Here is a 57671-nt window from a genome sequence, read left to right as displayed (position 1 = left end):
CCAAATTCTATCTGGATTTCACGGTCGAGGAGTCATGTGGCAAATGTGCTCCTTGCCGGATTGGCAACAAACGGTTGCACGAGATGTTACAAAAGATTACGTCCGGCAACGGAACGATCGAGGATCTGGAACGGCTTCGTAACTTGGCTGGTGTGATCAAAGACACTGCCTTGTGCGGTTTGGGACAGACATCGCCCAATCCAGTTTTGTCTACGATGGATAACTTCTATGATGAATATCTGGCCCACGTGAAGGAAAAACGTTGTCCGTCTCATCAATGTCGCGAACTGACGCAATATTTTATCAATCCAGAGAAATGCAAGGGATGTACGCTTTGTGCCCGGATGTGTCCGGTGAATGCGATCACGGGAGACAAGAAAGTTCCGCATGTGATTGATCCGCAGACTTGTATCCGGTGCGGTTCATGTATAAAGAGATGTAAGTTCGGTGCTATTTATGTGCACTAAAGTAGTGAAGAATGGACAATGACAATTAAATGTATGGAAACAGTAAAGCTTATTATAGATAGAAAACCAGTGGAAGTCCCCAAAGGAACCACGATCCTGGATGCTGCAAAAGGAATGGGTATCCGCATTCCGACTCTTTGCTATATGAAGTTGGAAGATTTGCACTATGAAAATAATCCGGGTGCTTGCCGTATCTGCGTAGTTGAAATAGAAGGTCGCCGTAATTTGGCTCCTTCCTGTAAAACGGAGTGTATGGAAGGGATGGTTGTGCAAACACACAGCCCACGCGTGATGAATGCCCGGAAAACCGTAATGGAACTGATCCTGTCCAACCATCCGGCAGAATGTCTGACTTGCAGTAGCAATGGACATTGTGAACTACAAGCAATTGCTCACGACCTGGGGATACGTGAGATTCGCTATAAAGGCGAGATGTCCACATTCCAGATAGACCGTTCACCGTCTATCGTCCGCAACATGAACAAGTGCATCATGTGCCGCCGTTGCGAGACCATGTGTAATAATATCCAGACCGTTGGGGCTTTGACTGCTGTCAATCGAGGCTTTAATGCAGCCGTCTCTACGGCTTTCGAACGGGATATTGCCGGTAGTACGTGTTCCTATTGCGGCCAGTGCGTATCGGTCTGCCCAGTAAACGCGTTGAGCGGACGGAATACACAACAGCCGGTGTTGGATGCGCTGGCCGATCCGGACAAAATCGTGATAGCCCAGACAGCTCCGGCTGTCCGTACGGCTTTGGGACGCGATTTCGGATATGAACCGGGGACATTGGTAACGGGTAAAATGGTTTCCGCCCTCCGCAGGTTGGGCTTCGATTATGTTTTCGATACGGATTTTGCCGCCGACCTGACTATTATGGAAGAAGGGACAGAACTGTTGCAACGGATCGGGAAATACTTGAAAGGCGATCAGGAAGTAAAAATGCCGTTGATGACGAGTTGCTGTCCGGGGTGGGTCAGCTTCGTCGAACAGCATTTCCCGGAATTATTAGACAACCTGTCGACAGCTAAGAGCCCACAGCAGATGTTCGGTGCAATTGCCAAAAGTTATTTTGCCGAAAAATTGGGAGTAGACCGAAAGCGGATCGTTGTCGTGTCGATCATGCCCTGCCTGGCAAAGAAATATGAAGCCAGTCGTCCGGAATTTGCGGTCGATGGCAATCCGGATGTCGATATTTCGATCTATACGCGCGAATTGGCCCGCCTGATCCGCTATGCAAACATAAACTTCGCGGAACTGCCAGATAGCGATTTCGATCGTCCGTTAGGCGAATCGACAGGAGCCGGAGTTATCTTCGGAACAACCGGTGGCGTGATAGAAGCTGCTTGCCGTACGGCGTACGAGCTATATACGAAAAAAACTCTTCCTAAAATTGATTTTGAAGAACTCCGCGGGCTGGAAGGCATTCGCAGTGCAACAATAGACTTCGATGGGACACCGATAAAAATAGGAATTGCACATGGTTTGGGCAATGCCCGTAGATTGGTTGAAGAAGTCAAAAACGGCATGTCGCCCTATCATGCCATCGAAGTTATGGCATGTCCGGGCGGTTGTATCGGTGGTGGCGGCCAACCGTTCCACAGGGGCAGGATGGAGGTGCTGCGCAAACGTGCGGCGGCTCTCTATCAGGAGGATCGCAGCAAGACGCTTCGCAAGAGCCATGAGAATCCTTATATTCAAGCTCTTTATGCTGACTATCTGGGAGAACCGTGTGGACCGCGTGCCCACAAGCTGTTGCATACGCACTACTTCGACCGCAAGGAAGCCATTAACATGTTTACGCAAGAAAATCAGGAGGGATAAACGATGGATAAGATGAAGATACATTTGATTCAGATGAAGATCGATGAATTGTTGGCTGTCTGTGATGAACATAATAACGATCCGGGAGAGCTGATCAACATATTGCATGCCGCCCAAGGCATATTCGGTTATCTGCCTCGCGAAGTGCAAGAGATCATCGCCGGCCGGTTGCATATTCCGGTTTCCAAAGTATATGGAGTTGTGACGTTCTATTCGTTCTTTACCATGACTCCGAAGGGGAAATATCCTATTTCCGTCTGTCTGGGAACGGCCTGTTATGTACGTGGAGCCGAGAAAGTCTTGGAAGAGTTCCAGCGCCAGTTGGAGATCAAAGTTGGAGAGACTACATCCGACGGCCTGTTTTCATTGGATTGTCTACGTTGTGTGGGGGCTTGCGGACTGGCTCCGGTCGTCACGATTGCCGGAAAAGTTTATGGACGTCTGACACCAGAGAAAGTGCGGGATATCCTTTCCGAATACTACCTGTTGGAGCAAGTATAAGCGACTCGTCTGTTGTGCCAATGCTGTGACACAACAGTGCCATCGCATTGGCACAATTGTGTCGTAACGATGGCACGGCCATATAATAAAGGCGATCTTCTATTCTTTGGTTTCTATATAAACGACATGCGTCTGTAAATATTCTTCAAGACCGTGTTTCCCATCTGCACCGCCGATTCCGGACTTACGCCATCCGGCATGGAAACCTTGCATAGCTTCAAAGTTCTCACGATTGATATATGTTTCGCCAAATTTCAGCGAGCGCATAATCTTGAATGCATAGTCCAGATTTTGGGTATAGACGGAAGATGTCAGTCCATACTCACAGTCATTTGCCCATGCAATCGCATCATCGATATCCGTATATTCGACAATGGGCAGGATAGGGCCGAAGGTCTCTTCCCGTATGATATCCATTTCTTGTGTGGCGCAATCCAGCACTGTAGGTTCGAAGAAATATCCTTTTGTTCCGATCCGATGACCGCCACATAGAAGTTTGGCTCCCTGCCGAACCGCCTTTTCAACTTTTTGCTCCATGGCAGCCAAAGCATTTGCTTCGATCAGTGGCCCCATATCCAAGTCTGCGATCTCGTTCGGATTGCCGACTTTCACCTGCTTCATACCGGCCACAAGCTTTTCCATAAAGATATCTTTGACCTTTTTATCTACATAAACCCGCTCCGCACAATTACATACCTGTCCGGTATTGATAACGCGTGAAGCGATGATCGACTTCACCGCCAAGTCTATATCTGCGTCTTCCATCACGATTGCAGGAGCTTTTCCTCCTAATTCCAAAGATACTTTTGTTATATTAGGAGCTGCTGCTGCCATTGTCTGTTGTCCGGCACTTACACTTCCCGTAAGGCTGACCATGCCAACTTTCGGATTTGCTGCCAACTCATGACCTATCACCGAACCACGTCCGTTCACTAAGTTAAAAACTCCGGCTGGCAAACCGACTTCTTCTACAATTTGTGCAAAAACGTATGCATTTTCAGGTGTCAGCTGACTCGGTTTTACCACGATCGTATTACCGGTAATCAAAGCCGGGGCTGCTTTGCGTGCAACCAGGAAGAAGGGGAAGTTCCAGGGGAGAATACCGGTTGTTACACCAATTGCTTTCTTGAACAGGAATATGCTTTCACGCGGACGGTCGCTGGGGATGATTTCACCTTCATACCGGCGGGCCCATCCAGCCATATAATCGATATAATCTGCCGTAAAAAGAACTTCCACATTAGCCAGGCCTTGCGTCTTTCCACCTTCACGAACAATTATATCAGTCAGTTCCTTTTCTCTTTTGCGGATACCGGCTGCAATTTTGGTCAGATAAGCGGCCCTTTCTATAGAAGGTGTCCTTTCCCATTGACCCTGAGCTTTTTCTGCTGCATCGATCGCTCTTTTAGCATCTTCGACCGTACCGTCCGGCATTAATGATATAACTTCTTCAGTAGAAGGATTTAATACCTTAATCCATTTTCCAGATTCATGTTCTATGAATCTGCCATCAATAAACATTTTCAATTCCTTCATGGTAATATCTTTTTAGGTTGAATTTTGATTTTAAAAGTACAAGAAAGAAAAAATGATCATGTTTAAAAAATGATATTACTTATTACAGAAATGATATATTTCTGTAATACAGGATTATAATGTATGGCTAAGCTGATCGGAAGATAGTTTTTTTCATTATTTCTGAACCAAACTGAATTATGTGCTGTTATATGATAAAATGAATTAGGAATTATATCCAAAGAAATTCCTAAGACGATTAAGTTAGTAGTATTTGTTTTTTCATATAAGTAGAGTTTGTTATTTGTTTGGTCCGTATGTAACTGTGAAGTTGGATACGGGCTTTTTTTGTGTTTCTTAATATGTTTACTTTAAATAATTACGATTAGGTTGCGTAGACTAGATTTAGTAGATGATCCCGAAGAACCAGGTATAACCGTAAAGACTGCCAACACAATCAGGTATATCCTTACGATACGTTCACTTTACCGAAATTACTTCACACGGAATCCTTCTAAAATTTAAACATACAGATTTACCATAAGGAAACGAAGACAGGGCAACCGCATCAAAATTTTCCAAGGTTGCGATCTTCATACGGAGTTTTCTACAAATCTTCTATCACTCTATCACTACGAAGGTTGTAGCTATTAATATTCAAGAGTTAGAGACAGTGATACAGGACGTTTCCCTCTATCACTTCTGAAACATTGCATTTTATCATATTATTGAAAAACAGCACATTGTTTTCTTTTGCTTTTGAAAAAGCATATGAAATAATCGAATAAACAAATGTAAAAATAAATATAATAGGTGTTAAATTGGAGAAATACGGTTCTTCATTTCACAAAAGTTCTCTCTTTTTTTAGCAGAAACAAGCACATAATTCTGTAAACACCCCCATGTTGCCTTCCTTAACATCCGGGTGTAGAGAGTCGGTACATCCGGGTGTAAGAGGGGGCAACATGGGGGTGTCCGGCAACTAAAGTGCCTTGCCGAGCAATGAAAACCACCCGGTTTTACCTATTTTACAGCCGTTTTTGCATAAAATAATCGAGTGATTTGTTGCGTATTTTGTCATGGTTGCAATATTTATACTTGAAACGTAAGCTGAATGTCCTGTTTCCATACCTTACCTTATAACAGGGAATATTCATTTTTCAAGCAGGATGATCATACCACTTCTCCCCATAATTTCGCATTGTTCCAAGTTGTTCAGCCGGCTACCCCATTGTATGTCCCTTATTTCCGGCAATGAAATCGTAGCTGGGTGGAAACCTAATGCTTTCTCATCGATGGATATTTTTGCCTTTTGTGGTAGATCCGTCCAATTGGCTATCACGAGAAGAGCTTTATTTTCATTCGTATAAACGGTTGCAAGGAGATTTGCATTGTCCGTTTTAACAGGGTTGTTTTCATCCCAATAGCCATGCATGGTTGCTTTATCCATTCCGAACGAATCCCACAATTGCCAGAGTGGGACAGGATTACCGCTCCAGGGTAAACGGGGAAGCATTCCAAATACCATACCCCGAAAAGGATTGCGTGCGTCCAGTGTCTCGCTTAACAAGCCAAACGGAATACCAGACATTTCCACCAACCAGAAGTCTACCGAGTTGTCAGCTTTGAAACCTTCGCCAATCCAAGTGCGATCGATGTAAGGGAGAAGCTCTGTATAAAGATGCAGGGAGTTGGCATAACCAGCCCACTGGTTCATGTGGTTCCAAGAGTGAATGTCGATCAGGCGTCGCTTGCCGTCTGCATCGAGGATGCGTCGAGCACGTTGCAGCGTTTTACGGTCAAGAGCGCTATCGTCAATATAAATGCCGTCGACTCCCAAGTTTTTCACCATCCAATCCAGTCCGGCCAGATAATAGTTGTTCCAACGGGAATCGGGAGTCGTTATAACGGAGATGTCCATATCACCTGCATATTTTCCCTCTTCGAAAGCGTTATACCAAGCAGGGATGAAATGCGTGGCAAGGTTCTTGTTCAACCACTCGTTCGGTCCGTTACGATGAATTAATGTACGCGTATCCTTTCCGGGACCGTCATGGATCACTTCTCCGCCCAAACTACGCAAAGCCCATAGTTCGGGGATTTTCACGGTCAGTTCCCGTGTCGTGTAATATAAACGGACACCGAGATTCTTACTATGAGCTTCAGAGATGAAACGTTTCAGATCGGTGACTGATTCGTCATAATACGGATAGTTGATAAAAGGATAAATATCTTTCTTATGATGGACATTGATCAAGTTTGCTCCGGCTTTCAAAGCTGCCGGAATATAACCAGCACTTACGTCGCTGTTCGAGTGGTAGAAACGTTCTGTTGCCTGTAATTTCAAGTCAATCGGTTTAACAGGGGTGATTTGCATATCGAAATTGTAGTGCAGGATTTCGTTTTTGCGTGAACAGCGTTCGCCACTGTAAACGATCATTCGTGTTTCACCATCTTCTTCCGGCTGGATGCGGATACCACCTTTGTTGTTATTTCCCCAGGAAACAGGCAGGTTCAGTTTACCAAGTGCGTAATAGATATTGACTAACGGACGCACAAAATTCTCATCCATGAAATGAAGGTTAAGGCCGGCGTTGACATTTTCCATCCAGATTTTGTCCTGTTGTTTATCGGTGTCCCATTTCCATGATATCAGCGTGTCTGGACGAAATCCGCCTTTGTGCCCCAATCCCATCATATATTTGGATGCATAAGTCGTGTAAGGGACTTCCAAACGTATATCTTTGATTTCGATATCTTGTTTCGGTTTGACTTGAAGACGGATATTACTAATACCGTCGAACCCGAAAGTTCCCTGACATACTACATTGAAGTTTTGGCTCTTTAGTATCGTTTCCCAACTAATGGAAGCGTTATTACGGTTAGTGATACGGAGACTTCCTGGCTTCAAGGCTTCCTGTCCATTGAAAGTTTCGATAATAAATGCCATTTCCTTTGCCAGTACGGCATTTGAGATAGAATCACTGAGTCTGTTATTGGCATCATAACAAGTGGTTATCCTGCAAGGTAGCCCGCTCGAAGAAAGTTCAATTTCGCCGCCCAACCAGGAAAGAGTTTTCTTCCGGATAGTTACAGGTGTATAAGGTGCAGTCGGTTCATCGGCATTTCCCAGTGTGGAGTTGAGCCAGCGCAAACGGGTTTTCCGCCAACCTTCGTTATCTCCATGATTGGCGATCGGTGAGCCGGACACGTTTAGCTCAATTGCTATTTCGACAGGTTGGGAGCTTCCTTCCTTCACAAAAGCTTTTCCTTTATATATCCCTTTGGCTGATGCAGGGATGTCCATCCCGATCCAGAGTGCCTGTACATATCCTTTAGGGATACAGACGGTTTTCCGGAATGTTTGTCCGTCGGTATCGGTGCCTTCCTGGTTGAAACATTGGAATGAGGTGGATTTTATTTTATTTCCATCGGCATTTACCAAGTCGGAGAATGAAACGGAGACACCTTTCAACTCCTTGAAAGGTGTGAAAACACCGATTTGCCACGTATAGAATTCACCAGGTTGACAGTCTCCTTTCAATTGTAGCCAAGTGTCGAAAACGCGTTCCGTCCAACGGGCCGGAATGATTTGATCAAGACGGATATCATGCATCCGATCTTCAGCAAAACAAAAATAGCCTGCTGCCGGTTTCTGTGTCAGCAATTTTTGTAGAGCCGTATCCGAGGTAGCCTGTCGCATTTCGGAGTCCTGTTCATTAACAGTTCCGGTACGCTTCAAGTCGTCGAAAGCATTCGTGATTGTCTCCTGAGCTTTCAAGTCAACATTACTCCAGGCAAGGAGCAATACAACGACTGTTAGGAATGTTTTCTTCATATTTGTTTGTTTTTTATTCTATTATATACCAATTATAGCCTTTTGCCGGAATCCTTATTCTCAGTAGAATCGTATAATCGCGCGACAAAGTATGGAGAACCCCTTCTTTGCCTTGCTCTTTTACAACCGCCTCCGTGGTCAATCCTGTATAGTAGAGAGGTAGTTTGACGGTACGCTCCATCGGCTCGTCGGTAGGGTTATAGACCATGACAAAACCTTTCTCTTTTTTACCGGGAGCGACATGCATGATTCCGTCCCAATCTTTACCGTCAGGACGGCGTAAGTGGATCACTTCGCTGTTTAGAATATAACGATATCGTTTATACCAGTCGATGATTTCTTTTACCGTCTGTTTTGTCTCCTCGGTATCATAAAGCCGATGTCCCCGGTAACAAGCCTGTACACCGGTTCCATAGTTTTGCATCATGTGTGCCCGATAGTCGGCAAGATGTTCGCTGAGCGGTTCCAATGTAGCGGCTGCTCCGCCGCCATGATACTGGGTGAGAGGCACAAAAGTCCAACACATACTCGGAAGCCGTTCCCAAAGACCGTCATACATGACTTGTCTGCCCAGAACCAACTGCCGTTCACGCGGTAAAGACCAGTTGACTTCACGATAACCGATTCCGACTTTATTGCCTCCGTTCAGCAGATAGCCATAATCCGGGATATTCATATAGATACCATTTTCACACATCCATCGGTATAGGTTCTCAATTTGTTTACGTTGTTTCCATTGGGAATCTTTCAGCCCTTCGTGGTGAGCGTGAACGGTTGAAGCACAAACATTCCCCGGATAGGAACCGTCGTTTTCAAACACGGTCATACCTGTCTTTTCGAAAAACTGTTTGATCTTTCGGAAATAGTCATAGCCCCAATCACTGCAAAGACAGGGAGAACTGCCGAAAATCATTCCGCCTCTCTTACCTGTTTCGGGATTTATCACATCCACATCATCGCTGATCCAACGACTCGATAGCAGCGAATATCCCCCCAACTCGATACCGCGGGAGTCGGCATAGTCGCGCAATTCCTTAAACTTGGCATAGTTGGCCGGTGATTCGTCTTCCATGCTAAGGCCAGAGCCAAAGCTAATGATCAGCATTTCGTAGCCGGTATCTGCACATTGATCTATTGCCTGCTTTACGATCTTAGTATCACTGGATGTACAATGCATGAAGATCGGGTTTTCGGTTGTCCAGGGAGCAATCGTCCGATACATCCGTTTGACAAATAGCCCTTTTCGGTCTCTGTCTTCACTATCGAAAGGCATCAGCCAAGTATGGAAACTGGAAAAAGAACCGCCATTGCAGATTCGCTCGTCCGGTCCCATTGGCAGTTTGACCTCTAACAGGCAAGGAGTCAGCAGTGGATAATTACACTGCGAAATGTAGCGCGGATCGGGATTCCAGTGCTCGGTCTTGTCGGCAATCTTTTCGATGAAACCCAGAAAACCCCAATCGCTTTCGACATGGATATTGGGTTTGCGGAACATTTCCGGACTCTTGGCTTCCACCGGAGACTCTGGCTCGGCCATAGCTAACTGTTCTAGGACGAAAGAATCGAGATTGATATCCGCACCTGTCCGGTTTTCAATCTCAAACCATTTGGAAATACAAGGCAGACCGTCATAAAGGGCGTAATGTAGTTTGACTTTTACGCCTTTCAGTTCGTCCGGCCCTTCTAATAGAAAGGTCAGCTGTTTGCCGGATGGGTTCCGTTTTTTTTCCAATGCCCATCGTCTACTTTTCCAGTTAATACGCGGGGTGATTTCTGAAATCCGAAAATCGATGACACGGAACGAATTGGCAAAAGGCTCCATCCGGTCGAGCCATTTGTACTGGGTGTAACCAAATTCGGGTTGACCGTCCAAGCCACCCAGCGAATAGTTTTTGCCATCAAGCGTCAAAATCCCTTCATTGCTCACGGCACGCAGCATATTCTCTCCGGTCATCAGATTTTGGATATCGACTGTCGCCAGGTTTGGAAAAATGCGGAATACGCGACTGACTAGTCCATTGCTCAATACGATATCTTTTCCTTGGTTTGCCTGATAAACCTTTGCTTTGGCTTCCTGGTTACAGATCAGCCAATCGTAACTAGGTGACGGCAAGGGCAGGCAGATTGTTTCGAGTTGTCCGATTTTCTGTTGCAGGGATCGTTCCACTTCTTTAGACATGGAGGCAATCTCTCCTTGGTATTCGGGAGCGACCAGAGACGGTCGAATTTCGAAATAGGTAATGACGGCCTCCAACCAATCAGCATGATCACCGCTAAGTCCATCATTTGCACTTTCTGCTTCCAGTTCCAAGATCTTGATTCCTTCGACGGGAAGAGAGATTGCTCTGGCTGTCTCGCCTCCACGCATGATCCCGCTGTTATACAGTTCTTTCCCGTCTCCGGTGATTTTGAAGACTACACTTCCCTTTTCCACTTCCCCGTTTCCTTTTCCCGTACCGACATATTGTTTGCGACCGTTTGTCTGGTCGTAAAAGAGCATCGTCCCGTCGGTCAAAGGAATCTTGGCAAGATGGCTGTCCTTGTAATTAACCGACTGATCATTGATACCGATCTTGCATGTGAAAAGGGATGATTTTCCCTGAAGTGAAATCTTTATTTTGCTGTTTGCCTGTACACCTACACCATCTGCAAAAAGCGTACCGGCAACCTGTAAAGGTTCGCCGGTGACTGCTTTGCCGGATGCCGGAGTCCCGTATGGCTGATAGATGGGGGAGAGGTTCATCTCCGATAGTTTTATCTTGCTTGTCTGTGCTGTCAGACAGGGAGTCACACAGCAGAAACAAGCAAGAAGGAATTGTCTTATTGTCATAATATAATCTTTTTGAGGAGTTATTCACCCAAATTCTCAAAGATGTTACCTTCATGAATCTCATCTGCCTCGATTTCATCCTTATAATACTCGGTAGCAAGACGAGCATACTTTTTATACAGGCGGGTAGCGGTTTCCACCTCGTCTCCTTGTGTGATAGGGGTACGGACTTTATCCGGAGTGGAAACAAATTGAAGTTCCCAGTCTCCTAAAGTGCTGTAGAAATCATTGGCACGGAAAGACTCACGGCCGTGCGTTTGCGGTAAATCTTTTTCGCTGTAATTTGTCCCGGCATCGAGATGATCCTGAAGCATAGCGTAGAACTTTTCCCAGCGTTTCAGATAATATCCGTCTATCAATCCCGTCCATTCCCGCCATGAGTAGTCGAAGATAAGCGGATCGCCATCGGCCCCCCACACTGTTACAAGCGCGGTTGCGTCTTTTTCAAATAGATCTTTTTCTTCGCTATTATCCCCCCAGCTACGAGCCTGCGTCAACCATTTGTCAAAGTTGAATTCCGGACGCGTACGCAACAGTTCATCGACATCGCGCAACATTTCGAGAAAACGGTTGCTATGCAGGGCGAATGCTTCCTTGTCTTTTTTACGGAACGCCTCTGCCGCCTGTTTATGGATAGCCTGTCCGAGGTTGGACATCAGCTGGCGCTGGATATCGACAATATCAAAACGATAAGGATCGGAGTCTTCCAATCGGGCGGCATCTTTTAGCAACAAGCCTTCGGCCTGGACTACCGACAGAGGAGAGTAGGGTATCCCCAGGCCGGCGTTCGGGCCGGATTTTTTTACGTTCACAGCTGGACGGGCGGCGATGATGGAACTGCGTTCCGTCCCGTTTGTTCCGGGGCGATAGGGCCCTTCTAACAGATGCGACCAAGCCTGATGCGCGTTTTCGGACGGTTTTCCGTAGCGACGGTCTGCGTAACGGCAGAGCCATTCTTCGATATTGACTTCATCTTTATGGAGAGGCATTTCAAAAGCCAGATCATAATATACCGGATTTTGCTCGATAGACTCCATAAAGAGACCGGAACCACAAACATTCGGATTCTTTTTCACCGCATTTACATATTGGTTGGAAGCAAGCAGACGCAAATCTCCGTGCAGGTTGATACGTCCCCCGAAGTTATGCAGATTTCCGGCAACAAGCGGATACCCCCAGCAAGCATTTTCCTGCTGGCTTTTGGCCCCGTTCAAGTCCAGGATCAGCAGATTCTCTTTCGGAACAGCTTTCACGATCGGTTCGCGAAGACTCCATGCTTGCATGGCCCAAATCGAATTCGGATCAAAATCGTTGAAAAGTTTATGGATAGCGTTACCAACGGCACGCAGATATTCCGGTGTATCGACAGGCGGCTGGCTTTCGTGAAACGGATCGGCCGCATAAACACCGTGCGCTCCGTAGAGTTTCTTTTCTTCTTCCAGGAAGTCACGTCCGATCACTGTGAATAAAGAATCAGTCGGGTCCAACTGTGCAGCCCCGGTAAAACCGCACCAGGAAGGCTGCAACTGTATCTTGGCATCCGGGTATTTTTCTTTCAGTTCACGCGGAACATAGCCGGAGAATCCTTGTTGAATGGGTTGCATCCCCAATTCCAACTCCCGGTCGATAATCTGTTTTCCCAAAACGATATGCTTGTCGATCCAGGATTTGGGGAGTGGCCCTCCATAGCTTTGCAAGTTCTGCATCCATTGCCATGCGAAATGTCCTGGACCGGCCAGGAACCGACGTGCCTCTTCGTCCGTAAACTTATGTTTGAGAAGGGTATTGTACCAGACAGCTTCCAACCCGACAACAGACAACGGCATATTAATCGAGTTCATTGCCATAAAGTCAAGCTCTCGCTGCCAGCGTTCCCAATCCCACCAGGCAGCCGAGTAGCTGACCGTACAATAATTCATATAGACACGGTATTTGCCGTTGATCGTGTTTTTAACGGGGGCGGGCATGGGCAATTGCTTCGGCAGGTCCAGTTGATTGCCGAACCAGGAAACATGTGCATTACAAGTGTATTTCAAATATTGGTTGAACGCCGTCGCCAGTGAGATCGTGTTATTTCCACGCAGTACGACTTTGCCGTTGTCGGACGTGATCTCGTATGCATCCATTCCGTCGATTGGTTCCATTAATTCCAGTTTGAATTGTTCCCCGTATCCGGGAGTCACACGTTCGATCAAGTCGTAGGCCGCTTGTATCCGCGGGTCATTTTTACATCCTGTACACACTAGGATGAAAGTAAGCAGTAGTAATTTAAGTTTCATTCTGTTTGTTGAATTATGTTATTCGATGATGTACCAATTATAGCCTTTTGCCGGAATCCGTATCTTCAACAAGATGGAATAATTGCGGGCGAGCGAGTACTCCTTCCCATTTTTGTCCTGTTCTTTTACGATTGCCTTATTTGTCAGTCCCGTATAATATAAAGGAACTTCGATTTCTCTCTCTATCGCGATATCCAACGGATTATAAACGGAAATGAAGGCTTTCCGCTTCGATTGCGGGTTGACATGCATGATGCCATCCCAATCCTGTCCGTCCGGACGTCTCAAATGGATAATGTCCGAATCCAATATTTGGCGGTACTGCTTGTAGAAAGCAACCCATTGGGTCACCAGTTTCCGGGTTTGTTCCGTGTCATAGAGGCGGGGACCACGATAGCAAGCTTGCACACCGGCACCGAACAGATTACGCAGCCTTGTCTCATAATGAGACAAGTGTTCGTTCAACGGTTCAATAGTGGCAGCCGCTCCACCACCGTGATATTGGGTGAGGGGAACGAACATAAAGCCCATGCTGGGCGTTTTCTGCCAGGTACCATCGTAGATATTCTGCCGTTCGATAACTTCTTGGTAGGACCTTGGCAGGGACCAGTTGGTTTCAACATACCCCATCGGAGTTTTGTTGGAACCCATCAGAAAATACCAATCCGGGACATTCAGATAGATACCTTTTGCCCGGCACCACTGATAGAACGAGCTGATCCTATTCCACTGTTTCCACTGCGAATCCAGATATCCTTTGTGCCCACTGTGGACAGTAGAGGAACAGGGATCGCCGGGATAGGAACCGTCGTTCTCGAATACGTTCATACCGGTCGTATGGAAGAAGTTCTTCAGACGCTTGAAATAATCACTACCCCAATCTGAAGCGATACAAGGAGAAAGCCCGAAACGACTGCCTTCTTCGCGTGTCTTTGCCGGATAGCCCGTATGATGGCTAATCGCCGCATCTTTCGGTTTGGCACCACGGCTTGCTAACAACGAATAGCCCCCGATGGCAATGCCTTTGTCAGCAGCATAGCTATTCAAAGCTTTCATGCGTTGGAGATAAGATACCGAATCGTTTTCGATCTGGAAACCGCTACCGAAGGTCATGATTACCATTTCGAAGCCGACAGCCGCACATTGGTCGATTGCCTGTTTGACAGCCTGGTTACTTGATTCCCTTACGTGCATAAAGATCGGATTCTCCTGTGTCCAGGGGGCCATCATGCGCCAGAATCGACACTCGGCAAGTCCTCGTCTTTCCTGGTCTGTCGCATCGCGGAGCATTTCGAAGGCACGGCAGGATGTGAAACTTTCTCCCGGTGCAATCTCTTCAGCCGGTCCTAACAGAGGTGTTACTTCCAACCGTGCCGGCTTATATTGGCCGTAATAGCGGATACCGGTAAACTCGTATTCCGGATGATCGAATACCCAACGGACGGCGGGATTGTCTTTCATCGCTTCCATATCTCCACCCATCGCATAATCCGTAACGACGAACAGTTGGGTGAAACGGTCGATATAGTCACGCGGAGCATCTGTCTGTACTGGTCTTTTGCGGTAATCTTCCGTATAGTATCCCGTTTTTTGTGCCATCATGCGCACCTCATGGGGCTCACCATAGTGGACTTTCGGGGCAGTCTCAACCAACGCAAGAACTTCTGATTTGAATGAATCCAGTGTAACAGCCTTTTGTCCGTTGTTTTCGATCTCGATCCATTTAGACAGGATCGGAGCTCCATCATATAGTTCATAAACGATACGGATGGTTAACCCTTTGCATTCGTCTACAATTTTTCGGGGAGCCCTATAAGTGAAGGTGATGCGTTTGCCGGGCGCAGGCCACGGATATCGATTGCTAATCCAGGCCTCGTTCGGTTTCCAAGGAAAGCGTTCTTTTGTTTCGCTAACCGTATAACCAGCCAAGACAAATGCCGAATCGCACAGCTGCATGCCGGACAGGAAATCTTTTGTCAGGAAATTATGGACAGGCTGCCCTTCCAAACCTCCGACTGGATACTCTTTTCCATTGATGACAAGCACGGCTTCCGGTCGCACGGCACGCAATTCGTTTTGTCCCGTCATCAGATTATCCAGTGCGATTGTCGCACCGTTGGGTGTTAGTGAAAAGGAACGACGAAGAAGACCGTTTGTCAATTCAATTTGTTTCTTATCCGATGAAAGATTGACCTCCGTCTTATACGGGCTTCCGTCGATCAGCCAATCCTTGTTTTCGGCAAAGAGCGATTGCTGTAACAGGATACAGCAAAAAGTAAGAATTGTGTTTTTCATGTGTGACTATTATTTTTTACTGATGTCCTATAGACGAACAAAAAAAGCGTTACCCTATGGCAAGCAACACTTTTTTGTTATCTCACTATTTTCAGGCCCCTCAAATCACTGCCAGAGACATTCTGGAAGACGCTGAGTCCGAATTCCGGGATTACGGCCAGCACATGGTCGAATACGTCGGATTGAATGCCTTCGTAGGGAACCCAGTCTTTCACGGAGGAGAAGAAATAAAGTTCGATCGGAATACCGGTTTCTGTCGGTTGCAACTGGCGGACCATGCAAGTCAGTTCCTTACTGACCTCCGGGAGGCTTTTCAGATAATTGACCAGGTAGGCGCGAAACACACCTATATTCGTTTGTCGACGGCCGTTTACGCGGATGGAATCATCGATCCGGTGCGCCTCGTTATAGGCGTTCAGTTCTTTTTCTTTCTCGTCGATATAGTCTGTCAGCAAGGAAATTTTGCGGAATTTGGCCAACATCTCAGGCGTACAGAAACTCACGCTGTTCATATCGATATTGATGGAGCGCTTGATCCGCCGTCCGGGAGATTCTGACATCCCACGCCAGTTCTGGAAAGCATCGCTCACTAAGGCATAAGGGGGAATCGTCGTGATCGTATTGTCGAAGTTCTTGACTTTGACTGCGTTCAGCGTGACTTCGATAACCGTCCCGTTCGCCCCATATTTCTCCATCGTGATCCAGTCGCCCGGACGCAGCATATCGTTGGCGGAAAGCTGTATGCCGGCTACGAATCCTAAGAGCGTATCCTTAAACACCAGCATCAGGATAGCGGCGGAAGCGCCCAGTCCGGCGAACAGCGTCGTTGGTGATTTGCCGATCAGAATGCTGATGATCAGTATAAAACCAATAAAAAAAACGGCTACCTGCAATAGTTGGATGAAACCTTTCAGCGGCTTGTTCTTGAGTGATTCCTTCCGGTTATATATTTCATGCACGACGTTCAGGGAGGCACTGATGAAACGAAGTGAAACGGCAATGATGTAGATCTTGCATATCATTTGCAGGATTCCCAATATCTTGGGCGTCTCATCAACTGGGAAAGCCAGTGGCAACAGCACATACACCAGGATGGCAGGGATCATGTGCATCAGCTTGTTGATAATCTTGCGCTCAACGATCAAGTCGTCCCATTGGTTGCGGGTTCTCTTCGCAAGCCGTTTGAACATATTCAGAAAAATATAGCGGCAAGCATAGTCGATGCCGACCGTTACGGCAATGATCAGCAGCAGGACGATCGCATTGTCCAGTTCATTTGCCGAACTGCTGATAATCCCCCATTCGATCAAATGATTGTTAATCCATTCTTGTATTGCGTGCATATCCTTAAATGATTAGTTAAGTATACTTGTGATAACCTTGAATTTGTATACAAAACTAACTAATAAAAATACAATATTCCCCATAAAAAGCGATAAAAAGGTCCTTTTTTGAGATACAGCCGATTACCAAATAAAAATATTACCCCTGTGGGAAAATCAATTTTCATGCCCATGTGTTTCGGTTTGGACCAATGGGTATTTTCACAAATTTGGCAATAAAGTCTGTTTTTTCATTATCCTTACTCCGAATATTGGTAAACCTTTAATTCGAACTTGGGAACCATTGCGAAGAAATGGTCGAAGATGTCCGACTGGATACGTTCGTATTCCTTCCATATTTTATTGCGGGAGAAGAAATAGATCTGGATAGGTACGCCATATTCAGTCGATTGCAACTGGCTGATGATTAAATCGAGATCGGTGTTGACGACCGGAAGGCTTGTCAGGTATTTCTCCACATAGACACGGAACATCTGCGAATTGGTAGGTGTCACGCCTTCGTTCGGCTTGTAGTCGGCAAGCAAAGGGATTTCCTTGCGGAATGTGTTGAGCATGTCCGGAGTACAGAACTTGATGGTATTGAGGTCGAGAAAAATGGACTTCATCACACGGCGGCCTCCCGATTCGACCATGCCCCGCCAGTTCTGAAACGAAGCGCTTACCAATGTATAAGGCGGGATGGTGGAAATGGTATTATCGAAATTCTGAATCTTGACTGTGTTCAGCGTAATTTCCTGTACGATACCGTTCGCGTTTGAACCAGGAACCGTGATCCAGTCGCCCGGCCGAAGCATATCGTTGGCGGAAAGCTGTATGCCCGCCACGAATCCTAAAATCGTATCCTTGAATACCAACATCAGGATTGCTGCCGAAGCACCCAATCCGGCAAACAGGCTGGCTGGCGATTTCCCGATCAAGATGGCTATAATGACGATCCCGCCGATAAAGAACAGTAAGACCTGAAGCACCTGCATGAATCCTTTAATCGGACGGTTCTTGTTCACCTGCCGCATGTTATACATATCGAGGAACACTAAAATAAAACCATTTATCGCCAATAACAAAGCGAACACGATATACACAGCACATATTTTCTGAGACAAAAGCAACAAACCTTTTCCCCGTATAAACGCCAGAGGCAACAAGGCATAGACCAAGATACCCGGTATTGTGTGGACCAAGTGGTGGACGACTTTACGTTTGAGAAGCAACGAATCCCATTGATAATGCGTATGTTGTGCTAGTTTTTTCATACTGCCGACAAAGATCGCCTGGCACAGGTAATCCAACCCGATCGCCAGTATGACTAGCAATGCAGCAATGATCATTTCGTCGAAAGTATTTGCAATTTTAGGGTCTACGCCCCAACCGATCAGGATGCCGTTCATCCAACTGCCTAGATTTATCATATCGTATTTGCTTTTTATTGAATAACAATTAAATATTCGTTTGGTTTATCGCACGAATCGTAAATATCTGATTAATTCATTATCTTTGCCTGTAATATTACAATTCTGTGGCATGACCGTGAAATTAAAAGTAGTGATGATGGTATTCGCATGTTGTTCTTATCAATCGCAAGCAGAGGACTTGAACGCTCTCAAAGTAAAAGAATATAGACTGGAAAACGGACTGACTGTTTGGCTGAACGAAGATCATAGTCAACCGAAAGTTTTCGGCGCCGTTGTCGTGAAAGCAGGAGCAAAAGATTGTCCGGATACAGGTATCGCTCACTATTTCGAGCATATGATGTTTAAGGGAACAGACCGCATCGGAACGCTTGATTACGAGTCGGAGAAAGTCTTGCTGGATTCCATTGCCATGAAATATGACGAACTGGCCATGACGGAGGATACCGCGGCACGTGCTCGTCTGCAAAAGGAAATCAACGAACTGAGCATCCGCTCTTCCGAATATGTCATTCCAAATGAGTTCAACCGGCTCATCAACCGGTTCGGCGGTTCCGGTCTGAATGCGGCGACCTCATACGATGCTACAATCTATTTCAATACGTTTTCTCCGCAATATATGGTTCAATGGGCGGAGATCAACAGCGAACGCCTGATTAACCCCGTATTCCGTCTTTTCCAAAGCGAACTGGAAACGGTTTATGAGGAGAAGAACATGTATGGTGATTTCATCGGTGGTCAGGTGATGGACACATTGATGGCACGCTATTTCGGTCCACACCCGTATGCTTACCCAATTATCGGCAGCACGAAAAACCTCAAGAACCCGCGGCTGACGGAAATGCACAAGTTCTTCGAGGACTATTACGTGGCATCCAATATGGCACTAATCCTTAGTGGTGATTTCGATGCACAGCAGGTTATGCCTATATTAGAAAAGGCCTTTTCACGAATCCGTTCGGGCAATGCGCCGAAACAGGAGAAAGTGATGCTCCCGCCCTTCAACGGACGGGAGACAATGAAGGTAAAGTTCCCGATCCCCTTTATTAAGGCGATGGGGCTTGGTTTCCGGGGTGTTTCGGCCAACCACGAGGACCAGGTAGCCTTGAATATTGCGGTCAACTTGTTGAATAACGCCAACGGTACGGGCTATCTGGACAAACTGATGGTGGAACATAAGTTGATGGGAGCTCTTGCCATCAACGAGAGCATGAATGAAGCGGGAATCTTGGCGGTCGCTATTATGCCGAAATTGTTGATCCAGTCGTACAGTTCGGCAGAGAAGATGGTCTGGGACGAGATCAACCGAGTGAAGAACGGAGATTTCAGTGATGAAATGTTCAACAGCTTGAAACTGGAACAGAAACGGCAGTATGCTTCCTCATTGGAAAATATCGACTCACGTGCGACAATCATGATGAATCTGTTTTCTCAAGGAAAGAGTTGGAACGATTATCTGAACGAAGTGGCACGGATCGAATCCATCACGAAAGAGGATGTCGTGCGGGTCGCCCAAAAATATTTCAGCAATAACTATTTGTGCGTAACCAAGAGCACAGGGAAATATCCAAAAGACAATTTGCCGAAACCAGCTTTCTCTCCGGTTGTTCCCCGGAATGCAGACGCTTCGTCTTCTTATGCCAAACAGTTGGAGAAGATACCGGAACAACAAGTCGCACCTCGTATCATCGATTTCGAAAAGGATGTGAAGACGTCAAAGTTGACTCCTTTGGTGACGTTGTACACGACACCTAATCCGCTGAACGATATTTTTACTTTGAACATCTCCTACGGGATCGGTGCCTTGGAACAGCCGGAATTGATGCAGCTCACCAACTATCTGCAATTATTAGGGACCGAGTCTTTATCTTTCGAGCAGTTCCGCAGCCGTTTGCAATCGATCGGAAGCACGCTTGCATTCGATGTAACACCCGATGCTTTTGTCATGAAGGTGACTGGTTTCGATAACCATATTGACGAAACGATGAAACTTGTGGGTGACTTTATCCGCCATGCAAAGGCTGACGACAAGAAGCTACGTCAGATTGTGGACGATGCCAAAGTCTCGGAGAAAGCCTTTTTCAAGTCGGGCGACAATGTGGCATCAGCTTTGTTAGAACAGGTAAAGTACGGTGATCAGTCCCGTTACCTGCGTAAACTTTCACTCTCGCAAATCAAGAAATTGAAGGGTAAAGATATGTTGGCGATCTACGATAAAGTACGGAGCGTACAGTGCGACCTTCACTACTGCGGCACATTGCCTGTAGAAAAGGTGATCGGGACGATTCGCCAGCATCTCCCACTGGAGCGGACGACCGTTGCCTCCAATTCTCCCTATTACCGCGAGTTGAAGCAATACGACCGGCCGACCGTCTTTTTTATCGATATGCCGGATATGGCGCAGAGCATCGTTTACGGCTATGTCAAGGGCGATCCGGTCGATGACAAGGCTTCCCGCCATGCCTCCCGGCTGTTCTCTGTCTACTTCGGAGGCGATATGTCATCGCTGATGTTTCAAGAAATAAGGGAATTCCGTTCTTTTGCATACCGGACAAGCGGTCGTTACCAGTTGCCGAACCATGCACATAAAGGGACTGCCGGATCTTTTACGGCGATGCTGTCCACTCAAAGCGACAAGACGCTGGATGCGCTGGGCGTACTGGATTCGCTGATCCGGGAAATGCCGTTGAAGCCGGAAAGGATGGAGGCGGTCAAGCAGACGTTGGTGAACCGTATCAATAACGATTATCCGCCTTTCCGCAACCTGTCCGAGAAAGTGGCGAGTGCGCGTATGGAAGGTTTCGACCGTGATCCGGCTGAAGAATTCCTGCGGGATATCGCAACGATGGACATGCAGGATATTTCCCGTTTCTACCGGGAGCAGATCAGTGGCCGCCCGGTCGTTTACGTGATTGCTGGGAACCGGAAACATATCGATATGAAGAAGCTGGCCGAATACGGTACGATAATAAAAGTGAAAAAGAAAGACATATATAAATAAATGTATAGTAAAGACGAACTCAAGAACCTGAAACTTGAATTTTGGGAAAGTTTCGCCGCATTTTGTGAAGTACAGCCGTATCTGAGAGGACGCAAGAAAACGTGGGTTTTATATGATACGAAAGTGAAAGGGGTCGAACTCAAATTCGATGCGACAAGAGAGGGTGCGTTTGTCATCCTCGAAGTGAACCATAGGAGCGAAGAGGCCCGGCTGGAGATGTTCGAACGCCTGACGTGGTATAAGGATACGCTGGAAATGGATTTTCCGGAGGGGTTGACTTGGGACATTTGTTTCGTGCGCGATACCGGAAAGCAGGTGGCCCGTATTTATACAGCCAAATCCGGGATTGACTTCCACCGCCGTCAGGATTGGGGAGAGTTTTTCTCCTTTATGGCAAGTCAAATGTATCTGTTGGAACGGAACTTCATGTCCATAGCAGAGTATTTGAGAGAATGAAAAGATTTAAATCATAATGAACACTGGAAATATAAAACAATTTATAGGAGTGGCAGCTATCAGTTTATTGACGGCTTGCGGTAGTCCTGTACCCGATGCTGCGCTGTTGCAACCGGGAGTCAGCCGGGAATTGGCTCAGTTCAGGAAAGAACATTTCAAGGAGGTACGTTACAACCTCTTTTTTTCCATCCCGGAATCCCGCGAAGAAGCCGTCACAGGCAAAGCGGATATAACGCTTGCTATCCACGAAAGACTGCCGGTTATCATAGACTTCCGAGGGGAATCGGAACAGGTAGCCTCAGTTTTGTTGAATGGCAGGAAAGTCCCTTATACGGTTAAGGACGAGCATATCGTGATCGATACAAGAGAGGCGGCAGACGGAGAGAACCGCGTGACTATCGAATTTACGGCAAACGATCAGTCGCTTAACCGCCGGGACGAATTCCTCTATACGTTGCTGGTCCCTGACCGGGCGCGTACGCTCTTCCCTTGTTTCGACCAACCGGACATGAAATCGCTTTTCACCCTGTCGTTGGAGGTTCCGTCTTCCTGGCAGGCGCTCGCCAACGGGGTGGTCGAGCAGGTGGATTCGACATCCGTCGCCAGGCGCAAGCGGATTTCTTTCCGGGAAACGGAACCGCTCAGCACCTATCTTTTCTCTTTTGTTGCCGGTAAGCTGACACGAGAAACGTATTCGCGCGACGGACGGAACATTTCGATCTACCATCGTGAGACCGACCCGAAGAAAGTAGCACAGTGCTCCGATATCGCATCCGAAGTGTTCGATGCACTCGAATGGCAGGAGGAATATACACAGATACCATACCCCTTCGCCAAATACGACCTGATCATTTTGCCGGGATTCCAGTTCGGCGGGATGGAACATACGGGAGCGACCTTATATACGGACGGGCGGATGTTCCTGAACGAGAACCCGACATTGAACGAGCGTCTGGCACGCAGTTCCTTGATTGCGCACGAGACTTCGCATATGTGGTTCGGGGACTTCGTGACGATGGAATGGTTCAATGATGTCTGGACAAAAGAGGTCTTTGCCAATTATTACGCCTCCCAGATAATCGAGCCTCTGTTTCCGGAGGTGAACCATTCTTTGAATTTCATGCTTGACTATATCCCCGCGGCCTATTCCGAAGATCGTACCGCCGGTGCCAATCCGGTGAAGCAGCAACTGGAGAACATGCGAGATGCCGGATTGATGTACGGTAATATCATCTATGACAAGTCTCCGGTTATCCTGGAAATGCTGATTAAGAAAATGGGGAAGGAGTCTTTCCAAAAAGGAATCCGGGAATATCTGAAGACGTATGCATACGGAAATGCAACTTGGGAAGGCTTGATCGGTATCCTGGACAAATATACGAACGACGATCTGGCGGCCTGGAGCCGGGTTTGGGTGAATGAAAAGGGCATGCCGGAGATATGTGGAGTGATATCCGAAGATGGCAAATCGTTGCAGGTCTCGCAGAAAGATCCGTTAGGACGCGGGCTGTTGTGGGAACAAGACTTGTCTTTTCTGGTTGTCTATCCTGACGGAGGGACGGAGGACGTGCAAGTTTCATTTGGAAAAGAGCAGGCGTCATGCCTCAAGGAACTGAAAAGGCAGGCGAGCGAAGGCTGTTTCGTCATGCCCAATGCCGATGGCAAAGGATATGGTTTCTTCCGCCTGCTTGAGAAAGATGCGAAGGCTTGTTTGGGCAACCTTCCCGCTTGTAAGGACGAGGTGTTGAGAGGTTCTTTGTTGATTACGTTGTACGAGAATTTATTGAACCGGACTATCCCTGCAGAGCTTTATATGGAAGCAATGTTGGATTATTTGCCTACGGAAAACAATTCTCTGTTGTTCTCGGCCGCCCTCGGATATATCGGTAATTGCCAACGTTTCTATCTCGCTGATCCGGAGAAACTGGAACTGGTGCTCTGGCGAATCGTGACAATGGCGGAACAATCCCAACAACGTTTGCAGGCGTTCCGCCAATATCGTTCCATTGCCCGCTCGCCGGAAGCGGTCGGAAAACTATACGCGCTCTGGAAAGACCAAAAAGCGCCTGCCGGCTGTTCGTTGAGCGAAAATGATTATATCAGCTTGTCGTACGATCTGGCTATCCAAATGCCTGACAAAGCCGATGAAATTGTAGCAACCCAGCAAGCACGGATCACCAACCCGGACCGCAAACGGCAATATGCATTCATCTCACCCTCCGTTTCTCCCCGGCAGGAAGTGCGCGACAGTGTGTTTGCTTCTCTGCTCGTAGCCGAGAACCGTCGCGTCGAGCCGTGGGCTTCGGCCGCCTTGTCGAACCTGAACTGCCAGTTGCGCCAGAAAGAAGCGGTCGGTTATATCCGTCCGGCACTGGAAGCCTTGCAGGAGGTACAGCGTACGGGGGATATCTTTTTCCCGCGTGATTGGGTACGGGCTTTACTGAGCGGACATACTTCTTCGGCAGCCCGGAAGGAGGTGGACGATTTCTTTGCCGCCCACCCGGACTATCCGGTCCTGCTCTCAAATAAAATCCGTCAGCAGGCGGATCATCTGTACAGATAACCGGAATTATCGGGTTAAAATTGGCCTCATAATAAAAAATCACCCCGATTGGCTAATCTTTTGTAAGTTTTATTTGCTAATTCAATTATTATTGTAACTTTGCAACGTAAAAATAATAACAAATGAAAAGTACGCATCTCCACCATCATCATCATTACAACGGGCAATAGTTCGGTGGGCTGTGTGGTATGTAGGAACATATGATATAAATGAATAAGGCTTGCCGTTTACGGTGGGCCTTATTTTGTTTTTGGAAAAATATATACAAACAAAATAAACATGTTACGAATCGCAGTACAATCAAAAGGTCGTCTTTACGATGAAACAATGCTTCTCTTAGAAGAAGCCGGTATTAAACTAAACAGGGGAAAACGTATTTTGCTGTTGTCGGCAAAAGGTTTTCCGGTAGAAGTCTTATTCTTGCGCGATGACGATATTCCACAATCTGTAGCCAATGGAGTTGCCGACATAGGTATCGTTGGCGAAAACGAATATGTAGAAAAAGGGCAGGAGGCCAAGCTGATCAAACGTTTAGGATTCAGCAAATGCCGTCTTTCACTCGCCATTCCGAAAGATGAAGATTATCAGGGGGTGGAATGGTTCGCCGGAAAAACGATCGCAACTTCCTATCCGGAAATACTGAAGGCTTATCTGGCTGAAAAGGGAGTGAAAGCAGACCTTCACGTAATCAGCGGGTCTGTGGAAATTGCGCCGGGTATCGGCCTCGCGGATGCGATTTTCGATATCGTCAGCTCCGGCAGCACACTGGTGAGTAATCAGCTCAAAGAAGTGGAAGTCATCATGCAGAGCGAGGCCCTGTTGATTGCCAATAATAATTTGTCGGATGAAAAACAGGCTATCCTGGACGAACTGTTGTTCCGTTTCGAAGCGATCCAGGTAGCGGAAGGCAAGAAATATGTATTGTTGAACGCTCCAAAAGACAAGATGGACGAGATCATAGAAGTGCTGCCGGGCATGAAGAGCCCGACCATCACGCCGCTTGCCGACGGGAACTGGGTGTCTGTCCAATCCGTCATAGCGGAGAAACATTTCTGGGAAATCATCGGTAAACTGAAATCATTGGGAGCAGAAGGCATACTGGTGCTACCGATCGAGAAAATGATTTTGTAAATTAAGAAGTAATTCTTACCTCTTAATTTTTTAATTCTTAATTCTTAATTTTTAATTTATAAAGTGGAAGTAATCAAATATCCGTCAAGAGAAGAATGGGCCTCATTGGCCCAGCGTCCGGCGCTGGATGTCACGACACTGTTCGATACGGTCCGCACGGTGCTGGATGAAGTCCGGAAGGGAGGAGATGCCGCCGTTATCCGGTATGAGGAGAAGTTCGACAAGATAGATCCCGCTACCTTCAAAAGGTTGCAGGTTTCAGAACAGGAATTAGCGGAAGCGAAGGAGCTCGTACCTGAAGAGCTAAAGCAAGCTATTCGTCAAGCAAAGAACAATATAGAGATATTTCACGCCTCACAGCGTTTTACGGGAAAGAAGGTAGAGACGACACCGGGTGTCACCTGCTGGCAGAAAGCGGTAGCGATAGAAAAAGTCGGTTTATACATTCCCGGCGGAACGGCTCCTCTTTTCTCTACCGTCCTGATGTTGGCTGTCCCGGCACGTATTGCCGGCTGTAAGGAAATCGTGCTTTGTACGCCTCCGGGCAGGGATGGAAAGGTACACCCTGCCATCCTGTTTGCCGCGGAAACGGCAGGCGTCAGCAAGATATTCAAGGCAGGAGGTATCCAGGCCATAGCGGCGATGGCCTACGGAACGGAATCGGTTCCGAAGGTCTATAAGATATTCGGTCCCGGTAACCAGTATGTGACGGCGGCCAAACAGTTGGTCAGCCTGAAAGAGGTGGCCATCGACATGCCTGCCGGTCCTTCCGAAGTGGAAGTGATTGCGGACGAATCGGCCAATCCCGCCTTTATCGCCGCAGATTTCCTTTCCCAGGCGGAACATGGAGTGGACAGCCAGGCCATGCTGGTGACGGCATCCGAAAGCATCGTCGAACCGGTCATGCAAGCGATCCGGGAACAGCTGGACCGGCTGCCCCGTAAGGAGATCACGGAAAAATCGTTGAGCCACAGCCGTCTTATCGTGCTGAAAGATAAACAGGAAGTGATCGACTTCACCAACCTGTACGCTCCGGAGCATCTGATTATCCAGACGACCGATTATGCAGATATTGCCGGGCAGGTCGAAAATGCAGGTAGTGTCTTCATGGGCCCCTATACGCCGGAAAGCGCTGGCGACTACGCTTCCGGTACGAACCATACGTTGCCGACCAACGGATATGCAAAAGCCTACAGTGGCGTGAACCTGGACAGCTTCATCAAGAAGATCACGTTCCAGGAGATCACGGCCGACGGCATCCGGCTGTTGGGCGGGACGATCCGGACAATGGCGGCCAACGAGCAGTTGGATGCGCACAAGAATGCAGTAACAATCAGATTGAACACATTATGAAAGACTTAAAAGATTTAGTCAGACCCAATGTCTGGAACATGAAACCCTACTCGTCTGCCAGAGATGAGTTTCAAGGTAATGCCTCCGTTTTCCTGGATGCAAACGAAAACCCGTTTAACAGACCGTACAACCGTTATCCCGATCCTTTGCAATGGGAACTGAAGAAGAAGATTGCGGAGATCAAAGGGGTGAAACGCGAGTCTATCTTTCTGGGGAACGGAAGTGACGAACCGATCGATCTGATTATCCGTGCGTTTTGCGAACCGTCTATCGACAGCATCGTAAGCATCGCACCTTCCTACGGCATGTATGAAGTCGCGGCCAATGTCAATAACGTAGAGTTCCGGAAGATCAAGCTGGACGAAAAGTTCGACCTGGATACCGACAGCCTTCTGGAAGCGGCAAACGACTGGGTGAAGGTGATATTCCTGTGTTCTCCCAACAACCCGACGGGAAATAATCTGAGCCGTGACCGCCTTTACAAAGTATTGAATACTTTCCAGGGGATCGTTGTGATTGACGAGGCTTATGTCGATTTCTCCATCGAGCCTTCTTTCTTAGGCGAGTTGGATAAATTCCCGAATCTGATCGTCCTGCAAACCATGTCCAAAGCGTGGGGGGCTGCCGGAATCCGGTTGGGAATGGCTTTTGCTTCTCCCGAAATCATTGCGATCCTCAATAAGATCAAATATCCGTACAATGTAAATCTGCTGACTCAGGAACGTGCCTTGTATATGCTTGAAAACAAGGAACAGATGGAAAAACAGCTTCGTTCGATCCTTTCCGAGCGGATTCGTCTGCAGGCTGCATTGCCGGAGTTGAACTGCGTGCGCAAGATTTATCCTACGGATGCAAATTTTATCCTGGTCGAAGTGACGAATGCCGATACGATCTATAAAAATCTGGTCAGACAGGGTATTATCGTCCGTAACCGGACAAATGTGACCATGTGTAACGGCTGCCTTCGCATCACGGTCGGTAAGTCGGATGAAAACGATGCTTTGCTCGAAGCGCTTAAAAAAATGTAAAGATTTATGAAATGAAAAGAGCCTTATTTATAGACCGGGACGGAACGCTTGTGATAGAGCCGCCGGTGGACTATCAGTTGGACAGCCTGGAGAAGTTAGTGTTTTATCCGAAGGTGTTCCGTAACCTGTACTTTATCCGTAAACAGTTGGATTTCGAGTTTGTGATGGTGACGAACCAGGACGGTTTGGGTACGGATTCCTTTCCGGAAGACACTTTCTGGCCGGCACACGACAAGATGTTGAAGACCTTGGAAGGCGAGGGGATCCGTTTCGACGATATCCTGATCGACCGTTCTTTTCCGGAAGAAAACTCTCCGAACCGGAAACCCCGTACAGGTATGTTAGGCCGCTATCTGTCCGGCGAATATGACCTGGCAAACAGTTATGTGATAGGTGATCGGCTGACGGATATGCAGCTGGCAGCCAATTTAGGGGCAAAAGGGATATGGCTTCGTCCGGATGACGTCGAGGCGCGACAGTTGCTCACGGAGAATACGGCTATTTCTCCCGTCCTGATTACAGACGATTGGGACCGGATCACGGAATATCTTTTTGCCGGAGAACGCCGGGGCACTATCCGACGTACGACAAAGGAAACGGATATTTTTGTAGAAGTGAATCTGGACGGACATGGACGGACGGAGATTTCCACCGGTCTCGGCTTCTTCGACCATATGCTCGACCAGATCGGAAAACATTCGGGTATCGATTTGACGGTACGGGTGAAAGGAGATCTGGAAGTAGACGAACATCATACGATAGAGGATACGGCTATTGCGCTTGGAGAAGCTTTGTTAAAGGCTTTAGGCGACAAGAGGGGGATCGAACGCTACGGTTACTGTCTGCCGATGGACGATTGTCTGTGCAGTGTGGCGCTTGATTTCGGCGGACGTCCCTGGTTAGTCTGGGATGCAGCCTTTCACCGTGAGAAAGTAGGGGATATGCCGACCGAAATGTTCCTGCATTTCTTTAAAAGCCTGAGCGATGCCGCCCGCATGAACCTGAACATTAAAGCGGAAGGCACAAACGAGCACCATAAGATCGAAGGAATCTTCAAGGCTTTGGCCCGCTCCATCAAGATGGCTATCCGTCGCGACATCTACAGGTATGAACTGCCGAGTACAAAGGGGGCTTTGTAAATTAAGAATTAAAAATTAAGAATTAAAAAATTACGGTCGATGATATTTTTTAATTCTTAATTTTTAATTTTCAATTTACTCCGCGTTCGGTCCTTCCACATAGAGCTTGCCGTTCTCATCGATTCCCATCTTGTCGATAAAGACAACTCGCTCGTTTCCTGTTTTCTGAGTGTAACCGTGATAAACGCAATACATCTGCTTGCCGTCTTTCGACCAGGTCACGCTGTTATGCCCCGTACCGGTAACGATGCCTCCCTGCTCCACATTCTTTTGTAGCACAGGATTATCGTTCGATTTGACAAACGGGCCGAGCGGACTTTTTGCTGTTGCATAGCCGACAGCATAATTCTTTCCTTTATAATAGTTGGCCGAATACATCATATAGTAGGTATCGCCTTTTTTCATCGTATAAGGACCTTCCGTCCAACGGCGGTTGATCTCACCGGAAGTAACGGAGCGGCTTTCCCATTCGGATTGCGTGTCGTCCAGTTTTACTGGCGGACGGAGCAGCAGGACCGGTTCACCGATCACTTCTGTCAAATCCGGCTTTACCTCGATGCCATATATCCAGCTTTCCTCTATCTCGTCGAACTTCCCTTCTTTTTTAGCCTTTTCGGCAATTTCGCTTTCCACCGGATGTTTGTAGCAACAACGGGAAAAATACAGATAGGTCCGTCCATCCTCGTCGTCGATCAGGTTCCCGTCGATAACCGGATAGCCCGGATCAAACAAAGGTTTGTCGAATAATTCCTTGAAAGGTCCTGTCGGTTTATCTGCAACGGCCACTCCGATACGGAAATTTTCCAATTCGTTAGTCGGATTTTCTTTCCAATCGGCACTGTACAGCATATAGAACTTGCCACCACGTTCGTACACCTCCGGCGCCCAGAAGTTGGCGACTCCCCATGATCCCGGAACATTGCCCCGGAATACCTGTCCTTCGGCTTTCCAGTTGGCCAAGTCGGGAGAGGAATACACACTGAAGCCGTCGACGGCGCCTCCGCCTGTTCCATACATGTAGTATATGCCGTCCGAAGCCAGCAGTACATAAGGATCACCAAACTTTACGGGAAGGGGATTGGTATGCACGATACTCTTTACCTGTTGTTCCTTCTGCACTTTGTGTACGCAGGAAGAAAAAGCTAATACAGCTGAAAGCAGTATTACAAATTGTTTCATTTGTCTCATAGAATGTCTGTAAAATTAAAAACACATAATAAAGTGGTGACAAATATACAAAATTGGAATTATTTCCTTTCCTTTGATGTCCGATTTAAGCAGAAAAAAGAGTATGGTTAGAAATATATTGATAGCATTTTGTGTGATCCTGTTCGTCTCGTGCAGCAAGGACACGGAATCCAAGTTGTTCGGTAAATGGCAATTACAGAAGGTAGAAGCAAACGGTGACGTGCAGAATGTCGATACGGTTTATTTTAATTTTGAACATTCTTTGTTTATGTACCAGGTGTACGTTACGGAAATCGACTCTTTCCGCCATCAATATGGCTACAACACGTTGGAAGGTGAAAAAACATTGCTGCTGGAATTGGAGAACAATCCGGGGCCGATCAGTAAATTCCTGCCCTATACCGATTGGAATTCTTCCAAACAAACCTATACAATCGATAAACTGGAATCCAAGCAACTGATCTTAAGCCGTGAGGGGAAAACATATACGTTCCGGAAGTTCTAAAGATTAAATAAGAAATGCGAGCCGACTTTGAAAGTTGCTCGTGAGATCAGCCGAAAATTGAATATCGATGCTGATATCGTCTTAGGTGTATAAAATTAAAGAAAGAAGAAAAGAGCCGAGATCGGTAAAAATTACCAGTCTCGGCTCTTTTTTGTTTAAACAGACAGTTCTCCGGGACGTTCGGAATCGTCAGCCCCGTTGCCGTTTGACCCTGATCTTTTCTTCCGCTGGTTGTTGGCAGTGGTCGTTTCGGTGATCAGCTGATTCAGGTTGTTGACAAATGCCGTTGCCGCCTCCGAAGGTACGGCAACGCTGTAGGATTGTGCCAGCATGACCAGATCTTCATAATATTCGTCGATCCGCTCGCGCAGAACCGCACCGCTTTCCTTCTTGTTGGCTGCCCGGTTCTGTGTCCGTTGGCTCGTCAGGCTGATATAGGCGTTGTTCTCCTTTTCGAGTTCGTCCAAATAAGCCGCCAGTCCGAGCGTCTCCACGTAGGAGATGTTTTCGTCCTTTCTCAAATCGATCAAAAGCCCTTGTATCTTGGCACTTTCCTGTGCTACCGGGAGACGGGCGATACCGATATAAGGCTTGATGACCTTGTATAAATATTTTCCTGCATCTCTTTCTGCCTCAAGTGGCAATGTTCCGGCACGGGAGATACGTGTCGTGATGTAAACAACTAAATTATCCCGATTCTTTTCGTGTAATTCGGCTTTTTCCGTTTCCTGCGAGATACGGCTTTCATCCACAACGTCTGCCAGGGCAAGCACGTTCTTTTCCATTGCATTGACAAACTCTTTTGACAGACCGATGTCCGGAGCTCCTGATGCTTGCACTTCTTTGTCCAAAGAGAGTTCATCCGGACAGTCTTCCTCGCCGCCCGATGGAGGAGGGAGCAAAGCGAGTACGGAGTTCATATAGGCCAGGTACTCGGCGTTATTGAGTGTGTAAAGCATGATTACTTTGATTTTCGTGTATGTTCCCATAGGCATTCGAATTAAATGTTTAAATTGTTCTGCAAGGTAGACAATAATTATTGATTTAGCATTGCTTTCTGCATTTATTGTCCGGAAAAGTCTTCAAGAAACCTTGAAATGCCGTTCCAACGGTGAAAAATATCTTCAAGAAATCTTAAAGCCGTTTTTGAATGGAGAAAAGTCGTTTCAAGATTTCTCAAAACGGCTTTTCAAAGGTGCAAACCCATTTCAAGATTTCTTGAGACCGCCCTGCACGGTGAAAAACGGCTTCAGGATTTCTTGAAATGGGTTTGCAGGGGTGCGACGGGGGTTCGAGTTTTCTTTGCTTAATCATTCAAAAACACGGTCTTTGTGGACGTATTGAAAATAACGTAGAAGCGTTTCGATATACAGTATTGATTCATATTTCACGTATGACATCCGCCACCTCCGCCCGTGCCTCCCGGATCAAATCCTCCGGAGCGATCCGTATCTGCAAACCCCGTTGTCCGGCGCTGACATAAATGTGATCGAACTGTCCGGCGGTGTGGTGGATGTAGGTCGGGAAATGCTTTTTCATGCCGATGGGGGAGCAGCCGCCACGGATGTAGCCGGTGAGGGGGAGGAGTTCTTTAACCGGGATCATTTCACAACTTTTGTTGCCGGAGACTTTGGCGGCCTTTTTCAGATCGACCTCGTCGGCGCCGGGAATGACACAGACGAAGTAGCCGCTTTTGTCGCCGTGGAGGACAAGCGTCTTGAATACCTGCGCGACATTCTCGCCTAACTGGTCGGCAACGTGCGTCGCGCTCAGATCGTTTTCATCTACTTCATAAGGAACCAGCTGGTAAGCCACTTTGGCTTTGTCCAGCAGGCGTGCTACGTTTGTTTTGTTAATTTTCATCGCTATTAAGAAACTGTTTCTTCTATTCCTTTCATAGAAAGCTGAACCCGTTTGCGAACGAGGTCGACGCTTAACACTTTTACTTTCACATGTTGATGGATCGAGACGACTTGTGTCGGATCACTGATAAAACGGTCTGCCAATTCGGAAATATGAACCAGCCCATTCTCCTTGATGCCGACATCGACAAAACATCCGAAATTCGTTATATTGGTGACGATGCCCGGCAGCACTTGCCCTTCTTTCAGGTCTTCGATCGTCTTCACCGTTGGATCGAAAGAAAATACTTGGATGGTCTGGCGAGGATCGCGTCCCGGCTTATCCAGTTCTTCCATAATATCCAACAAAGTCGGCATTCCGACTTTGTCCGTGACGTATTTCTTCAAGTCGAGCTTTTTCTTCAGTTCTTTATTGCTGATCAGTTCGGTGACAGTACATTTCAAGTCCTTTGCCATCAGTTCGACGATCGGATAACTTTCCGGATGGACGGCCGAGTTGTCCAATGGGTTCTTACCATCTTGGATACGAAGGAAACCAGCACTTTGTTCAAAAGCCTTTTCTCCCATGCGGGGTACTTTCAGGAGTTCGCGACGAGACTGGAAAGGTCCGTGTTCGGTTCGGTAGTCGACGATGTTCTGTGCTAACGTCGGACCCAATCCGGAAATATAGGTCAATAGGTGCTTGCTTGCCGTATTGACATTCACGCCGACTAAGTTTACACAGCTTTCCACCGTCTGGTCGAGGCTCTTTTTCAGGGCGCCCTGCTCGACATCATGCTGGTATTGCCCGACACCGATGCTTTTCGGATCAATCTTGACCAACTCGGCAAGCGGGTCCATCAAGCGACGGCCGATACTGACGGCGCCACGGACCGTCACGTCATATTCGGGAAACTCGTCGCGGGCTATCTTGGATGCGGAATAGATGGATGCTCCGTTCTCGCTGACCACGAACACTTGTACTTTGCGATCATAGCGGATATTGGTAATGAACTGTTCCGTCTCGCGGCTTGCTGTCCCGTTCCCGATAGCGATGGCGTCGATGGCGTATGTGGCTACCAGTTGTGCCACTTTGGCAGCCGCTTTGCTTTTTTCGTTCTGGGGCGGGTGAGGATAGATCGCTTCATTATGTAACAATGCCCCCTGCGCATCGAGGCAAACCAGTTTACAACCAGTACGATAACCGGGATCGACACCCAACACACGTTTTTGTCCCAATGGCGGAGCCAACAACAACTGGCGCAGGTTTTCGGTAAATACACGGATCGCTTCTTCGTCGGCTTTTGCCTTGCTCAAATTAGCAAATTCGGTTTCGATGGAAGGTTTCAGCAGGCGCTTGAAAGAATCGTCTACAGCTATCGATACTTGGTCGGATGTTTCGCCCCGTCCCTTCACGAAACGGCGTTTCAACCGGTCCAGGCAGCCCGTCGTGTCGGGAGAAATGCTTACACGCAGGATACCTTCCGTTTCACCTCGGCGCAGGGCCAACAGACGATGTGAACTTATACGGTTCAGAGTCTCACTGAATTCGAAATAATCGAGGTATTTAGCGCCCTCTTCCTCTTTTCCTTTGATGACTTTGGACGTGATGACTGCCGTGTGTGAGAAAGAATTCCGGACGACATTGCGGGCCTCTTCGTTCTCATTCACCCATTCAGCGATGATGTCGCGTGCCCCTTGCAACGCTTCTTCAGCGTTCTTCACTTCCCCTTTGATAAAGGCTGCCACGCGGGCTGGCAAGTCTCTTTCGTTTTGCATCATCACGATTCTGGCAAGAGGTTCGAGTCCTTTCTTACGGGCAATTTCCGCTTTGGTGATCCGTTTGGGCTTGTAAGGCAGATAAAGGTCTTCTATTTCGGTACTATCCCACGAATCCTCGATCCTCTTTTTCAGTTCGGGAGTCAGTTTGCCTTGTTCTTCTATGGAGGATAAGATACTTTCTTTTCTCTTCTTCAGTTCGGTCAACTTGTCCAACTGATCTTTGATATTGCCGATCTGAACTTCATCCAGTCCTCCGGTCACCTCTTTGCGGTACCGGCTGATGAAGGGGATTGTCGCTCCTTCTCCCAATAGCCCGATGGTTCGTTCCACCTGTCCGACAGGAATGTTCAGGATACGGGAAATCAGCGCATGAAATGATGTTACCATATGGGTTGTTTCTTTATATTTGAATCGCAAAGATAATTGTTTGGTATTTATTTTGCTCCAGCCGGCGAGTTCTTTATCTAAACATTTGCAATTCACGTTTAAATTCAAGAATTTTGTCAACCTAAATTCGACCGCTTTGTCAAGTTGGATATGTTCAAACAGGGAACAGGTCTCGGACTTTCCATCTGCAAGACAATCATTTCTATCTTGAAAGAGGAAATAGGAGTGGAATCGGAAGAAGGCAAGGGGTCTACTTTTTGGTTTACCATCCCTTGCTCACCGGTAAAAGTCTCTTAATGGCTGGTTGGATCCAAACGAACTGTCTTATCTGCAAACAAACGCAGTTCTCCGGGATTATGGGAAGTGAAGAGAATCGTCTGCCCGTTTTCTGTTTGCCGTTCACGGATACGCTTGATAATACGGCGGCTTAAAGCCTCGTCTAAACCTTTAAAAGGCTCGTCCATGAGCAGGAGTGGAGAAGGGTAAGTCAAGGCACGTGCTATCGCTGCTCGTTGTTGCTGCCCGAAACTCAGTTCATTCGGAAAACGGTTCTCAAAGCCGTCCAACTCCATCTTTTGCAATATTGAAATCGCCTGTTCGAAAGCAATTTCTTTTTTCAGATAGGCAGCCAAGGGTAAGGCGATATTTTCGGCAATTGTCAACTGGCTGAGTAATTCGGGTTCCTGGAATACATAAGCTATTCCGGTTTTAAAATCTGTTTCGATTTCCCCTTGTGCGGGTTTTAAAATGTTTCCTATCAAGTTCAACAAGGTCGTTTTGCCGGTTCCAGACGGAGCTGTTATGCCATATATGAATCCTTTTTCGAAAGTATAGCTGAAGTGGGACAGGACCGTATCCGAACCATACCGATATGAAATATCACGAATCCGTATATCGCAATTTCCTTTTGGCACAGGTTGTTTACCGCAATGCTTGTTGTAATGTATAGGGAATCGTTGCTTCGCCAACCAGCTGATTCCTCTATCAAAAAGATAACTGATCAGAATTGCTATAATCGTCCATGCGATCAATTCGGGAACGGCTATAAAAACTTGTGCCTGTTTCATTTCCCCGCCTATACCGGGCGAACATTGCGCCAGTACCTCTCCCATAATGATAGCACGCCAACCAAAGCCCGAAGCAGATGCAAGACCGCTGTATAGGAATGGCTTCAGTTGCGGATAGACCACCTGTGTCAGCTTGTTCCAGCGTCCGATCCTAAATTGACGAGCCATTATCGAAAACTCTTTCCTCTGTCCTCGTATTCCTTTCGTCAGGTTTTCCGTAAGGAGTGGGAACATGGTCAGAAAAGCGATTATCAAAGGAATACTTTCCGCATTCAGGAAAATCAAAGCCAAGAGTATAAATGAAATGACCGGAATGGAACGCATGATGGCCAGTAACGGACGAAATAGTTCATAAATCCACTCGCATTTGTAGAACAAGAGAGAAACTCCCATAGCCGCCATTAACGATATAGACATCCCGATGGTTCCGCGCAACACTGTCGCCATGACTGATTGATAGAATGAACCGGATGCGAAAAGTGCAACGAGCGTGCTAAATAGGTGAGGTATGGACGGAACCAAATCCGGCAAACGGACCAGCATGGTCAATAGTTGCCAGGCCAATATGAGGATTGTAATCGACAGGATCGTAAAGATGCTTTTCTTCATTTTCCGGATTATTTATAGAATTGCTCATCGGGCATTTTGCCTCCCAATGCTTTAGGTTCATATTGCTCAATCAGTTGCAGGAAGTGAAGTATATTTTCTTGGGCTTCGGAGACTGTTTTATAGTCAATCTTACAACGTTCGATACTTTCGGGCGTCAACATGCCAAATGTAAAAATGTTTTCCTTTTCCAATATACAAATAGCCTGTTCCGGCTGCTCTACGGCAAAACGGCAAGAAGTATTTAAAAGACTGTCTATCGTTTCTTTACTTTTTTTCAAGGTAGGCACATAGAGTATGGCTGTCTGGGCAAATCCTAAAGAGGCTGAATCTGGCTTGTTTAGGTCTGCCAATATTTGCAACGTGCTGTCTTTCCGCAACGCAATACTCAAGAACGGTTCTCCTAAAACGGCATAATCGACTTTCCCGGCCAACAGTCCCTGCATGATTTCATGTGCGGTAGTGAATGAATAATTCAATGTGTAATTAAGTTTATGTTGCTGGAGATAATAACGGGTAAGAATGTCAGGTGTCGTTCCTGCTCCGAAAATATGTAAAACCGATTTGTTCTCACCGGATATACCTTTGTCGCTTCTACCTACCAAATAGAGGGTACCCCATATCGGACAACCTGCCAGATGATATCGAATGCCTTTATTATACAGGTTGACAGCACTGATCATCGGCAAAACAGCTATATCAGCTTCACCTTTTATCAGAGTAGCTTGCATCAAGTCAGGAGAATCGATTATCCGAACGGAAAGCGGCTTGCCGTCGATAACGGGCGTTTCTTTCATCCAGTGTGCAAAGGCAATGGCGGAAGGACCACGCAGAACTGATACACGTATCATTCCCGCATCTGTTTTCGGTTTACTATTGCAACAGCATAAAATAAATAGCAAGCAAAGGCATCTGAAGAATGTCATAGCATAAAAAGTTTAGGCAAACTTAAGAAAAAAGTCTCGATTTATGGCAAATCACATAAAAAATGCCGTTGTGGCAAAAACCACAGCGGCACTCTTATCACATTTTTGAAAATCAAGCTTCGGCAGCAGACTCGCTTTTCTTTACATTCGTAACAATCTCCTGTTTGTCCTTGTCGAAGTCGACAACAATCGTATCACCTTCTCCGACAGACGCTCGGATAATCATTTCTGCCATTTCGTCTTCCAGATATTTCTGGATGGCACGCTTCAGCGGACGTGCACCGAACTGAATGTCATAACCTTTGGTGGCAACAAAATCTTTGGCGGCGTCTGTCAGTTCCAGAGAATAACCAAGACCAGCCACGCGTTTGTAAAGACCTTGCAATTCGATATCAATGATCTTATGGATCGCTTCCTTATCCAATTGATCGAACATAATGATGTCGTCCACACGGTTCAAAAACTCCGGAGCGAATGCCTTGTTCAGTGCTTTCTGGATAACGCTGCGGGAGAAGTCCTTATCTGGCTCGCCGGCAGCCTGCGAACTGAAACCGACACCACGGCCGAAGTCTTTCAACTGGCGTGTACCGATATTAGACGTCATGATCAGAATTGTATTCTTAAAGTCGATCCGTCTGCCAAGACTGTCAGTCAGACGACCTTCGTCCAGGACTTGCAGCAGCAGGTTGAACACGTCCGGATGCGCTTTCTCGATCTCATCCAACAAGACAACAGAGTAGGGCTTACGGCGGACCTTCTCGGTTAACTGACCGCCTTCTTCATAACCTACATATCCCGGAGGCGCACCGATCAGGCGGGACACCGCAAACTTTTCGAGATACTCGCTCATATCGATACGGACCAAAGCGTCGGCCGAGTCAAACAGATATTCCGCCAACTTTTTGGCCAGATGAGTCTTACCGACACCTGTCGGCCCTAAGAACATGAATGTTCCGATCGGCTTGTTCGGATCCTTTAAGCCAACGCGGTTCCGCTGAATTGCTTTTACGATCTTCTGAACGGCATCATCTTGGCCGACTACTTTCTTCTTTAGGTTCTCCGCCATTTCGAGTAATTTCAGGTTTTCAGCTTTTGCGATACGTTGGACAGGGACACCTGACATCATGGCTACAACTTCAGCCACCTTATCTTCATCCACCGTTTCGCGATGCTCCTGCAATTCTTGCTCCCATTTGGCTTTGGCTGCTTCCAACTGTAAGAGGTACTGACGTTCCTTGTCACGGAAGCTGGCAGCCAATTCAAAGTTTTGTGACTTAACGGCAGCAAGCTTCTCTGTTTTGGTTGCCTCGATCTTGGCTTCCAGTTCTTCAATACTTTTCGGAACCGTTATGTTAGATATATGTACGCGAGAACCGGCTTCATCCAACGCATCAATTGCTTTGTCCGGGAAGTTGCGGTCACTGATATAACGTTCTGTCAGTTTTACACAAGCTTGCAGGGCTTCGGGCGTATAGATCACATTGTGATGTTCTTCGTAGCGGGCCTTGATATTTTGCAGGATCTGCAAAGTTTCTTCCGCTGTTGTCGGATCGACGATCACTTTTTGGAAACGACGTTCCAAAGCTCCATCTTTCTCGATATTTTTACGGTATTCATCTAATGTCGTAGCACCGATACATTGTATCTCACCACGGGCCAGAGCCGGCTTCAGCATATTGGCGGCATCCATTGAACCTGAAGCTGAACCTGCACCGACGATCGTATGGATCTCATCGATAAACAGGATGATATTCGGGTTCTTCGACAGTTCGTTTAAAATAGCTTTAATGCGTTCTTCAAACTGACCGCGATATTTGGTTCCAGCCACGATAGATGCCATATCCAAGCTGATCACACGTTTGTCGAACAAAACGCGGGAAACTTTGCGCTGGATGATACGCAGTGCCAAACCTTCCACAATTGCCGATTTGCCGACACCTGGCTCACCGATCAAGACAGGATTGTTCTTTTTGCGACGGCTCAATATCTGAGCTAAGCGTTCGATCTCCTTCTCACGTCCGACAATCGGATCGAGACGATTTTCAGCGGCCGCACGCGTCATATCTGTACCGAAGTTGTCCAATACAGGCGTGTCGTTTGGTGATTTTGGTTGTGCAGAGCCGGCTCCGGAAGAGGAGCGGGGAGACTCCCGGCGGGAAGAGTAATCATCGTCATCGTCTTCATCATCATCGGTGTAGCCATCACTGATTCCTTCAAAATGTTCGGCATCTTCTTTTCCAATAAAATCATCCATGTGCTTCAAACCTGTGCCGCTTATCAGGTAATTATATATACTGCGATACGTTATGCCCGCTTCGTTCAGCACCTTTGCCGCAACATTAAACTCTTCTTTCAAAATGGCTAGAAGCAAATGTTCCGTTCCGGTTTCTTTTTTCTTGAACAAGCGCGATTCAAGCATACTCATACGCAGTACGCGCTCGGTTGTTTTACTAATAGCGATATCATGCTGGACAGCATCTTCGGCATCGATTGTATTTTTAATTTCCTGTTCGATCTTTCTTTTGATATCCCATTCGTCGACATTTAGTTCGCGCAGGGCCTGCACGGCTTTCCCTTCGCCGTCGCGGATAATTCCAAGCATTAAGTGTTCCGGTCCAATATAACTGTTCTGAAGCCTTGCTGCTTCTTCACGGCTATATTCAATAACGTCCATTAATCTCTTTGAATAGTTATTTTTCATATTATAATAATGTACTATGATAGTGCAAATGTAATAAACTCTCGTCATATATCTAACAAAATCCATGCCATTATTCCTTAAAAGAAAATAAAGTATTGAAGCCAGGCTTGTCATATATTACAAAAAACAGCTTTATCTTGTTATAAAGAAACGTAAAAAAATATTACCCGTAAATGTAATTCCAAATACATGTACTACTAATCCCATTTTCATAGGGTGGCAGTTTCATTTTGATGGTTTGAAACCGGATGCCTTCTGACAAGTAAATTCTAAAATTTCGAGTCAAAAGCTTTCGTGATACACGGAAAAGCCTTACCTTAGTGCACTTTTTGAAAGGTGAGATATTGAGTGTAATTAATATAAGACTAAATGGTTGATCAAGACAGAATTATTAAGATTAACATCGAGGAGGAAATGAAATCGGCATACATTGACTATTCAATGTCTGTCATTGTTTCGCGTGCCCTTCCGGATGTTAGGGATGGTTTTAAACCGGTTCATCGTCGTATTTTGTTTGGAATGAATGAATTGGGTAATACATCCGACAAACCTTATAAAAAATCTGCGAGAATTGTTGGTGAAGTTTTAGGTAAATACCATCCACATGGTGACTTGTCTGTTTATTTCGCAATGGTTCGTATGGCACAGACATGGTCTATGCGCTATACGTTGGTGGATGGACAAGGAAACTTTGGCTCGGTGGACGGTGACAGTCCTGCTGCCATGCGTTATACAGAAGCAAGATTAAGTAAACTTGCCGAAGAAATGCTTCGCGATATCGACAAAGATACGGTTGATTTCCAGCTGAATTTCGACGATACGCTGAAAGAACCGACCGTATTGCCGACTCGTATTCCGAATTTGCTGGTAAATGGAGCATCTGGTATTGCCGTTGGTATGGCGACAAATATGCCAACACATAACCTTAGCGAGGTGCTGGACGGCTGTATGGCTTACATTGATACTCGTGGAGAAATGGAAGTAGCTGATTTGATGCAATATATCAAAGCTCCTGATTTCCCGACAGGTGCGACTATCTACGGATATGCTGGTGTAAAAGACGCCTTTGAAACAGGTAAGGGACGTATTGTTTTGCGCGGTAAAGCAGAAATCGAGACGGAAAATAATCATGAGAAGATTATCATTTCGGAAATCCCTTATGGTGTAAATAAAGCCGAACTGATCAAATATATTGCCGATTTAGTGAATGAAAAGCGCATAGACGGTATATCGAATGTAAATGACGAGTCGGACCGCCAAGGCATGAGAATCGTCGTGGATGTAAAAAGGGATGCAAATTCGAGTGTTGTGCTCAACAAGCTATATAAGATGACGGCATTGCAGTCTTCCTTCAGCGTCAATAATATCGCGTTGGTGAATGGGCGTCCCAAACTGCTCAATCTGAAAGATTTGATCAAAGCGTTTGTCGACCATAGACATGAAGTTGTGATTCGCCGTACGAAATACGATTTGAAGAAAGCCGAAGAACGTGCCCATATCTTAGAAGGTCTGATTATTGCTTCCGATAATATTGATGAAGTCATTGCAATCATCAAATCGTCTAAAAGTCCTGCTGAAGCTATCGAACGTTTGATGGAACGTTTCTCCCTGTCGGATATACAGTCTCGTGCCATTGTAGAAATGAGACTTCGCCAGTTAACTGGCCTGGAACAGGATAAACTTCGTGCAGAGTATGAAGAAATCGAAAAATTAATCGCATATTTGAAGGAAATTCTAGAAAATGACGATCTTTGTATGAAAGTCATCAAAGACGAGTTGCAGGAAATCAAGGACAAGTACGGAGATGAACGTAAAACAGATATCGTTTATGCCTCCGAAGAACTCAATCCTGAAGACTTCTATGCAGATGATGAGATGATCATTACCATCTCCCACATGGGATACATCAAGCGTACGCCGCTCAGTGAATTCCGTGCTCAGGGACGCGGCGGAGTAGGGGCCAAAGGTTCTGAAACGCGTGACGAAGATTTTGTAGAATATATCTATCCGGCTTCCATGCATGCTACCTTGCTGATCTTTACGGCAAAAGGAAAATGTTATTGGTTGAAAGTGTTCGAAATTCCGGAAGGAGCGAAGAACTCAAAGGGTAGAGCGATCCAGAACTTGTTGAACATCGAACCGGATGACAAGGTCAACGCTTTCATTCGAGTAAAGAAGCTGACGACAGACACCGAGTTTATTAATTCGCACTATCTGTTGTTCTGTACAAAGAAAGGTGTGATCAAGAAGACTCTATTGGAAGCATATTCCCGTCCTCGCCAGAATGGTGTAAATGCCATTACATTACGTGAAGACGACGGTCTGATCGAAGTTTGTATGACAAATGGTAATAATGAGGTTCTGATTGCAAACCGTAACGGACGTGCTATCCGTTTCCATGAAAATGCAGTGCGCGTTATGGGGCGTACAGCATCCGGTGTAAGAGGTATGACACTTGATGACGATTCTAACGACGAAGTTGTAGGAATGGTTTGCATTAAGGACAAAGAAAAAGAAACTGTACTGGTTGTGTCCGAACAAGGTTACGGCAAACGTTCTAATATCGAAGATTATCGTATTACGAATCGTGGAGGTAAAGGTGTCAAAACCATCAACATTACGGAAAAGACCGGTAAACTGGTTGCCATCAAGAATGTTACGGAGGAAAACGATATTATGATCATTAATAAATCCGGTATCACAATCCGTATGAAGGTATCTGATCTGAATGTCATCGGACGTGCAACACAAGGGGTACGCCTGATCAATTTAGGGAAACGTAATGACGAAATCGCCTCTGTATGCAAGGTGCTGTCACAGACTGAAGAAGAGATCGCTGAAGAAAAAGCACAGCGTGAAGCTTTAGAAGGTGTGGTAATTCATGAACATCCAATAGAGAATACCGATTTCGAAGATGTCTCTGATGATGTCGAAAGCAATGAAAATGCGGACGATACAGAAGGAACAACTGAGGAATAATTTAAACAAATAGAAATATTAATCTCAAATCACTATCACAAATGAAACGAGTATTATTGACAGTTGCACTATGTGTTGCAGCATCTGCCTCTTTCGCACAGAAAAAAGTTGTGAACGAGGCACAGAGTATTGCGAAAGGAAGTAACGCAGATTTCGGAGAAGCCAGAACCTTGATCAAAGGAGCGTTGGAAAATCCGGAAACTAAAGATGACGCTAAAACTTGGTATGTAGCAGGTTTTATTGAAGATCAGCAGTTCAATACTGAAAGAGCTAAACAAATCTTGGGACAGCAACCCAACGAGCCGGTTATGTACGAAGCTTTGTATGGTATTTTACCTTATTTTCAGAAAGCCTATGAACTGGATCAGTTGCCTAATGAAAAAGGAAAAGTGAAACCTAAATACACAAAAGATATCAAAAGTATCTTGAGTGCAAACCATGTATATCTGTTCAATGGTGGTGCATATTATTTCGATAAACAAGAGTATAAAAAAGCATACGATTTCTTCAACCAATATGTGGAAATATCCGAACTGCCAATGTTCGCAGGGACTCAGACTGCGGAAAAAGACTCTACATTCATGACAGTTCAGTTCTATGCAGCAGCAGCAGCTTCTTTAGCTAAAGATTCCAGATTGGCTATTGCCGCTTTGGAACGTGCTAAAAATACTCCTTATCGTCAATATGATGTTTATCAGTATCTTTGCTACGAATACGGAGAGGCAAGAACTGCTCAGGACTCTGTTATGTTGGAAAAAACATTCGAAGAAGGCATGCAGGTTTTTCCAGATTCGGCATTCTTCTTGAATAACTTGATCAATACATACATCTATTCCAATAGAAATGAAAAAGCATTGGAAATGTTGAATGTTGCAATCCAGAAAAATCCAAATGATGCAAACCTTTACAATGTAATGGGACGTGTTTATGAAACCGGATTAAAAGATTATGCCAATGCTGAAAAGAATTTCCAGATTGCTTTGGAAAAAGATCCGAATTTGACAGATGCGCTTTCTAACATTGGTCGTATCTATTACAATCAAGGAGTGAACAAATTAAGCGAAGCCAATATGATTAATGATAGTAAGAAATACCAGGAGGAATTAGGCATGGCAAAAGATTTGTTCAAAAAAGCTCTTCCTTATTATAAAAAAGCTCATGAAGCTGAACCTGAAAAAATGGACAACATGATCGCTTTGAGAGGTATCTATTACAATCTGAACATGGGGCCGGAATTAGAAGCTATTGAAGCAGAAATGAATAAATAATAGATCGGATAAGATTTATTTGATAAAAGAAAATATGTCATATAATGAACCCCGAAAGTTAGACAAAAAACTTTCGGGGTTTTTATTATGTCTGCGCAAAAAAGAAATTCAACAATCTTATTAAACATAATACTTATTATCTTTAAGTATATCTGAAAATCCCGCTTTTTATATTTATTCGGTATCGTTTTTCTTTTTCCTTCTTGAAGGTAAGTTCGGTATATTTTCCCGAATGAAGCGCTTGAAACCGCTTAAAGAAACCTTATAATAATCGGCTAATTCGGCATATGTTGCATTTTCTTCTTTCAATTCTCTTTCGATCTGGCTTTTCTGGGAAAGGAGAAATTCGGTTTTGGGGCTTCCCAAAGGACGTCCTAATTTTGTTCCTTTGTTTTTACTGGCTGTCAATGCTTCTTTCGTACGGGCAGAAATAAGTTTGCTTTCAATCTCAGAAACAAGCCCAAATGTAAATGCCAACGTCTTGCTGTTCACGTTATCTTCAAATGAATAACCTTCCTTGATACAGTAAAGTGCCACTTTCTTTTCAATACACAACAAAATCAAATGCATTATCTCCATTAGTTTCCTGCTGAGTCGAGTGACATCGGCGACGATAAGAATATCGCCTTCTTGTAAATTTTTTATTACGTCTTCGAGTCGGTTTTTCTCTTTGGAAGAATTTTTAGCATCTTTCAACCATTTGTCAATCTCAATTTTTTTTGCTTTTGCAAATTGTTCGATTGCGTTTTTCTGGCTCTCTGTTTGTTGTTTATTTGAATATGTACGTATATAAGCAATTGTCATATTTTTTATTATTTAAATTTTGTTTTATCATTTGATATATAACAGATTGGTTTGCAATATGTTCATTCTAAAAGTTGATAAAGGGGGTATACATGTTGTAATGATCTCCTAAACTGATGCGAATGTACGTAAATAAAAAAAACAATGAAATATTTGGTAGTTAAAAAAAAATACCTACCTTTGCATCGCAATCAAAAATAAAAGAAATTGCAAAACGGGGTGTAGCGCAGTCCGGTTAGCGCACCTGCTTTGGGAGCAGGGGGTCCCAGGTTCGAATCCTGGTACCCCGACATAAATAAGAGGTCGTAATTAGCTGATCAAAGTCATAACGAGTTGATACATATATTGTATCAACTCGTTATGACTTTTGAATCTTTCTCATATACTCTTATCGGGCAAGACGTGAAGCTCCGGAAGAAGTCTTCTGATCTCTTCGTTTTAGTGACATTCAAAAAACAATTTCCGACATCTCACAACGTATGCTGACCGTCACGCTTCGCACACTGGAAGCCGACGGACTTGTTTCAAGAACAGTCTATGCTGAAGTTCCGCCCCGTGTCGAATACCAACTTACGGAAACCGGCAAAACGCTGATACCACATATCGAGAGTCTTGTCGGTTGGGCATTGGAGCATATGACAGGTATTTTCGACAGCCGGGAAAAGGCCGGACAACCATGCGGATAGTCAAAATCTTTTACACAGAAGTATTTTACGATATATTTTTATCTCTATCTTTGCGCCATAAATTAAAAAATAATCATCTTGGCAAGAAATAAGAAGCAGTTGCCTTTATTGGAAAAGGTAACAATAACAGATGTAGCCGCAGAAGGAAAGGCTATCGCACGCGTAAATGACATGGTCGTATTCGTACCTTTTGTTGCGCCCGGAGATGTCATAGACATACAATTGACACGTAAGAAACATAGTTATGCGGAGGGAAAAGCTGTATTTTTCCATGAATATTCGCCCCGACGTGCAGAGCCGTTCTGTGAACATTTCGGTGTATGCGGCGGCTGTAAATGGCAACATCTGCCCTATGAGGAACAGATTCGCTACAAACACAAGCAGGTGATCGACAACCTGACCCGGATCGGTAAGATCGAAATGGAAGAAATACTCCCGATCAAGGGTTCCAAACATACGACTTTCTATCGTAACAAACTTGAATTTACATTCTCTAACAAGAAATGGTTGACGGAAGAGGAAGTGAAAACCGGAGCCAAGTTCGATTGTATGGATGCGGTCGGTTTCCATATTCCGGGAATGTTCGACAAGGTGCTCGACATTCACAAATGCTGGTTGCAGAACGACATATCAAACCGCATCCGTCAGGCAGTCAAAGAATACTGCCTGACACACAAAGGCTATCCGTTCTTCGACCTTCGCAATCAGGAAGGATTTGTGCGTACATTAATGATCCGTACGGCTTCAACGGGCGATCTGATGGTAGTGTTGGTATTTTTCTACGAAGATGTGGAACGCCGCGAAGCGCTTCTCTCCTATGTGGCTGAACAGTTCCCGGAGATCACTTCACTGATGTACGTCATCAACGAAAAATGCAATGATACGATTACCGACCAGGACGTTCTTGTGTTCCGTGGAAAAGACCATATCATCGAGGAGATGGAAGGACTTCAGTTCAAAGTAGGGCCGAAATCGTTCTATCAGACCAACAGTGAACAGGCTTACGAACTCTATAAAGTTGCCCGCGAGTTTGCCGGACTGACCGGAAACGAAATGGTTTATGACTTGTACACCGGAACCGGTACGATCGCCAACTTCGTCTCCCGCCAGGCAAAGAAAGTGATCGGTATCGAATATGTGCCCGAAGCGATCGAAGATGCCAAAGTGAACTCCTCGTTGAATAAGATCGAGAATACATTGTTCTACGCCGGCGACATGAAGGATATCCTGACACAGGATTTCATCAACCAACACGGCCGTCCGGATGTTATTATCACAGACCCGCCCCGTGCCGGTATGCATGACGATGTGATCAACACGATTCTTTTTGCGGAACCGGAACGTATCGTTTACGTGAGCTGTAACCCCGCGACACAGGCACGCGACCTGAGCCTGCTTTCGGTAAAGTATGCCGTTAAAAAGGTACAGCCGGTAGATATGTTCCCACATACGCATCATGTAGAAAATGTCGTCCTCCTGGAGAAATTAAAAGTTAAGAATTAAAAGCTTAAGAAAATAATGAACAAGATCATCCTCCTGTTTTCACTTGCTTTGTTGTTGTCCGGTTGTAATCGTGCGAGGCAGGAACAAGGGCGGGAGGATGACGATGTAACAATTGACCTGCCTCAACTGAAAGCGCAAGGCGAAATAACGGCCGTTACGCTATATAGCTCGACTTCCTATTTTCAGTATAAGATGCAGCCGATGGGTTACGAATACGAACTGATCAAGGATTTCGCCCGTTCGGAAGGTCTGAAACTGAATATTAAAGTTGCCGAAAGTCCTGCCAAACTGATCGAAATGTTGGAAGCGGGAGAAGCCGATGTCGTCGCCTACCCGATTCAGATCAGCAACCGCATGAAAGAGAAACTCATCTATTGCGGACGGGAAGAGCAAGATTGCCAGATGCTGATCCAACGTGCCAACAAAGGCGACAAGGTGATCACCGACGTGACGGAGCTGCTCGGAAAAGATGTCTATGTAAAGCCGGGAACCAAATATTTCGAACGGTTGAAGAACCTCGATGTCGAATTAGGAGGCGGTATCCGGATTCATGAAGCGGATGCCGACACAGTGACAACGGAGGATCTGATCGGCATGGTTTCGCAAGGAGAAATCCCTTACACCGTAAGCGACGAGAATATAGCCCGCCTGAACAAAACTTATTTCTGGAACCTGAACGTTTCGCTGAAGATCAGTTTTATGCAACGCTCCTCATGGGTCGTACGCAAAAGCAGCCCCGAACTGGCTAAGGCCATCGACGCGTGGGCATCCGACAAGGCGGGAACGCATGTCTACAAGGCTTTGACGAAACGCTATTTCGAACTGAGCAAACAACCCGTCACGACCGAACTGCCGGAAGTTAAAAACGGACATGTATCGCCCTACGACGAGCTGTTCCGCAAACATGCCAAAAACATCGGCTGGGACTGGCAGCTACTTGCTTCTATCGGCTACCAGGAATCCCGTTTCAATCCGAACGTCGTCTCATGGGCCGGCGCAGAAGGGCTGATGGGAATTATGCCGAACACGGCAAAGGCTTTAGGGGTAACGCCTCACGAACTGAAAAATCCGGACACGGGAATCCGTACGGGTGTGGATTGCCTGCGCCGTTTCCGTCAGGGATTTGGAAAAATAACGGACCCGGTCGAAAAGATCAAGTTCACCTTAGCGGCTTACAATGCCGGGATCGGGCATATCTACGATGCCCAACGACTGGCAGAGAAATACGGCAAAGACCCATACGTCTGGGATGATAATGTGGCCGAATATATCCGGATGAAGAACGATCCGGAGTACTACAATGATCCGGTCTGCAAACACGGCTACCTGCGTGGTTCGGAAACCTTCAATTATGTGCGCGAGGTGATGGAGCGTTACAACTATTATCTTCATAAAACAGGAAAGAAATAAAGAGGTGCGTATTGCTTATAACCAATCAGACCATCTTATTTTCAAGACCGGATATTTTCTTTTATCATCTCCTTAATAAGCAACATCACCTTCGGATGGCTCAGTGGGACGCCGTCCAGAATCTCTTTTATTTCATTCGTGCTGATTGAATACCCGGTTTCTCCCGAACGGTATTCAAAGCAAACGTTTATTTCCGGATTGCCGGTGATCAACAAGGCGACTGTACCCGGAAGATCTCCCCAGGGCGGGCAATCGATATGATCCGAATGAAAGACAGCCCTCACTTTCGTTCCCTTTCCCGGCTCGGATGTCAGGGTGACACTGCCGCCGGTCTGCTCCGCATTCTGGATCAGGAAGGGAAGGCCGAGTCCGACTTTGCGAGTCGTGCGGGTGGTGTAGAACGGGTTCGTGACACGCCGGGCGGTTTCCGCATCCATCCCTAAGCCGTTGTCCGTGATGCGGATGACGATGCGGGTATCCTGCTCTTCTACGGACAGCCCTATCTCCGAAGCATTCGCCCGGATACTGTTTGCGGTGATATCGGTGATATGAAAAGATAGATTATTCATGCTGTTACAATCGTATGACCGTTTTCCTTCCGGAAAGCCATTGCTAAATGTTCAAAATCAAGCAGGTCGGCTCTTAGCAGGGAATATTTCGTGCCGATCTGTCCGGGATCATGCGCATCAGAAGCGCTATAGACCGTGTAATGCTTCAAATAAGCATGTGCCGCCAACAGCCTTTCATAGCGGACAGCATCCTTGAACTCGATCGCATCCAGCGGCAACGAAGGATCTATAAACCCCAACTGGCTGATCAGGCTGAACGAAGGACGTTCGACATGGGCCGCAATGAACAACCCGCCCAGACGATGCACCACTGCGGCAATCTGTTCCACACTCCGGTCGAGGGCCGAGATAAGCAGATAAGGGGCTTCCCCCACGATCTCGTTCCGGGCGTTCACCCAGACCTGGTCGCCGAATCGTTCAGGGTCGTTCGGGACAGGCGGCAGATTGTCATCCAGATACATCTGGAAAGCGGCACGTGCCCGGTCATCTGCAAAAAGTGCCACGCAGTGCGCCTCTTCGCGTGTCGTCACCTCCGCACCGGCAAAGACCATGAGTCCCCGCTCCTCCCCTAAAGCCAGGATTTCGGGACATTGCAGCGTGCTGTTATGATCCGTCACAGCAATGGCATCCAATCCCCGTTCGAGGGCCGTTTCCACAATCCGCTGCGGGCTCATCTCCAAGCTTCCGCAAGGCGAAAGACAGGTGTGCAGGTGCAAATCTACCCGGAACTCCTTCATGCCTGTTGCAAAAGGCTGTATATTTTTCCCGTTACTTCGAATGCGGAAAGCGGCGTTCCGAGCAAAGGCACGTCTTCCTCTTTTCCTTTCTCAAGCGTTTCCTCGTCCGGCGAAGCCCCGTTCACGATCAGGACGGCTGCCACATCTTTCAGAGTGGCGACCGCCACGATGTTCTGGTGTGTCTGCATCGTGACCCACAACATTCCTTCGTCTATATGTCCCATTACGTCACTCAACAGGTCGCTGGTGTAGCCGCCGGAAATCTCCGCGTCCAGTCCTGCCTCTCCGCAAAAAACGGTTAAGTTCAATTCTCTCACTAAATCACTGACCTTCATATTTGGCTCCTTTCTTATAACAATCTTTATTCAACCGGTCTTTCCCCCAGGTCTTTTCGATCAGGCGGAAAGCATGTTCCTTGTCCAGCTTCCCGTGCTTCTCCATATTGCGCTGCATGAAGACGCAATCGCTGAACTGCGCCTCATGGCGGACGATGTCTTCCGCCAACGCCTGGCAGTTGGGCGAACCACAGGCCCCGCAATCGATGCCGGGCAGGTAGCACATCAACTTGCGTACCTGTTCCATCTTTTTCAGGACTTCTTCGATATTTCCTTCGTATCGCAACTTCGGGTTGGGTTGAAGCGGACGAATGGTGATGTGTTGTTTCAGATAGGACAACGCCTCCAACCGGTCGGAATAGATCAGCGGGGCTTTGTCGCGTTTCATCGAACGCTTCATCACCCGCTCGGCTGTCAGGAAACGGTTGGCGACTGCCAGCACGCCACCGGCACAACTCCGGTCGCAGGCACGCAGTTCGAGGAAGTCCACATTGCGGACTTCGGTGGTCGACTCCATCCGTTCCAAGAATTCGATGACATTGTGTATCTCGTCTATCGCCAGGCAGCGGCCGGAGAAATGTTTGGTTTCGCCTCCCGTCTGGCTCCAACGCATCTCCTTCTTGGTCAGGGAGGGCGGAAGGACGCATTCGGGCGTGTAGTTCTTCGGACGGTTTTTCAGGATATGATATACCTTATTATATAGGGTATCCATATTGATCACGCCTTTGATCGTGGACGAATATCCCTCCGCACCTTTCAGGGAGGCGATCTTCGCCGCACAGGGCGTCACATAAAAAATACCGATTTCTTCGGACGAGAAACCGTCTTCTTCCAATACCTTATGATAGTAAGTGGCTGTCGCATTGACCGGCGGCTTCACCAACAAGATATTATCGACCAGGGCCGGGAAGCGCACCTGTATCAGCCGGACGATAGCCGGGCAAAACGAACTGATGACAGGTTTATCCTCCGCCAGCTCCATCTGCCTGAGCATCTCGCGATGGATCATGTCTGCCGTAAACTCGACCTGGAACACATGCGTAAACCCCAGTTCGTACAGCGCACTGAAAATCTCTTCCTCCGTCGTATATTTGGAGAACTGCCCGATAAAGACCGTCGGAACCAGCACGACACGGGCCTTGTAGTCGAATATCTTCTGGAAGTCGTCCTGCTCCACATAGATGGCTTCCGTCGGGCAGGCTTTCAGACATTCGCCGCAGTCCACACACCAACCTTTACGGATGGAGGCTTTCCCCTCGCGGATACGAATCGCACCGGTCGGGCACTTCGTCATGCAGTGGGTACAGCCGACACAACGGTCATTGTCTATTTTCAATGCGTGGTAAAACTTTGTCTCTTCCATGGCTATCTGTCGTTTGCGGAGAAGTAGGTCAGCATACGGACAACCGTGCCCTCTCCTACTTTGCTCTCGATCGTTAATTCATCTACATTCTTCTTCATATTGGGCAACCCCATGCCTGCACCGAACCCCATCTCGCGGACGGCTGCCGATGCGGTGGAGAAACCTTCCTGCATGGCCTGTCCGATATCGGGAATGCCGGGACCTTCGTCTTGCAACAGGAGGCTGATCCTGTCGGCTTCGATATCGGCCAGAACCGTCCCTCGCCAGGCATGCGCCACGACGTTGACCTCGGCTTCATAAAGAGCGACGACCACCCGCTTGATGATGCGCGGATCGACGGACAGTTGCTTCAACACCTTCTTTATCTGGCTCGAAGCATAGCCGGCTTTTGAGAAGTTGCCTCCTTCCAGTTCAAATCTGAATTGCATATCTTCACCTCCTTTTGCTTAATAGATCGGCGGAAGGCCGTTACAATAAAGTTCACCGACTGTATGGTACATCGAGTGATCCGTTTCCATCAGGATCATCTCGTTTTCTGCCGCCAGTTGTAAAATATCGGGAGTCGCTTTCTTTCCCCTGACGAACAGGATGCAGGAAACATCCGCCATCTCTGCCGTCCGGATCGTCTGCATGTTGCACAGACCAGTGACGAGGAGCACACCGTTGCAATCCAATGTCAGGACATCGCTCATCAGGTCGCTGGCGAAGGCGCACTGCACTTCGTGGTCTTCCCGGCCGTTACCACACACGACTGTCGCGCCGGTAAGTGCCATTATCTGCCGTATCTTCATATTATATAAAGGTTATATTTGCCGGGGCAATGTAAGAAATAGTTATAACTTTGCAAGCGAAAAGATACGGAAAGTTATAACTAAATCATGAAAATATGGGCGTAGTAATAGGTATTGACGTAGGTGGAAGCACAACCAAGATTGTCGGAGTGGAAAACAAGAGCATCCAGTCGCCGATGTTCGTCAAGGCGACCGATCCGGTCACCTCGCTCTTCGGAGCTTTCGGCAAGTATATCTATGACAACGGGATCACCTTGCCGGAGATCGAGATGGTGATGCTGACGGGTGTGGGAAGCGCTTTCATCGACCAGCCGCTATACGGCTTGCCGACAGCCAAGACCGATGAATTTCTGGCCAACGGCCTCGGAGCCAAATATGCCGCTTCGCTGGAAAACCTGATTGTCGTAAGCATGGGGACGGGAACTTCTTTCGTAAAGGTTGAAGGACCGCATATCCAGCATATCGGCGGCATCGGCATCGGAGGCGGAACCTTGCTCGGACTCTCCCGCCTGCTCCTGAAAACGCAGGACATCCATCTGATCGCTGAAATGGCCCGGAAAGGGACCCTGACGAATATCGACCTCCAGATACAGGACATCTGCAACAGGCCCCTGCCCGACCTGCCGCTGGACGCCACCGCCTCCAACTTCGGAAAGGCGGACGGCAACGCCTCTCCCGAAGACATTGCTTCCGGGATTATCCACATGGTCTTGCAATCGATCGGCCAGGCTGCCATCCTATCGGCTCTCAACAGCCCGATCCGCGATTTCGTCCTGATCGGCAACCTGACGCAACTGCCCCAGTGCAAGGAGATCTTCCCTAAGCTGGAAGAAATGTATGGCGTCCGTTTCCTAATCCCCAAATATTCGGAATACAGGACAGCCATAGGCGCCGCCCTCACCTATATGGACGGGGCGCCGATTCATCCGATCAAATAAAGCGGTAAAAAGATTATCAATTAACTGTCAGAGTATTGCATTTACGAAACATTTACCTGTCGATGTAAATGCATTTATGCTGGCATGTAAAAATGTTTACATCGGATGGTAACAACATTTACATCGGCATGTAACGTCTTTTACTTGGGCATGTAAAAGACTGCAGATGCCCAGTCACCAGTCGTATTCCTCCACATATCCGTCAAAGTATTCGTCCAACCGCACGCCTAACTTCCTGGCAAGCGCAACCACCTGCTGCTGCTCGGCCGGTGACAGCAACGTTTCTCCTTTCCGCTTCTGATAATATCTCCTGACTCCCCAACTACCGATCAGACGACACCTGAACGTACCCGACACACTGACCGCCAAGGCTCCGGCCGTACACAGGAACCCTTTGGCATAACGCACTTTCTCGTTGGAACGGTAATACTTGCACTTCCCCGCCATCGCTTCTATCGCTTTCAGATGCAATGTCGGAGGAAAAACAACATTTGCCGGAATACGGTCGTATGCGATCCGCCTGAGACAAGTGTCGCCGCGAGGACAGTCTGCCGCACATAAACCGTAATTAGAAGGAATTTTAGAATAAGATGTGTCTTTCATCATAGTTCTTGTATTTTAATGATTACATAGCAAAGGTACGATAATTCGTTACCGCCGCAAGCCGGCAGGCGGAAATCGGTGAAACTTTCCAAAGGCTGACAAAAAGATACGAGTAACGACAAAAATAATAGGATACGAATAGGTTAGGATTCCAATTTATGCTTACCTTTGGTTGCATTAAATTAAATTTATAATATCATGTTCGCAAAAGAAACTTATATCGCCCGCAGGGCTAAATTAAAACAGACGATAGGTTCCGGCCTGCTGTTATTTTTGGGTAACGATGAGTCAGGCATGAACTATGCCGATAACACATACCATTTCCGCCAGGATTCCACTTTTCTGTATTTCTTCGGGCTTCCCTACGCCGGGCTGTCCTCCATCATCGACATAGACAACAACCGCGAGATCATTTTCGGCGACGAACTGACGATCGACGCAATCGTCTGGATGGGAACACAGCCGACGCTGAAGGAAAAGAGCGAAGCAGCCGGTATCACCGAAGTACGTCCGTTCAAGGAAATCGATACCTATCTGAAGAACGCGCAGCAGAAAGGCCAGCCGATCCATTACCTGCCGACTTACCGCGCCGAACACCAGATCAAGCTGTTCCAGTGGTTAGGCGTCGTTCCGGGAGCCGAAAAACCTTCCGTACCTTTTATTATGGGCGTTGTCAACCAGCGTAACTATAAGAGCGAAGAAGAAATTGCCGAAATAGAAAAGGCTTGTATCGTGACAGCCGACATGCATCTGGCCGCCATGCGCACCGTCCGTCCGGGCATCCGCGAAAGCGAAGTGGCCGCCGCCGTTGCCGAAGTTGCTTATGCCAACAATTACGAACTCTCTTTCCCGATCATCGCGACGATCAATGGGCAGACGTTGCACAACCATGATCATAGCAATTTGATCAAGAGTGGCGACATGCTTCTGCTCGATGCCGGCGCCGAAACGGAGATGGGATATGCCGGCGACATGTCGTCAACGATTCCTGCCGATGCCAAATTCACCACTCGCCAACGTGAGATCTATGATATCCAGGTGGCTGCCCACGAAGCAGCTGTTGCAGCTTTGCGTCCGGGTATCCCGTTTGTCGATGTATATGAATTGTCCTGCAAAGTGATCATGGAAGGCCTGAAAGAGTTGGGCTTCGTGAAAGGCGATCCGATGGAAGCAGTCAAAGCCGGTGCTCATGCCATGTTCATGCCTTGCGGACTGGGACACATGATGGGACTGGACGTTCACGATATGGAAAACTTAGGCGAAATCTACGTCGGATATGACGGCCAGCCGAAGAGCACGGAGTTCGGACGCAAGTCTCTCCGCCTCGGACGTAAGTTGGAACCGGGCTTTGTCCTGACTATCGAGCCGGGCGTTTACTTCATCCCCGAACTGATGGATCTCTGGAGAAGCCAGAACAAGTTCACCGAATTTATCAATTACGACAAGCTGTTCACATATAAAGATTTCAGCGGCATCCGCAACGAAGAGGACTATTTGATCACCGAAAACGGCGCCCGCCTGTTAGGTAAAAAGATCCCCGTCCGTGCTGAAGAGGTAGAAGCGATAAGAAAATAAAAACAAAACAGAAATGACGAGAGTGCCCCTGTTGTATTAACAGGATACATCCTCGTCATTTCTGCCTGATTTTTTACAACTTTTATCCCTTGATCTGCCTATTCGTGCAGGATCAGGACAAGCGCACCGAAGGCATGAGGGACGATTGTTCCATATCTCTGATAAAACGGTATTATTTTAAGAAAACACTTTTTACTTAAAATAATTATTCGTTCCTTCGCCTCACAATTACAATCGTATGGGACAAAAAGACGAAATAATACTGATAAACATAAATGGTACGGATCGTCCGGGGGTGACCGCCGCCCTTACCGAGATACTGGCCAAGAACAACGCGGTTATCTTGGACATCGGTCAAGCTGATATCCACAACAACCTCTCTTTAGGCATCTTATTTCAAAGTAGCGAAGGCAATTCGGGGGATATTCTGAAAGAGTTACTCTTCAAAAGTTATGAGCTTGATGTAAATATCCGTTTCAACCCGATCACCGAGGAAGCTTATAACCAATGGGTTTCCATGCAAGGCAAGAACCGGTATATAATAACGATTCTGGGTCGGAAACTGACTGCCCGACAAATCGCAGGTGTTACACGCATTGTTGCCGACCAGGACATGAACATCGACGACATCAAGCGTTTGACGGGACGTATCCCTTTGGATGAGAATGCCCGGACGCCGAAAGCCAGTGTAGAATTCTCCGTGCGCGGTACGCCGAGGGACAAGGAACAGATGAAGGCCGATTTCATGAAACTCTCTGCCGAGCAGGAGATGGATATATCTTTTCAGGAAGAAAGCATGTATCGACGCATGCGTCGCCTGATCTGCTTCGATATGGATTCGACATTGATTGAAACGGAAGTAATCGACGAACTGGCTATCCGAGCCGGTGTCGGTGATCAAGTGAAAGCCATTACCGAAGCGGCCATGCGGGGAGAAATTGACTTCTGCGAAAGTTTCCGTCAACGTTGTGCCTTGTTGAAAGGCTTGGATGTCTCCGTTATGCAGGAAATAGCCGAGAACCTGCCGATTACCGAAGGGGTGGACCGTCTGATGCGTATATTGAAAAAGGTAGGCTTCAAGATTGCGATCCTTTCCGGAGGATTTACTTATTTTGGCAACTATCTGAAACAGAAATACAACATTGACTACGTCTACGCCAACGAGCTTGAAGTGGAAAATGGAAAGCTGACCGGACGTCATGTCGGCGACATTGTGGACGGGAAACGCAAAGCGGAACTGCTCCGTCTTATTGCACAAGTCGAGAATGTGGATATCCGCCAGACGGTCGCTGTCGGAGACGGAGCCAACGACTTGCCGATGATCAGTATTGCCGGTCTTGGAATCGCTTTCCATGCCAAACCAAAAGTAAAGGCTACGGCCAAACAGTCCATTTCAACGATCGGGCTTGACGGTATCCTGTATTTCTTGGGCTATAAAGATTCCTATCTGGATGAAAAAATGTGACATTGATTTATTATATAGATAAATAATCATAAATAGTAAAATGATCAGACACATCGTAATGTTTAAATTGAAGGAGTTTGCAACTCCGGCCGACAAGCAGGCTAAAATGCAGGAAATCAAAACAGGATTAGAAGCATTGATCGACAAAATCGACGTCTTGCGCATGATCCGCGTAGATTTTAACGTGAATCCGGCAGAGACATGGGATATCATCCTTACTACAGAGCTGGATACACTTGAGGATGTCGGAACGTATGCCAACCATCCCGAACATGTAGCCGTATCCAAGGGCATCATCGGTCCCGTCAAGGCAGACAGAGCTTGCGTCGATTATGAATATTAACAAGCGAAGAGTATCATGAAAGACTTTGATCTTGAAGAACGAGTAAACCGTGCAGTTCAGAATTTCGAAGCAGGTTATAATTGTGCACAATCTGTCTTTCTGGCTTACTCGGATATCTTTGAATTGGATATGGAGACAGCCAAGAAAATGTCTGTCTCTTTTGGAGGAGGTGTAGGTCGTATGCGCGAAATTTGCGGAACAGTCAGCGCAATGGCTATGTTAGCGGGATTCAAATATCCGGTTCAGGACATTTCCGATCAGGAAGCCCGCACCAGGAATTATGCAATGGTACAGAAAATGGCTGACATGTTCAAGGAGAAAAACGGG

42 protein-coding genes, 1 tRNA gene and 3 pseudogenes (2 of these 46 cut by a window edge) are annotated in these 57671 nt (G+C 46.8%); 24 read left to right on the top strand and 22 right to left on the bottom strand.

Going from position 1 to position 57671, the window contains the following annotated elements:
- The 3 genes in view from KTG12_RS02765 to KTG12_RS02755 are tightly spaced (at most 33 nt apart) and all read left to right on the top strand, a layout consistent with a single transcriptional unit that may run on beyond the window.
- On the top strand, positions 1 to 467 hold the 3' end of the coding sequence (locus tag KTG12_RS02765) for an NADH-ubiquinone oxidoreductase-F iron-sulfur binding region domain-containing protein (RefSeq protein WP_155143997.1). It extends 1327 nt beyond the left edge of the window; 467 of the gene's 1794 nt are visible here — the last part of the coding sequence; its start codon lies beyond the left edge, outside the window; the stop codon is at positions 465 to 467.
- A gap of 33 nt (positions 468 to 500) precedes the next feature.
- Complete coding sequence (locus tag KTG12_RS02760; RefSeq protein WP_005648987.1) at positions 501 to 2291, top strand: NADH-dependent [FeFe] hydrogenase, group A6; 1791 nt, start codon at positions 501 to 503, stop codon at positions 2289 to 2291.
- 12 nt (positions 2292 to 2303) lie between these two features.
- On the top strand, positions 2304 to 2792 hold the full coding sequence (locus tag KTG12_RS02755) for an NAD(P)H-dependent oxidoreductase subunit E (RefSeq protein WP_005643304.1): 489 nt from the start codon (positions 2304 to 2306) through the stop codon (positions 2790 to 2792).
- A gap of 99 nt (positions 2793 to 2891) precedes the next feature.
- On the opposite strand, the gene aldA is transcribed toward KTG12_RS02755, so the two are convergent.
- From aldA to KTG12_RS02720, 7 genes are all read right to left on the bottom strand, one after another.
- Positions 2892 to 4328, bottom strand: coding sequence for an aldehyde dehydrogenase (gene aldA / locus KTG12_RS02750; RefSeq protein WP_122115816.1), 1437 nt, complete (start codon positions 4326 to 4328; stop codon positions 2892 to 2894).
- Positions 4329 to 5460: 1132 nt separating this feature from the next.
- Entirely contained in the window at positions 5461 to 8145 is a 2685-nt protein-coding gene (locus tag KTG12_RS02745) for a glycoside hydrolase domain-containing protein (RefSeq protein ID WP_155143994.1), read from the bottom strand.
- 13 nt (positions 8146 to 8158) lie between these two features.
- A complete protein-coding gene (locus tag KTG12_RS02740; protein ID WP_155143992.1) occupies positions 8159 to 10975 on the bottom strand; it encodes an NPCBM/NEW2 domain-containing protein in 2817 nt (938 codons plus the stop codon).
- A 20-nt stretch (positions 10976 to 10995) separates the two neighbouring features.
- Complete coding sequence (locus KTG12_RS02735; RefSeq protein WP_155143990.1) at positions 10996 to 13254, bottom strand: alpha-N-acetylglucosaminidase; 2259 nt, start codon at positions 13252 to 13254, stop codon at positions 10996 to 10998.
- Positions 13255 to 13272: 18 nt separating this feature from the next.
- Positions 13273 to 15549 (bottom strand): hypothetical protein, encoded by a 2277-nt coding sequence (locus tag KTG12_RS02730; protein ID WP_138272636.1) that lies wholly within the window; start codon positions 15547 to 15549, stop codon positions 13273 to 13275.
- Between the two features lie 77 nt (positions 15550 to 15626).
- Positions 15627 to 16892 carry a mechanosensitive ion channel family protein gene (locus tag KTG12_RS02725; protein ID WP_155143988.1) on the bottom strand — a complete coding sequence of 422 codons (1266 nt, stop codon included), beginning with the start codon at positions 16890 to 16892 and terminating at the stop codon, positions 15627 to 15629.
- A gap of 239 nt (positions 16893 to 17131) precedes the next feature.
- Positions 17132 to 18301, bottom strand: coding sequence for a mechanosensitive ion channel family protein (locus KTG12_RS02720; RefSeq protein WP_122115820.1), 1170 nt, complete (start codon positions 18299 to 18301; stop codon positions 17132 to 17134).
- A gap of 112 nt (positions 18302 to 18413) precedes the next feature.
- On the opposite strand from KTG12_RS02720, the gene KTG12_RS02715 reads away from it, so the two are divergent.
- The 7 genes from KTG12_RS02715 to hisB all read left to right on the top strand — a co-directional run bounded on the left by KTG12_RS02715 (position 18414) and on the right by hisB (position 28972).
- Positions 18414 to 21302 (top strand): M16 family metallopeptidase, encoded by a 2889-nt coding sequence (locus tag KTG12_RS02715; protein WP_371745252.1) that lies wholly within the window; start codon positions 18414 to 18416, stop codon positions 21300 to 21302.
- Complete coding sequence (locus tag KTG12_RS02710) at positions 21303 to 21758, top strand: DUF4268 domain-containing protein (protein ID WP_005637895.1); 456 nt, start codon at positions 21303 to 21305, stop codon at positions 21756 to 21758.
- Positions 21759 to 21774: 16 nt separating this feature from the next.
- Positions 21775 to 24321, top strand: coding sequence for a M1 family aminopeptidase (locus KTG12_RS02705; RefSeq protein WP_122115822.1), 2547 nt, complete (start codon positions 21775 to 21777; stop codon positions 24319 to 24321).
- A 279-nt stretch (positions 24322 to 24600) separates the two neighbouring features.
- Positions 24601 to 25452, top strand: a complete 852-nt coding sequence (gene hisG, locus KTG12_RS02700) for an ATP phosphoribosyltransferase (RefSeq protein WP_122115823.1) — start codon at positions 24601 to 24603, stop codon at positions 25450 to 25452.
- A gap of 63 nt (positions 25453 to 25515) precedes the next feature.
- The gene (gene hisD / locus KTG12_RS02695; RefSeq protein WP_122115824.1) at positions 25516 to 26805 is read left to right on the top strand and encodes a histidinol dehydrogenase; all 1290 of its coding nucleotides are present in this window, start codon (positions 25516 to 25518) and stop codon (positions 26803 to 26805) included.
- The gene (gene hisC, locus KTG12_RS02690) at positions 26802 to 27833 is read left to right on the top strand and encodes a histidinol-phosphate transaminase (protein ID WP_022322462.1); all 1032 of its coding nucleotides are present in this window, start codon (positions 26802 to 26804) and stop codon (positions 27831 to 27833) included. The genes hisD and hisC overlap by 4 nt, the downstream gene beginning before the upstream one ends.
- 11 nt (positions 27834 to 27844) lie before the next feature.
- Entirely contained in the window at positions 27845 to 28972 is a 1128-nt protein-coding gene (hisB, locus tag KTG12_RS02685; protein WP_005637905.1) for a bifunctional histidinol-phosphatase/imidazoleglycerol-phosphate dehydratase HisB, read from the top strand.
- A gap of 75 nt (positions 28973 to 29047) precedes the next feature.
- Here the strand turns inward: hisB and KTG12_RS02680 are convergent, their stop codons facing one another.
- Positions 29048 to 30160: a glycoside hydrolase family 43 protein gene (locus KTG12_RS02680; RefSeq protein ID WP_122115825.1), complete on the bottom strand. Its 1113-nt coding sequence runs from the start codon at positions 30158 to 30160 to the stop codon at positions 29048 to 29050.
- Between the two features lie 103 nt (positions 30161 to 30263).
- Between KTG12_RS02680 and KTG12_RS02675 the strand changes: the two genes are divergently transcribed.
- Positions 30264 to 30665, top strand: coding sequence for a lipocalin-like domain-containing protein (locus KTG12_RS02675; RefSeq protein ID WP_122115826.1), 402 nt, complete (start codon positions 30264 to 30266; stop codon positions 30663 to 30665).
- Positions 30666 to 30668: 3 nt separating this feature from the next.
- Positions 30669 to 30758: pseudogene (locus KTG12_RS02670) on the top strand (transcriptional regulator); the annotation flags it as partial.
- 62 nt (positions 30759 to 30820) lie between these two features.
- Here KTG12_RS02670 and KTG12_RS02665 read toward each other — a convergent pair.
- The 3 genes from KTG12_RS02665 to KTG12_RS02655 all read right to left on the bottom strand — a co-directional run bounded on the left by KTG12_RS02665 (position 30821) and on the right by KTG12_RS02655 (position 34675).
- Positions 30821 to 31654: a DUF6261 family protein gene (locus KTG12_RS02665; RefSeq protein WP_240142616.1), complete on the bottom strand. Its 834-nt coding sequence runs from the start codon at positions 31652 to 31654 to the stop codon at positions 30821 to 30823.
- A gap of 391 nt (positions 31655 to 32045) precedes the next feature.
- Positions 32046 to 32528 carry a Cys-tRNA(Pro) deacylase gene (gene ybaK / locus KTG12_RS02660; RefSeq protein ID WP_119216067.1) on the bottom strand — a complete coding sequence of 161 codons (483 nt, stop codon included), beginning with the start codon at positions 32526 to 32528 and terminating at the stop codon, positions 32046 to 32048.
- 5 nt (positions 32529 to 32533) lie between these two features.
- A complete protein-coding gene (locus tag KTG12_RS02655) occupies positions 32534 to 34675 on the bottom strand; it encodes a Tex family protein (RefSeq protein WP_138272641.1) in 2142 nt (713 codons plus the stop codon).
- Positions 34676 to 34801: 126 nt separating this feature from the next.
- Here KTG12_RS02655 and KTG12_RS02650 point away from each other — a divergent pair.
- Positions 34802 to 34972: pseudogene (locus KTG12_RS02650) on the top strand (ATP-binding protein); the annotation flags it as partial.
- Here the strand turns inward: KTG12_RS02650 and KTG12_RS02645 are convergent.
- The 3 genes from KTG12_RS02645 to KTG12_RS02635 all read right to left on the bottom strand — a co-directional run bounded on the left by KTG12_RS02645 (position 34969) and on the right by KTG12_RS02635 (position 39975).
- Positions 34969 to 36351, bottom strand: a complete 1383-nt coding sequence (locus tag KTG12_RS02645; RefSeq protein ID WP_122115828.1) for an ATP-binding cassette domain-containing protein — start codon at positions 36349 to 36351, stop codon at positions 34969 to 34971. The pseudogene KTG12_RS02650 and the gene KTG12_RS02645 overlap by 4 nt on opposite strands.
- Positions 36352 to 36359: 8 nt before the next feature.
- Positions 36360 to 37274, bottom strand: coding sequence for an ABC transporter substrate-binding protein (locus KTG12_RS02640; protein WP_122115829.1), 915 nt, complete (start codon positions 37272 to 37274; stop codon positions 36360 to 36362).
- A 112-nt stretch (positions 37275 to 37386) separates the two neighbouring features.
- Entirely contained in the window at positions 37387 to 39975 is a 2589-nt protein-coding gene (locus KTG12_RS02635; RefSeq protein ID WP_036657731.1) for an ATP-dependent Clp protease ATP-binding subunit, read from the bottom strand.
- A 369-nt stretch (positions 39976 to 40344) separates the two neighbouring features.
- On the opposite strand from KTG12_RS02635, the gene gyrA reads away from it, so the two are divergent.
- Both gyrA and KTG12_RS02625 read left to right on the top strand, forming a co-directional pair.
- On the top strand, positions 40345 to 42954 hold the full coding sequence (gyrA, locus tag KTG12_RS02630; protein ID WP_005643266.1) for a DNA gyrase subunit A: 2610 nt from the start codon (positions 40345 to 40347) through the stop codon (positions 42952 to 42954).
- Between the two features lie 41 nt (positions 42955 to 42995).
- Complete coding sequence (locus KTG12_RS02625) at positions 42996 to 44222, top strand: tetratricopeptide repeat protein (protein ID WP_138272642.1); 1227 nt, start codon at positions 42996 to 42998, stop codon at positions 44220 to 44222.
- A gap of 174 nt (positions 44223 to 44396) precedes the next feature.
- Here KTG12_RS02625 and KTG12_RS02620 read toward each other — a convergent pair whose 3' ends face one another.
- Positions 44397 to 45026: a recombinase family protein gene (locus tag KTG12_RS02620; protein ID WP_005637936.1), complete on the bottom strand. Its 630-nt coding sequence runs from the start codon at positions 45024 to 45026 to the stop codon at positions 44397 to 44399.
- Between the two features lie 215 nt (positions 45027 to 45241).
- Here KTG12_RS02620 and KTG12_RS02615 point away from each other — a divergent pair.
- The 4 genes and pseudogenes from KTG12_RS02615 to KTG12_RS02600 all read left to right on the top strand — a co-directional run bounded on the left by KTG12_RS02615 (position 45242) and on the right by KTG12_RS02600 (position 48625).
- Positions 45242 to 45316 (top strand) — tRNA-Pro (locus KTG12_RS02615).
- Positions 45317 to 45454: 138 nt separating this feature from the next.
- A pseudogene (locus KTG12_RS02610) lies at positions 45455 to 45712 on the top strand (winged helix-turn-helix transcriptional regulator); the annotation flags it as partial.
- Between the two features lie 78 nt (positions 45713 to 45790).
- Positions 45791 to 47215 (top strand): 23S rRNA (uracil(1939)-C(5))-methyltransferase RlmD, encoded by a 1425-nt coding sequence (gene rlmD, locus KTG12_RS02605; RefSeq protein ID WP_022322128.1) that lies wholly within the window; start codon positions 45791 to 45793, stop codon positions 47213 to 47215.
- A 15-nt stretch (positions 47216 to 47230) separates the two neighbouring features.
- Complete coding sequence (locus KTG12_RS02600) at positions 47231 to 48625, top strand: transglycosylase SLT domain-containing protein (protein ID WP_138272643.1); 1395 nt, start codon at positions 47231 to 47233, stop codon at positions 48623 to 48625.
- A gap of 41 nt (positions 48626 to 48666) precedes the next feature.
- Here the strand turns inward: KTG12_RS02600 and KTG12_RS02595 are convergent, their stop codons facing one another.
- From KTG12_RS02595 to KTG12_RS02570, 6 genes are read right to left on the bottom strand one after another with little or no spacing between them, the layout of a single operon-like run.
- Complete coding sequence (locus KTG12_RS02595; protein ID WP_022322130.1) at positions 48667 to 49194, bottom strand: sensor histidine kinase; 528 nt, start codon at positions 49192 to 49194, stop codon at positions 48667 to 48669.
- Positions 49191 to 49931 carry a PHP domain-containing protein gene (locus tag KTG12_RS02590; RefSeq protein WP_022322131.1) on the bottom strand — a complete coding sequence of 247 codons (741 nt, stop codon included), beginning with the start codon at positions 49929 to 49931 and terminating at the stop codon, positions 49191 to 49193. Before KTG12_RS02590 ends, KTG12_RS02595 begins: the two co-directional genes overlap by 4 nt.
- Positions 49928 to 50266 carry a DRTGG domain-containing protein gene (locus tag KTG12_RS02585; RefSeq protein ID WP_046452592.1) on the bottom strand — a complete coding sequence of 113 codons (339 nt, stop codon included), beginning with the start codon at positions 50264 to 50266 and terminating at the stop codon, positions 49928 to 49930. Before KTG12_RS02585 ends, KTG12_RS02590 begins: the two co-directional genes overlap by 4 nt.
- Positions 50253 to 51629, bottom strand: coding sequence for a [Fe-Fe] hydrogenase large subunit C-terminal domain-containing protein (locus KTG12_RS02580; RefSeq protein WP_022322132.1), 1377 nt, complete (start codon positions 51627 to 51629; stop codon positions 50253 to 50255). Before KTG12_RS02580 ends, KTG12_RS02585 begins: the two co-directional genes overlap by 14 nt.
- Positions 51630 to 51631: 2 nt before the next feature.
- On the bottom strand, positions 51632 to 52057 hold the full coding sequence (locus KTG12_RS02575; protein ID WP_005643243.1) for an ATP-binding protein: 426 nt from the start codon (positions 52055 to 52057) through the stop codon (positions 51632 to 51634).
- An 18-nt stretch (positions 52058 to 52075) separates the two neighbouring features.
- Complete coding sequence (locus KTG12_RS02570) at positions 52076 to 52420, bottom strand: DRTGG domain-containing protein (RefSeq protein WP_005637954.1); 345 nt, start codon at positions 52418 to 52420, stop codon at positions 52076 to 52078.
- 95 nt (positions 52421 to 52515) lie between these two features.
- On the opposite strand from KTG12_RS02570, the gene coaW reads away from it, so the two are divergent.
- Entirely contained in the window at positions 52516 to 53358 is an 843-nt protein-coding gene (coaW, locus tag KTG12_RS02565; protein ID WP_138272644.1) for a type II pantothenate kinase, read from the top strand.
- Between the two features lie 174 nt (positions 53359 to 53532).
- On the opposite strand, the gene KTG12_RS02560 is transcribed toward coaW, so the two are convergent.
- On the bottom strand, positions 53533 to 53964 hold the full coding sequence (locus KTG12_RS02560; RefSeq protein WP_122121016.1) for a DUF6078 family protein: 432 nt from the start codon (positions 53962 to 53964) through the stop codon (positions 53533 to 53535).
- 195 nt (positions 53965 to 54159) lie between these two features.
- Between KTG12_RS02560 and KTG12_RS02555 the strand changes: the two genes are divergently transcribed.
- The 4 genes from KTG12_RS02555 to KTG12_RS02540 all read left to right on the top strand — a co-directional run.
- Positions 54160 to 55536: an aminopeptidase P family protein gene (locus KTG12_RS02555; protein ID WP_138272645.1), complete on the top strand. Its 1377-nt coding sequence runs from the start codon at positions 54160 to 54162 to the stop codon at positions 55534 to 55536.
- 238 nt (positions 55537 to 55774) lie between these two features.
- Positions 55775 to 57001, top strand: coding sequence for a phosphoserine phosphatase SerB (serB, locus tag KTG12_RS02550; RefSeq protein WP_005637964.1), 1227 nt, complete (start codon positions 55775 to 55777; stop codon positions 56999 to 57001).
- Between the two features lie 40 nt (positions 57002 to 57041).
- The gene (locus tag KTG12_RS02545; protein ID WP_005643234.1) at positions 57042 to 57344 is read left to right on the top strand and encodes a Dabb family protein; all 303 of its coding nucleotides are present in this window, start codon (positions 57042 to 57044) and stop codon (positions 57342 to 57344) included.
- A gap of 15 nt (positions 57345 to 57359) precedes the next feature.
- Positions 57360 to 57671 carry the 5' portion of a C-GCAxxG-C-C family protein gene (locus tag KTG12_RS02540; RefSeq protein WP_005637969.1) on the top strand. 162 nt of this gene lie beyond the right edge of the window, so only the first 312 of its 474 coding nucleotides appear in the window; the start codon lies at positions 57360 to 57362; the stop codon falls past the right edge of the window.

Source organism: Parabacteroides sp. MSK.9.14, assembly GCF_019041495.1.
In the GTDB taxonomy this organism is placed as follows: domain Bacteria; phylum Bacteroidota; class Bacteroidia; order Bacteroidales; family Tannerellaceae; genus Parabacteroides; species Parabacteroides merdae.
Note: the sequence above shows the minus strand (reverse complement) of the source record. Positions and strands in the feature narration are given on the sequence as shown.

Excerpts from the sequence above, each read along its gene's own strand:
- KTG12_RS02760 (WP_005648987.1), top strand. The coding sequence starts at position 501 with ATGGAAACAGTAAAGCTTATTATAGATAGAAAACCAGTGGAAGTCCCC.
- KTG12_RS02755 (WP_005643304.1), top strand. The coding sequence starts at position 2,304 with ATGAAGATACATTTGATTCAGATGAAGATCGATGAATTGTTGGCTGTC.
- aldA (WP_122115816.1), bottom strand. The coding sequence starts at position 4,328 with ATGAAGGAATTGAAAATGTTTATTGATGGCAGATTCATAGAACATGAA.
- KTG12_RS02745 (WP_155143994.1), bottom strand. The coding sequence starts at position 8,145 with ATGAAGAAAACATTCCTAACAGTCGTTGTATTGCTCCTTGCCTGGAGT.
- KTG12_RS02740 (WP_155143992.1), bottom strand. The coding sequence starts at position 10,975 with ATGACAATAAGACAATTCCTTCTTGCTTGTTTCTGCTGTGTGACTCCC.
- KTG12_RS02735 (WP_155143990.1), bottom strand. The coding sequence starts at position 13,254 with ATGAAACTTAAATTACTACTGCTTACTTTCATCCTAGTGTGTACAGGA.
- KTG12_RS02730 (WP_138272636.1), bottom strand. The coding sequence starts at position 15,549 with ATGAAAAACACAATTCTTACTTTTTGCTGTATCCTGTTACAGCAATCG.
- KTG12_RS02725 (WP_155143988.1), bottom strand. The coding sequence starts at position 16,892 with ATGCACGCAATACAAGAATGGATTAACAATCATTTGATCGAATGGGGG.
- KTG12_RS02720 (WP_122115820.1), bottom strand. The coding sequence starts at position 18,301 with ATGATAAATCTAGGCAGTTGGATGAACGGCATCCTGATCGGTTGGGGC.
- KTG12_RS02715 (WP_371745252.1), top strand. The coding sequence starts at position 18,414 with ATGACCGTGAAATTAAAAGTAGTGATGATGGTATTCGCATGTTGTTCT.
- KTG12_RS02710 (WP_005637895.1), top strand. The coding sequence starts at position 21,303 with ATGTATAGTAAAGACGAACTCAAGAACCTGAAACTTGAATTTTGGGAA.
- KTG12_RS02705 (WP_122115822.1), top strand. The coding sequence starts at position 21,775 with ATGAACACTGGAAATATAAAACAATTTATAGGAGTGGCAGCTATCAGT.
- hisG (WP_122115823.1), top strand. The coding sequence starts at position 24,601 with ATGTTACGAATCGCAGTACAATCAAAAGGTCGTCTTTACGATGAAACA.
- hisC (WP_022322462.1), top strand. The coding sequence starts at position 26,802 with ATGAAAGACTTAAAAGATTTAGTCAGACCCAATGTCTGGAACATGAAA.
- hisB (WP_005637905.1), top strand. The coding sequence starts at position 27,845 with ATGAAAAGAGCCTTATTTATAGACCGGGACGGAACGCTTGTGATAGAG.
- KTG12_RS02680 (WP_122115825.1), bottom strand. The coding sequence starts at position 30,160 with ATGAGACAAATGAAACAATTTGTAATACTGCTTTCAGCTGTATTAGCT.
- KTG12_RS02675 (WP_122115826.1), top strand. The coding sequence starts at position 30,264 with ATGGTTAGAAATATATTGATAGCATTTTGTGTGATCCTGTTCGTCTCG.
- KTG12_RS02665 (WP_240142616.1), bottom strand. The coding sequence starts at position 31,654 with ATGGGAACATACACGAAAATCAAAGTAATCATGCTTTACACACTCAAT.
- ybaK (WP_119216067.1), bottom strand. The coding sequence starts at position 32,528 with ATGAAAATTAACAAAACAAACGTAGCACGCCTGCTGGACAAAGCCAAA.
- KTG12_RS02655 (WP_138272641.1), bottom strand. The coding sequence starts at position 34,675 with ATGGTAACATCATTTCATGCGCTGATTTCCCGTATCCTGAACATTCCT.
- KTG12_RS02645 (WP_122115828.1), bottom strand. The coding sequence starts at position 36,351 with ATGAAGAAAAGCATCTTTACGATCCTGTCGATTACAATCCTCATATTG.
- KTG12_RS02640 (WP_122115829.1), bottom strand. The coding sequence starts at position 37,274 with ATGACATTCTTCAGATGCCTTTGCTTGCTATTTATTTTATGCTGTTGC.
- KTG12_RS02635 (WP_036657731.1), bottom strand. The coding sequence starts at position 39,975 with ATGAAAAATAACTATTCAAAGAGATTAATGGACGTTATTGAATATAGC.
- gyrA (WP_005643266.1), top strand. The coding sequence starts at position 40,345 with ATGGTTGATCAAGACAGAATTATTAAGATTAACATCGAGGAGGAAATG.
- KTG12_RS02625 (WP_138272642.1), top strand. The coding sequence starts at position 42,996 with ATGAAACGAGTATTATTGACAGTTGCACTATGTGTTGCAGCATCTGCC.
- KTG12_RS02620 (WP_005637936.1), bottom strand. The coding sequence starts at position 45,026 with ATGACAATTGCTTATATACGTACATATTCAAATAAACAACAAACAGAG.
- KTG12_RS02600 (WP_138272643.1), top strand. The coding sequence starts at position 47,231 with ATGAACAAGATCATCCTCCTGTTTTCACTTGCTTTGTTGTTGTCCGGT.
- KTG12_RS02595 (WP_022322130.1), bottom strand. The coding sequence starts at position 49,194 with ATGAATAATCTATCTTTTCATATCACCGATATCACCGCAAACAGTATC.
- KTG12_RS02590 (WP_022322131.1), bottom strand. The coding sequence starts at position 49,931 with ATGAAGGAGTTCCGGGTAGATTTGCACCTGCACACCTGTCTTTCGCCT.
- KTG12_RS02585 (WP_046452592.1), bottom strand. The coding sequence starts at position 50,266 with ATGAAGGTCAGTGATTTAGTGAGAGAATTGAACTTAACCGTTTTTTGC.
- KTG12_RS02580 (WP_022322132.1), bottom strand. The coding sequence starts at position 51,629 with ATGGAAGAGACAAAGTTTTACCACGCATTGAAAATAGACAATGACCGT.
- KTG12_RS02575 (WP_005643243.1), bottom strand. The coding sequence starts at position 52,057 with ATGCAATTCAGATTTGAACTGGAAGGAGGCAACTTCTCAAAAGCCGGC.
- KTG12_RS02570 (WP_005637954.1), bottom strand. The coding sequence starts at position 52,420 with ATGAAGATACGGCAGATAATGGCACTTACCGGCGCGACAGTCGTGTGT.
- coaW (WP_138272644.1), top strand. The coding sequence starts at position 52,516 with ATGGGCGTAGTAATAGGTATTGACGTAGGTGGAAGCACAACCAAGATT.
- KTG12_RS02560 (WP_122121016.1), bottom strand. The coding sequence starts at position 53,964 with ATGATGAAAGACACATCTTATTCTAAAATTCCTTCTAATTACGGTTTA.
- KTG12_RS02555 (WP_138272645.1), top strand. The coding sequence starts at position 54,160 with ATGTTCGCAAAAGAAACTTATATCGCCCGCAGGGCTAAATTAAAACAG.
- serB (WP_005637964.1), top strand. The coding sequence starts at position 55,775 with ATGGGACAAAAAGACGAAATAATACTGATAAACATAAATGGTACGGAT.
- KTG12_RS02545 (WP_005643234.1), top strand. The coding sequence starts at position 57,042 with ATGATCAGACACATCGTAATGTTTAAATTGAAGGAGTTTGCAACTCCG.